Raw genomic sequence first — 57,671 nt, 5'->3', positions numbered from 1 at the left:
GCAGGAGCGTCTACGCAGTTCTCGGTAAAGAATTTGTTGCCTTCGCTTGCCAGATCGGACTGATCTGCGAATCCATTGTCAAGAGAGCATACAACCAGAGCGGGATCCAGATGATTCTTCTTCCATACGGAGTTAGGGTCGTTAGGAGACTGCTTTAAGTGGAATTCACCGTCAGCATACTCGTAAACCTTCTCGTTTTCAGTTCCAGGGTTAGTGGTGAAGGATTCAGCCTTGGTAGACCAGTGAACATCCTCTGCACCATAGGTCCACAGAGTCTGTACAGTGTCGCCGTCCATCATGGTCTCAATGAATGCATCGAAGATCGCCTGCTCTCTGGAATCGTCACCGTCACCGTCGTCAATGATACACCATACAGGCGCCTCTCTGTTCAGGTAAGCGCCAACCTCTGCAATAGGTGCAAGCTGTACCAGCTCAGAATCTACCTCATTCTTGATCAGGTTGTCGGTCAGGGTCTGATACCAGGAGCCTGCCCAGTAGGTGAATACACCTGCGGAACCGGTCTGGTCGTTGGAGAACCATTTCTCACGTGCGATCTTGGTGGAAGCGGTCAGGGTCTCGGGATCGATTGCTCCGTCCACATAAGCCTGACGCAGTCTTAACAGAGCTGCCTTGGTCTCCTCTGTCTGGAAACCGTCGTACCATACGCCGTTCTCATCCTGAACAAGTGCGGGATACGCATCCTGCCAGAACTCAGGCAGATAATTGATCCAGGGAGCCTCATTTCCCATAAAGCCTGCTGCTACCACACCGTAGGTGTCGCCGGTCACGCCGTTTCCATCGGGATCGCCGTTGTGGAATGCAAGCAGCATATTGTAGTAATCGTCATAGGTCTTGATGGTGGAAGCGTCAATGCCCACTGCATCCAGCCATGCCTTCTTTACATAGGTAACGCAGCCGTTTCCATAAGTAGGAGCGAAGCCATACAGATGGCCTTCGGAATCCTTCAGGTTCTCATTGATAGCAGGAAGAATCATATGAGACTGGAAATCAGCATTGTCATATGCCTCAGCCATATCCCAAAGCAGTCCGGTAGGCGCATACTGCTTGAACATATCGGCGCTCATAACAATAACGTCAGGGTAATCGCCGCCTGCGAACAGACGTCCTACTGCGTCAACGTAACCGGAATGGTCTAACTGCTGGATCTGCAGATCAATGGGATGGCCGATTGCCTCGCCAACAGCCTCCTCCCACTGAGCCTCAAACTCAGCCTGACCAGCGTCAACAGTTGCTGTCAAAGTACCGTTTACTACCATGTTAAGAGTCTCAAGCACATAGCCGGAGCCTTCTTCAGCAGCCTCTGTGCCTGCAGCCTCGGTACTGGTTGCGGAGCTTTCGCTGGATGAGCCTTCACCTGAAGTGGTAGAGGTAGAAGCTTCTTCTCCGCCGCATGCAGCCAGGGAAACAACCATAGCTGATGCCAGAAGTACAGATAATACTTTTCTCTTCATTTCTTTCCTCCCTATAAAATGATTTGGAATCTTTGTCACGAAAACGTCTCCCGGAAATTTTCTCCAGAGAGGGTGTTCCCTTGACTGACTTCACTCTATCATTCCAGCCTCCAAAAAACAAGTTACAATTTTTGCTGTAAGATGCAAATTTTGTTTGCCGCATCCCACAAAGCCGCATTTTTACTGGATTTTTTGTAAGGGCTTTCAGGTTGTTTTTTTTGTACAAAACTGTTACAATAAGTATAAAATATTATTCAATTTTTTTTCAAATGAAATATCCGGGAGATTACATCCATGATTTTACATAAAGAAAATACCAAAACAAATGCAGATTCCACAAATGAAAGCAATTCTCTTATGCTGAAAATGGTAACCTCTTACAGTATTTTTCTGCTGATTATCCTGATTTTGTTCTTTGGTTTGTACCATTCTACGTTTCATAACATGCGCATTTTATATAATTTGCAGAATAAATCCACCCTTGTGAGCAATGTGGAGCTTTTTGAGAATGATCTGGACATTATGGAGGTATATTGCCGCCAGCTTCTGCAAAGTGATGATTTCCGCAAGGTCATGAATTATCAGAATACCTATCATCCCTTTACTGATATGGGAAACGAGGTTCGTATCAGTCTGGCCACAAATGTGTTTGCAGAATCTCTGCTTCCCATCACGGAAAACTTTATTTATCTGCCCCTTACCGATTACATACTGAATCCCTCTTATTTTATTACTGAGGACCGCTTTTACCAATGGATCAAAAAGTATCCTGCTGGTGAGGAGGCACTGTGGATGGAATACCTGACCAATGAAGATTACTTTTACCGGTTTCTTCCCATGGACGCCTTTACCCCCAACTACAGCCGAAGTTATTTTATGTATGTAATTGATCTGGGTGATTTGTTTTATCTGGATGCCAACGGCGTAGTATGCTTTATTCTGGAAAGCAGTGAGCTGGCCGCTATGTTTGACTGCCTCCAGTTTGATAATGCCGGCTTTCTCACTGTGCTTGACCAGGAGGGCCGGGAGCTTTTGCAGCTGGGAAACGGCGCAGTACTCTCCAGCGGGGATATTGCATCCCTGGATTTTTCTGAGGGCTTCGCATCCCGCCAGTCTGGCATGGAAGGAATCACCATAGGTACCTACACCTCAGACAAAACCGGTTATACTTATTATTATGGCTTTCCCTCTTTTGATACCACCTCCAATACCTGGCCTCAGCGTATTTTGTTTTTCCTGATCTTTGCTTTGGCCCTTGTAATGGGGGGACTGCTGGTGTTTTTCTTTTCCCGCAGAAATGTCCGTCCTATCATCGAGCTGGGCCAGGAGCTGTACGAGGCGGTAGAGGCACAGAACCAGCTTCAGGAGGTGGTGGACAGACAGCGCCCTATTATCTGTACCTCCTATGTGCGCCGTCTTATGTCCGGCTCCATCACCTCTACGGAAGAGGTTTCCTATATTGCTGATTATCTGGGGCTGAAAGAGGATTCCTTCTATTATAATGTGCTTCATGTTGTTGTGTACAACAACTTTGGAGACTCCTCCGACACACTGCCTGAGGGTCTGGACACACCCCAGCAGCTGCAGGAGATTATTGGGGAGGCATTGAAAAAATATCTGGGAATGCCCTTATACTATTTCAGCCCCACTGACAGAACCTACTCTGTGCTGCTTCACTGCAGTGCTTCCGAGGAAAAGGATTTTCCCATAAAGATCAGCAGTGTCGTGCTCAACCTTCACAATTATCTGCTGGACACCTACGATATATGGCTTTTTGCAGGCATGGGGCGAAACACGGATTCCTTGATAAATGTGTGGGAATCTTATCAACAGGCGGTGGAGTCCGTAAGCTATACCACCAAAAACTATATTTTCTTTCCCTACGAATTTATCAAGAAGAATTCCAACGCCTATTACTATCCGCCGGAGATTTCTACAAAGCTCATCCACTTTATTACGGCTGGCAATACCTCGCAGGTGCTTGAGCTGCTTAACCTGATCCACCAGGAAAATATTGAGGAACGTTCTCTGCCCATGAACCTGTTAAAATATCTTCTTTCCGATATCCGCAACACACTGCTGAAGGCACGTTTTGCACTTCCGGCAGGAGTTGACCCGGAAGCAGTGCGGCTATTGGACGAGCGCTTTAATGAACGGCTTTCCTTCAAGCTGTGCGAGGATCTGGCGCTGACTCTCTGCCGGCTCTTTTCCAATGAGTCGGAGGACACTAACCTGGCCTCCACCATAGAGAAGTATATTGCCAAAAATTATAAGGACCCTTCCCTGGGCTTAAACAAAATCGCAGATGAATTTCAGATTTCTGAAAGCTATTTTTCTCATATGTTTAAAGAGAAAACCGGCGTAAATTTCTCCACATACCTGGAAAATATCCGTATGACAGAGGCAGCCAGACTAATCAGGGAAACGGATGTCAGCCTCAATGAGCTGTACATTGCTGTGGGATATAACAATGTAAACACCTTTAGACGGGCGTTTAAAAAGGTTTTTGGCGTAACTCCAAGCAGTATGCGGGATAGCACAAAATAGTGCCGCACAAAATAGTGCCGCACAAAATAAATTCAGCGGATGTCCATAAAAATGGACGTCCGCTGCTTTTTTAACCTTTATTTTATTCCCGGAGTTTCCCGCTGCTTTCTGTTTTTTCCCTTTCTCCTTCAAGCAGCGCCTCTGCAATTTTCATATCCTCAGGAGTGGTTACCTTAATGTTCTCATAGCTTCCCTCCACCAGCTTCACCTTCCGGTCTGTAAACAGCTCTGCCACGCTGGCGTCGTCTGTAACAAAGATTCTCTCTTTCTCAAGGCGGTCTTTGTTTTCCTCTAATTGTCTGTAAGCATTTACAATCAGCTGTGTGTCAAATACCTGGGGCGTCTGAATGGTCCACACAAGCCTTCTTGCTGGCGTGTCCCTGGCAAATCCCTCCTCATCTGCAATCTTCACCGTGTCCTTGGAGGGCATGGCCGCCACACAGGCATGATACTTTTTTACAGCCTTATAGGTATCCTGCAGAATTTTCTCTGTGAGAAAAGGACGGGCCCCATCATGAATAAACAAATAGCCGTCCCTGTTTGGAATGGGCATGGCACCCTCTGCCACCACGCGAAGCGCACAGGCCACAGACAGATATCTCTCCGCTCCGCCCGGGACAATGGATACAACCTTGTGAAAGCCGTATTTCTCCACAATTTCCTTCCTCATATAGTCCAGGTCAGAGGCAGATGCCGTAAGGATGCAGTCGTCTATCACTGCAGAGCGCTCCACCGCCCTGAGCGCATACCAAATCAGCGGTTTTCCTCCTAGAAGCATATATTGCTTGGCAACGCCGCTGTGCATCCGGCTTCCGCTGCCGGCTGCCAGCACAATGGCCGTACAACGTTTTTCCTTTTCCCCCATGTCACCGTTCTCCCAGCTTCAAATTTGGCACGGCGTTCAAGTCATAGCCGCTTTTTGCGCCCTTAATGAACTCATAATATCCCGCCGTTCCAATCATAGCGGCATTGTCCGTACAAAAAACAGGAGAGGGATAATAAAAGCGCACTCCCTCCCGGGCGCAGCGTCCCGCCAAAGCCTCCCTGAGAGAGGAATTAGAAGCAACGCCTCCGGCAATGGCAAATTTTTCATACCCAAATTCCTTTACGGCATGAAGAGAATGCTCCACCAGCACATCAATCACTGCCTTTTGAAAGGATGCGGCCACATCCGCCGCACACACCCTCTCCCCCTTCATCTTACAGCCGTTTAGGTAGTTAAGCACCGCCGACTTTAAGCCGCTGAAGCTGAAATCATATTCACTCTCCTGCACCTTAGCCCTTGGAAAGGAAATAGCCTCAGGATTTCCCTCTCTGGAAAGCTTATCAATCTTAGGACCTCCCGGATACCCAAGTCCTATGGCCCGGGCAACCTTGTCAAAGGCTTCTCCCGCCGCATCATCTCTGGTTCTTCCAATGATTTCATAGACGCCGTAGTCCTTCACTGCCACCAGATGAGAATGACCGCCCGACACTACCAGACAGATAAAGGGCGGTTCCAAGTCCTTGTTTTCAATATAATTGGCGCAGATATGTCCCTCGATATGATGCACACCCACCAAGGGAATCCCTGTGGCAAAGCTGATGGCCTTGGCTTCGGAAACCCCCACCAGCAGCGCTCCCACAAGCCCCGGTCCATAGGTCACCGCAATGGCATCCATCCGCTCCAGAGGCACTTCCGCCTCCAAAAGAGCCGTCTCAATCACCTGATTGATCTTCTCTATGTGTTTTCTGGACGCAATTTCAGGAACCACGCCTCCGTACAGCGTATGCAGCGCGATCTGTGAAGAAATCACATTGGAAAGCACCTCTCTGCCGTTTTTTACCACGGCAGCCGCTGTTTCATCACAGGAGCTTTCAATTCCCAATATCATAATATCTTCCATATGAATGCCGACTTCTCTCCCTAAAATAATCTCCGTCTCATTGGCCGTTCTGGGGATTTACATTTTCCGCCAGCTCCCAGCCATAAATCTTCCACTGCCGGTTCTCGTCCCGGCGCAGAAGATAAACCTCCCTCACCGGAGTGCTTACCCCGTTTAACATCACGGTATAGCCACAGTGAATCCGCGCAAAATCATAGCCATCCTCCTCAAAATAATCAACATTGGTGCTGGATGCCACAGAAGCGCTGGTGATCCGCATATCTGCTTCCTTCCCGTCCTCAATCTCCTGCTTTAAGCGCACCAGGTACGCTTCCGGTTCATTATTGGCCAGCAGCTCTTCATCATAAAGCTGTCTGGCCTTATTGCCCAGATCCTCAATCTCCTGCTCCGTGCATTCCTCATTATAAAAGCACATTATGACCTCATTGTAATACCGGAGCACTTCCTTCGGAGTCGGCGGATAATCATTTGCCAGATCACGGCTCAGCACCAGCTGAACCTCTGACAAAACCGCCTCCTTCTGGTTCTCTCTGCTTCTGCCTGTCAGATAAGTGTAATACCCTACCACAGCCACCAGCACACACACAAAAATCAAGGTTATGGTAGTTGTTGATTTTTTCATACCACATCACTCCGTTCTTCCTCTTCAAAATTCAATTCCACGGTTCTGCCATCCCTTGCGGCCACCGCTTTCGGGAAAATCTTTCTCACCCGGGGCATAAATTCCTCCGGATGCAGCAGGGAAGGGCTGTAATGGGTAAGCCACAGCTCCGACACCTTTGCCCGCTTTGCCAGATGGGCGGCCTCGTACATGGTCATATGCTTGTATTCCTTCGCCTTTACAAGCTTGTCCGGCTCCCCGTACATTCCCTCACAGATAAAAAGGTCAGCGCCTGCAGCGTTTTCCACTATACCGTCCGTAGGGCGGGTGTCCGTGCAGTAGGTAACCTTAAGCCCCTTTCTCGGTTCTCCCAAAACCATATCCGGGGTAAAGCGCTTTCCCTCCCACTCCACAGTCTGGCCCTTTTGCAAAAGGCTCCAGAATTTCATGGGAATGCCGCTCTCTTCCGCCCGTTCCCGCTTAAATTTCCCCGCTCTCTCAATCACAATGCTATATCCATAGCATAACACATTATGATTTACCTTGAAAGCCTCAATGCGAAAACCGTCAAAGAAAAAGCTCTGCTCCGGCTCCGTAATCTCCACACACTCAATTTCAAAGGGAAGCTCCGGCGCTATCACGCGCAGAGCCGCCACCACTCTGCCAAGGCCCTTTGGCCCCAGCAAAAGAAGCGGAGCCTTTCGCTCCGCATTCCCCATAGTCAAAAGCATCCCCGGAAGTCCGCTGATATGATCCGCATGATAATGGGTAAAGCATATGATATCTATCGGCTTGGGACTCCAGCCCTTCTCCTTCATGGCAATCTGCGTTCCCTCTCCGCAGTCAATCAAAATGCTTTTCCCATTATACCTCATCATGAGAGAAGTAAGCCACCGATAGGGCAGCGGCATCATTCCTCCTGTTCCCAGCAAGCAAACATCCAGCATACTTTTTTACCATCTTTCTTATTATTTACAAAAGCTCTCTCTCCTGACTGATCTGCACAGGAATGCGGAAATGTCTGATCATTTCATCATAGCACTCCTCGCACAGGTCAAAGCGGTGCCTGAGCCCGTCCTTTTCGCTGAAATATCCAAAGACATAGTCTACGTTTAAGCATCCTTCCTTCAGATATCCGTTTTCCAGCCTCAATTCCTTTCCGCATCGGTTGCAGATCACCTGTACCAGCTGATCCCCCTGCTCTTTTTCGTATCTGCGCATTTGTTCCTCCCTTTTGGCTGCCCTGCAGCTTCTTTTGCTTTTCTGCTGTCTACCAGCCCATTATAACGGAAAAACCCCTCTTTCACCGTGGTAATTCCTGCCACGGTTTTACCATGAATGCGCCTTTTGGCTGCTTTTCCATCAGCGGCGTCTCCACATAATCAAAGCGTCCTCCACAGGCTTTTCGTAAAAGCCGGGCCGGATGCCCTCCGATACAAATCCCAGTTTTTCGTAAATGTGAATGGCAGGCTCATTGCCGGCCCTGACTTCCAGGGTAATGTCTCCGATTCCCCGCTCCTTGGCCAAAAGCAAAAGCTCCTGAAGCATCCTCTGGGCAATTCCTCTTCCTCGAAAAGCCTTTGCAACCACCACCTTGTCGATGCTTCCCTCTCCACACAAATCTGTCATCACGCAGCAGCCTGCCACTTTTCCATCCGCCTCGGCCACCAGGCAGAGACAGTAGGCTTTCTCTATAAGCTCTGCAAAGCTCTCTGCCGACCAGGGCATGCTGAAGGCTTCCGCCTCAATGATGCTTAAGGGCTGCACGTCCTCCATCTTAAGCCTTCTGACTACAAGCTTCATGCCAATCCGCCCTTTTCTTCCCTCTCACGCTCCGCCTGGCTCTTGCGCAGGTATTCCGGCCTGTGCTCCTTTGCGGAAACAATTTTTCCCTCCCGAAAATAAACAGCGCCTAAAGCCGCAACAGCTGCCGCCCGCTGCCTGTTGCAGGAGGCCGGGGCAAACACAAAGGGTACTTTTACCTGTTCCTCTATTTTTTCTCTGTAAACCGGCACACCGTCCCCCAGAAAAATCACCTTTCTTCCCAGGGTGTTGATTTCATTCAAAATATCCGAGATATCCGCCGCCCGCTGTCCGGACACGGTATGCAGCAAAAGCTCCGTCTGTGAAAGCTCTGCCTTGGCGGGCACAAACTCATAGAGTCCTGTATAGACCTGGTTTCTTCTTGCGTCCATCAAAGGGCAGATTAAACGCCCCGTTCCCCAAAGCGTATAGGCAAGCCCCTCCAGGGTCGGCACCTCCACCAGGGGCTTATGCAGGGCAAGTCCCAGCCCTTTTGCTGTAGCCGCGCCAATGCGAAGGCCTGTAAAGGAACCCGGGCCCGACGCAACAGCTATGGCGTCAAGGCTCTGCAGATCCAGCTCTATCCTGTTTTTCAGTTCCTCCAGCATGGGAAGCAGCATCTGCGAGTGGGTCTTTTTGTAATTGGTGGTATACTCCGCCAAAAGCACGTCATCCTCCACAACTGCAGCGCTGGCCACAAGTCCCGAGCTGTCCAGTCCCAAAATTTTCATGTCAGTCTCCATTCATAAGCGTTTTACTCCGCCGTTTCCTCTACCGTGATTTTCCGATAATCAAAGCCCTTTTCCAAATCCTTTTCCAGGGTGATTTTTATAGTATCCTTTGGCAGAAGCTCTGCAATCAGCTCCGCCCACTCGATCAGGCAGACGCCTTCCCCGTAAAAGCAGTCCTCATAACCGATCTCTTCCATCTCCTCCACATCTGCGATGCGGTATACGTCAAAATGGTAAAAGGGTATCCTTCCCTCTTTATATACCTGAAGTATGGTAAAGGTAGGACTGTTCACCGGCTCGTCAATTCCAAGCCCTCTGGCAAAGCCCTGTGCCAGCACAGTTTTTCCCGTCCCTAAGTCTCCTGTCAGCGTATAGACCTGGCCGGGACAGCATTTTCTTCCAAGCTTTTCCCCCAGAGCAAAGGTCTCCTGAGAGCTGTTTGTCTCAAATATCATTTCTCTTATTGCTTCCTCTTCGGCTTATTCTTTTTTATTTTCCGCTCATCTGTCCCTCAGGTTCTTATTTTCACTTTGTCCGGTGACATATGCGTGGCGATCATTTCAATCACTGCCGCCTTCTTGTCCCCAAGCTGCGCTCTGGGAAAAATAGTAGCGTTGATTCTTGAGGTGTACAAAATAATACTTCTTCCAGTGGAAACAGCCTTTACCATATCCTCCCAGGACTGCCTTGCAGACACCTCTCCCTGGGAAATACAAATCCCATCCTCATCCAGCACATAATGCAGCGGCTTGCGGAAGGCCGGATTCTGAAGGGCCTGCCGCCTGCTTTTGAGAAAAAGGGTACAGGGCAGATAAGCCAAAAGCACCACGCCTCCTGCCAAAAAAATCCACTGCCCGTTCATCAGAGAAAAAACCACCAGCACTGCGCCAAAGGCGCTTCCCAGGATTCCTCCGGCGCTATTGTAGGAGTGCATCAGCATATAATCATACAGATCCGCCGCCTCTATTTTGATATCCAATTCCACCATGTGCGTTTCCTTCCGTTATTTTCCTTCGTTATTATATTGAATTGCCCTGTAAAATGCAAGACCCAATGTACTAATCCACACTCTTTAAGGACTCCGTCATGCTGACGCGGTCCAGCTTTCTTCTCATAAAGCGGTTGATCAGCCACGCAAAAAGCATGGTCAGCACTGCGCTGTAAAGGTAACTTACGGGCAGTACCTGCACATCGAAGGCCACCATATCAATCTGCACCTGGCTCATAACAAAGCGGTGCAGCAGCATTCCCAGAGGAAGTCCCACCAGCGTACCCATCAATGCAAGTACGGTATTTTCCCGAAATACATAGGACGCCGTCTCGTTTTTGTAAAAGCCCAGCACCTTAATTGTGGCAATCTCCCGAATCCGCTCCGTGATATTGATATTGGTCAGATTGTACAGCACAATAAAGGCAAGCCCTCCTGCGCAGATAATAATCACCACCACGATCATATTCAGGCTTTCCATCATGCTGCCGAACCGCTCCATCGTATCCGCATTCACCGTCACATTGGAAACGCCCTCCAGCTGCATCAGGGAGGCGGATGCCCGATGTACGTCCGCATTTTCCGACACATTCACCCAGATCGTCTTATACTGGGCTTCCTCTCCCATCTGTTCCTCGTAATCCGCCTTGTTCATGTAAACATAATTATAGATGAAATTGCGGGAAAGGCCGGACACCCGCAATGTGATTGTGTTTCCGTCCTCGTCCTGCAGCGTCACTGTATCCCCCACGGAAATTCCAAGCTGATCCGCCGCCTTCCGGGTGATCACAGCCTCCCCCTTCTCCGGATAAGGAAGAGGCTCCCTCCTTTGGGTGTGGAGATTCAAGTAGGAGGCAATATTCTCTTCCCCTTCACTTTCCTGGGCCACCACCAGATTCACCGACTTGGTGCCCTGATTTGTAACCAGGTCCATACTGCTTTCCATCAGCGCATAATACCCGGAAAGCTCCTCTCCCAGGGCCTCTGTGAGAGCTTCCTCCATCTGATCCGTAACCGTCTCAGAAAGGGTCACGCCGATATCATAAATCTGTATTTCCTCAAACTGCTGAGTTGCTATGTTTGCCACAGAATCTTTCACTCCGAAGCCCGTCACCAAAAGGGCGGTACAGCCGCTGATGCCTGCCACCATCATGAGCAGACGCTTCTTATACCGGAAAATATTGCGCACGGACACCTTTTTTAAAAAGCCCAGTCTGCGCCAGATAAAGGGAACATACTCCAAAAATACTCTCTTTCCCGCCCTGGGAGCCTTGGGACGCATCAGCTCTGCCGCCACCTGGGAAAGCTCATACCGGCAGGTGAGCCAGGTGGCCCCCATGGTACACAGAATTGCAGCCGTCAGGGAAATCACAGCCAGCACAGGATCAAACACAACGATCAGACTGTCCACCCGGTACATCATGCCATAGGCCGTCCAGATCACCTTAGGAAACAGAATGGAGCCCCCTACAAAGCCTATAACACTTCCCAAAATTGCCCCTGTTCCCGAATAGAACAGATACTTTAACATAATGACGCCCTTCCCATAGCCCAAAGCCTTCAGCACGCCAATCTGTGTTCTCTGCTCCTCCACCATACGGTTCATAGTGGTGCTGCACACCAGGGCCGCCACCAGGAAAAAGAACACCGGAAAGATATTCGCAATGCCATCCACAATGGAAGAATCATTTTCAAAGCAGACATACCCCACGTTGGTATCTCTGCCAAGCACATAGGTCTCCGGCAGCTCCAGGTCATTAAGCTCTGCTTCTGCGTCTGCAATTTCTGCCTCCGCATCGGCAATCTCCTGTTCAAATTCCGCTCTGGCATCCTGATATTCTGCAAGCCCGTCCTCATACTCCTGCCTGCCCTCCAAAAGCTCTTCCTCCGCGTCCGCAATCTCCTGCCAGCCATCGGCGATTTCCTGTTTTGCATCCGCAATCTCTATCTCTCCATCTGCAATTTCCGTCTTTGCAGACTCCAGCTCCTCTCTGCTTCGTTCCAGCTGTGCCTGGGCGTCCTGTATCTCCATCCAGCCGTCAGCCAGCATCCGGTGTCCGTAATCCAGCTGAGCAGAGGCGTCCGAAAGCTGGGCCCGGTAAGAGGCCAGGGTCTCCCTGCCCGCCTCTAAAGCCGCCCTGTTTTGTGCCAGCTCCTGAGCGGAGGCATCCAATGTGTCCTGGGCGGCGTCAAGCTCTTTTGCGGCCGCTTCCTTCTGCGCTTCCAGCTCCTGTTTTCCCTCCTCCAAAGCCGCCTTGGAAGTGTCATATTCCTCCTCGGAAATCATTCCCGCCCCGTAGGCTGCCTCCAGTTCGGCTTCCTGCTCCTCTAACTGGGTCTGGGCCGCCAAAAAGGAATTTTCCGTCTCCTGCCTTTGGGCGTCCAAAGCCGCCTGGCTCTCTGAAAGAGCCGTCTCCCCCTGAACCAGCAAGGCCTCCTGCCCCGCAAGCTGGTCCTCCTGCTGTGACAATTCCTCCAGGCTCTGTTCCACCTGCGCCGAGCTGTCATTCAGCTCCTTGCTCTGGTCGTTCCACTCATCAATGGCATCCGCAAGCTCTGCCTCTCCCTCTGCAAGCTGAGCCTCTCCGTCTTCCACCTCTTTCTTTGCATCTGCAAGCTCTGCTTCCTTCTCAGCCAAGGTAGCTTCCCCATCTCTGAGCTCAGCCTTCGCGTCTGCAAGTTCCGCTTCCCCATCTGTAAGCTCCGCTTCCGCATCTGCAAGCTCCGCTTCCGCATCTGCAAGCTCCGCTTCCGCATCCGCCTTTTCCTGTGCCAGCTCCTCTCTTGCATCCGCAATCTCTTTCTCTCCCTCTGCCCGAATCTCATCATAGCGGCGAAGGGCAGCCTCATCGGTAAACTCCTCCCATAGGACCTCCTTCTCATCCATATAGCTGTCATAGGCATCGCTGTAAAGCTCAAAATCCTTATCAAATTTAATGAAAATCTCTGTGTAGTAATCCAGGGCAAAGCCTTCCGGAAGCAGATACATAAAGCCGCTCACCAATCCGCTCCCCAAAGAGGTATTCCCCCTTTCATACTGAATATAGTACGGGGACTGCACAATTCCCACGATGGTGTACTCTTCATAGGCAAAGCTGTCCAAATCCTCCGTCTCATTGTCCTGGGAAAGAGTAATGGTCTCTCCCAGAGAATCCTCGCCAAAAAGATTGGCATCCACCACACATTCCCAGGGCTCCTTTGGCAGTCTGCCGGCTAATACCTTCACCTGATTTATCTGGCTTGTCAGCGTATGCGCACGCAGCACGCCCCCGGTTCCCTCCTGCAGTTGATAGAGAATGTCCCATGTGACAGAGCCCTCTGCCGCGCGCACTTCTTCTTTTTCGGCAAAAAAAGAAACGTCCTCATTCTCAAAGCCCAGAGTAGAAACCAGACGGTAATCAAAAAACTGCATTTCCTCAAGATAAGTTTCTGTGGTCTTCACCATGGCGCTTCTTGCAACCTTGAGGCCCGCAAAAAAAGCAACCCCCAGCGCCACAATGGCCAAAATAGCCACAAAGCGCCCGAAGCTTTGGCGTATTTCCCGAAAAGCAGATTTCCATATGGTATTCTTTCTCATGTCGGCCTCCGTTTACCACTCTATCTGTGCAACATCAACAATCTGCTTATTTTTTACCATGTCCACCACGGTGCCGCTCTTTACGGTAATAATTCTGTCCGCCATTGCCGTAAGCGCCTGATTGTGTGTGATCACCACCACCGTCCGGCCCTTTTTACGGCAGGTATCCTGCAAAAGCTTTAACACCGCCTTGCCTGTGTTATAGTCCAAAGCGCCGGTGGGTTCGTCGCACAAAAGAAGCTTTGGGTTTTTTGCCAGAGCCCTGGCAATAGCCACTCTCTGCTGTTCTCCGCCGGAAAGCTGGGCCGGAAAATTGTTCATTCTGTCTTTCAGCCCCACCTCCGCCAGCACTGTTGCCGCATCCAGCGGGTCTCTGCAGATCTGAGCCGCCAGCTCCACATTCTCCAGCGCCGTCAGGTTCTGCACCAGGTTATAAAACTGGAATACAAAGCCTATGTCAAATCTCCTGTACTCTGTGAGCTTTTTCTGGCTGTAGCCGGAAATTTCCTGTCCGTCCAGATATACCTTCCCCTCCGTCAGGGTATCCATCCCACCCAGAATATTCAGTATAGTGGTTTTTCCCGCTCCGGAAGCACCCACGATCACGCAAAATTCTCCCTTTTCAATCTGAAAGTTTACATCGTGAAGAGCCGTGATTTCCACTTCCCCGGTTTTATATACTTTTTTAACCCCCTCAAAGGTTACAAAAGCGTTCATATCCTTCCTCATTTCCGCGCTGCTTTTTACGCATGTCAAGCTTGCGGTGACAGCGCAGACACAAACCTGACCATTTTCATAATATCTATGTTCAATTTTATTTTAGCATGAAAAAAGGGATTTCACATGAAGAAACAGAATTTTTCACTTTCTTTTTAGAATTTAGATATTTGTTTTATAAATAATTTTGAAGATGCTGGGGCCAAAAGGTCTCCCAGCATCTTTTGAAAGGACTGTGGTATATACCGGAATTTATTCATGCCGCAAGGCTTCGATAGGGCTTAGGCGGGCCGCCTTTCTGGCCGGATAAATGCCAAAAAAGATTCCCACCGCCGAAGAAAACAGGCTGGCCCCCAGCACTGTTCCTAATCCTACCTTGGCGGTAAAGCCGATGAGGGAGCAGACGCCTACGGCTCCCAGCACACCGATCAGAATGCCAATGATGCCTCCTAACAGCGTGATAATGGCAGACTCCGAGAGAAACTGTAAAAGGACTGAGCCCGTCCGGGCCCCCAGCGCCTTTCTGATACCGATTTCCCTGGTGCGCTCCGTCACAGACACCAGCATGATATTCATTACGCCGATTCCTCCCACCAGAAGGGAAATAGCCGCCACAAACACTACAAATACGGTAATATAGCTTAAAATCTGATTCATTTGACTCATGTAGTCATTAAAGTTTTCCACCTGAATGGCATTCTTGCCGCGCACGTTATGTCTGTTCTCCATAAGCCGCACCACATCTGACGCCACCTGTGTCGCATTATCCGCGCCATCGCTGATAATCAGCAGATCATTCATGCTGACATAAAAGCCATAAGAAGATGACACCACTGACAGGGGTGCCTCCATGGAAACCGTGTCGGAAACCATCAGCCCCGAAAGCATGGAGGCATTGTCCTGTCTGATGCCGATAATGGTAAATTCCTGGGTGATGCCGTACAGTGTAAAGTCCATGGTCATACCAATCACGTTAGTGGTTCCGAATAAAAGTCTTGCGCTGCTCTCCGTGATGATGCAGACCTTATTGGCCGAGTAATAATCGCTTTCCGTAAAATACCTGCCCTTGACCAGGGGATCGCTGTTTGCATACTGCAGTCCCGGCATACCCATGGATGCGCTGGCATTAAAGGTGCCCTTTCTTCCGGTCACTGTGCCGGAAAAGCCCCAGGAGGGCGTCACTGCCTTAACATTGGGCACCTTTTCCATGATCGCTTCGATATCTTCATCCGTAAATTCCAGGGAGATTCCTTCGTCATTGTCACCATAGGAATAGATGTAAATCTGTCCCCCTACTATGGCATTCAATTCATCATTGATACCGCCCTTGAGTCCGTCACCGATGGAAATAATCATGATAACGGAGGAAATACCGATTATAATGCCCAGCATGGTCAAGAAGGAACGCCCCTTGTTGCTCTTTATATTCATCAGAGCTATTTTAATATATTCCCATACCTGTGCCATGTAAGCCTCCTATTGTGCGGGCAGCGCCGTAACTGCCATGCCTTCCTCCAGCGTTGTGTAGGAGCTTAATATAATCTGATCCTGCTGCGTGATTCCTTCCTTCACTTCCGTGTAGGTGTCCGTGGAAATGCCGCACACGATATTACGCTTTACCACTACACCGTTTTCCACCACATACAGGAAGTCTCCTTCCTTGTCTGCATTGATGGCCTCCACCGGAATCAGCAGAGCATCCTGCACCTGGTTGGTATAAATCTCAAGCTTCGCATCCAATCCCAGGATAATCCTGTCATCGGGATTGGTGATATGTATTTCCACGCCCACCATGGGAGTGTTGGATTCATTCAGGGTGGCCATCCGGTCTATTTTGCTGACCTCTCCCTCATAAGCCTGGTCTAAAATGGTCACCTGGGCCTTTTGTCCTACCGCAAGCTTTTCCAAATCATACTTTGACGCCTGGAAGGCAACCTTAAGATTCTGGCTGCTCTTTAAGGTCAAAAGCTGGGCGCCATCGGCCACCGTAGCCCCCGACGCAGCGCTGCATTCCGTCACAATCCCATCAAATTCAGCGCACACGCCTTGCTTTGCCTCATAATAGGATTCCTCTGCCTGCTGATAGGTAATATCCGCCAGCTGCTTATCCGCGCTGTAACTTTCCTTGTCGTAGGAATCCAAAATACTGCCCTCGCTGGCAGTCTTTTGACTCTCCATGCGGCTCTTATATTCTTCGTAATCCGCAATTCTCTCCTGAACGTCGGCAATTTCCTGTTCCATCTGTGCATAATAATCTGTGGAGGTTGCAACAGACTGCAGATAGCTGTTTCGGCTGATCTGCGCATTTACCGCCTGTATCTCCTGCTGAATAGACTGTACCTGGCTCTCATAATCCGGCGCCGTCTTATCCAAAGCCTCCATCTCCTGGTTCAGCCGGCTCAGACGATTGCTCAGCTCATAGCTTTCATTGGCCAGGCCGTTGCTTGTATCCCGCTGGCTCTGGCTGAGCTTACTCTGCAAATCCTTTAAATAGGACTTATTATCCGCAATCTGTTGGTTCAGCACCTCCAGATTGGTATTGGCCTCCACAAGCTTTGCCTGGTTTTCAGAGTTGTCCGCCATAGCCCCGTTGTACACAGCCGTACTCTTCTGCTGGTTTAAAGCCGCCTGCGTAAGCGTCTCCTCCATCTCCTCCATATCGTAGCTGATCAGCACATCCCCGGCCTTCACCGCATCTCCAACAGCCACATTCACTTCTCCCAGCTTACCGGCTACAGGAGCAAAAATCACCTCCACCTCTTCGCTCTCCACGGTGCCGCTGGTGCTGATGCTCTCCTGCAGGTCACCCCTTTGGGCCGTTACTGTAGTCACAATAGCCCCGGCAGCGGGCGTCAGGGCACAGCTTGCCATGCGTACCACCAAAATTAGAATTACTACAATCCCTATGATAATGGGCGCCTTTTTACGTTTTTTCTTTCTCCTCACAGGTTCGGCTGCCTGCTGCAAACCCTCCTCCATGGGGCTGTTCTTATCCTTCTTTTTCATTTTATCTGTTCCTCCATATTAATCTCCAGCTCATATCAGGTAATTGCGAAACTCGCTCCCTGGTATCAGAAACTGGGCGTAATAACCAAAATAAGGGTGACTAGCCACTGCTTCGGAACCCGTTTTTGGTTATTATGACCAGGTTCGTGACTTTGCCAGCGAGTTTCGCAATTACTCATTTTTCTGTCTTGCCGCAGAATCGGCTTCTATGCGGCCATCCCGTATCTTGATAATTCTCTTGGCCTGGGCCGCTATTTCATTGTCGTGGGTAATCAGAATCACCGTTCTGCCATCCTGATGCAGGCTTTTTAAAATGCCCATAATCTCCTGGGTGGAGTGGGAATCCAGATTGCCGGTGGGCTCATCCGCCAGAATAATGGGCGGCGCCTGGGCGATGGCTCTGGCGATAGCCACCCGCTGCTGCTGTCCCCCTGACATCTCCGCAGGTTTATGATCCATTCGGTGTGAAAGCCCGACCTTTTCCAACGCCTTCCTTGCCAGCTCAATCCGCTTGGATCTGCCCACCCCCCTGTAGATCAGAGGAAGCTCCACATTCTCCAGCGCCGTCAGATTCGGTATCAGGTTAAAGCCCTGAAATATAAATCCGATTTCACGGTTTCTTATGTCCGACAATTCATTGTCGTCCATAACCGACACATCCTGTCCGTGAAGCCTGTAAAGTCCGCTGGAAGGCACATCCAGGCACCCCAGCATATTCATTAATGTGGACTTTCCGCTTCCGGACTGCCCTATGATTGCCACAAATTCCCCTTCGTCGATGGACACGCTGACATGATCAAGGGCCCTGACTTCATTTTCTCCCGGATTATACACCTTGCACACGTCTTTGATTTCAACCAATGCACTCATAAAACACGTTAATCCTCCTTGACGCGTATCGTCGTTGTATTATTGTACTGTTTGCATAATACAATAATTTATATTCCGTGTCAACAACTTTCTGTAACATCATATATGGGAAAGCTGAAAAATATATGGCCAAAATTCTAAAGATTTTCTATAGGCCCGGTCTTGAAATAAAAAATACCTCCAAAGCAACAGATTTTTATATTTCATCTGTCTGCTTTAGAGGTATCCTGTCATCCTTGACGGCTTTGCTTCACTTATTTGGGGCAAAGGCCCATTTTACAGCCTGTTTGCCTTCTGCAGGGTTTGGTGCCCCGTCTTTATAATGGGGCTCAGCGGCTTGTAGATAAGCAGCGTCACAATGGAAACGCTGGCTCCCTTAATCAGATTTAACGGAGCCACGCAGGCCGCCACGAAGGAAAGAACGCTTCCCTCTGAAACCATGGGGTTCACCGCTGCGCCCATCTCCAGTATGCTCTCCAGCGGCATTCCATATAATTCAGAAAAGGCAGGAAGCAGATAAACAGCGTTAAAGGCTGTGCCAAACACCGTCATCACCAGAGTTCCCGCCACACATCCGATCACAGCGGTCTTTTTCGTCTTTTTGAAAAGGTACACTGCAGAGGCGGGCAGGATAAAGCTGCAGCCCACCACAAAATTGGCCAAATCACCCACGAAAGCAGTGGACGTTCCTTTCACCAAAAGCTTCAACAGAATCTTTACAAATTCCATCATAACTCCTGCAGCCGGACCAAAGGCAAAGGTTCCCACCAATATGGGAAGCTCGCTGAAATCCAGCTTGTAAAAGCTTGGGGCAAAGGGCAGCGGAAAGTCAAAAATGTGCAGTATCATAGCGACAGCCGAAAACATACCGATCATGGCTATTTTTCTTGTGGTGAATACCTGCTCCTTCACGCCGCTTTTTCTCGCGGCCGCCTTCTCCAGAAGCAGCGCCGCCGCAAACAGCACAAGAATCACCGCCGCAAATTCCAGCACAAAGATAAGATTCTGTGCCACACTTTCAAACAATCCATTCATTTCTATTTTCCTCCATTTCCGGTGTTTTGCTTTATTCAAAATCACCTGTTATTTTTGTAGGAAAATTCTTCTGGTGCTGTCACACCGCGAAACACCTGACGATACTTTTTTCTGTGCAGAAAAGTATTCTGTATTTTCTGCGCAAAAAAATCCCCGGATTTTCTGCTTCTATCCGGGGACCGCAATTAAAAAACATGTGCTATGTATCGCTGTATAGGCAACACTTCTTCTTTCATCCAGACTTTACTGTTGGTCTCGGATTTGCACCGAATCAGCCGCAGCATGGCCTCCTTGGCCATACGCGGGTCGCGGACTTGCAAAAAACTGCTTACCGCCAGTAGGGAATTTCACCCAACCCCGAAGAATTTTCTTATGGGGCGTCCTGAATGGAGGACGCCATCTGTAAAGCATATTACTCCTTTGTTCGAAAATTGTCAACTGCCCTTGACAGGTTTGCATTTCATCGTAAGAGAAATTCGTTTTTTGGGCACATCCACGTCAAGCACCTGTACCTCCACAATATCTCCCACACTGACCGCCTCTAAAGGATGCTTGATATAGCGGTCTGTAATCTGTGAAATATGCACCAGCCCGTCCTGATGAACGCCGATGTCCACAAATACGCCAAAATCAATCACGTTGCGCACAGTACCCTTTAAAATCATTCCAGGCTTTAAGTCCTTCATATCCAGCACATCACTTCTGAGAATGGGCCCCGGCATATTCTCTCTGGGGTCTCTTGCGGGCTTTTCCAGCTCCTTTAGAATGTCCGTCAGGGTAATCTCTCCGATTCCCAGTTCCTGGGCCAGCAGCTTTTTGTCCCGGATGCGTCTCTCCAGGCCGGATACCCGGCTGTTTTCAGTTTCCTGACGGGCCTTAAGGTCCTGGGACTGATGGGTTTTGTCTCCTCCCTGTGCAGTCATGCCCGCCATAGCCGCTGCAAGAGCCTTTCCCATAGCGGTGTTGGTGTTCCGCACCTGGATGGAGCCTGTTTTTCTGCCCTGGCGTCTGTCCTTCGCTTCCTCTTTTGCTTTTTCGGGCGTCTTTTTGCCCTGGGGCTTTTGCGCCGCTTTTTTCTGTGCTTCTTTTACATCCTCCATGGTCATGTGAAGCTTGTCAAGCAGCTTCATGGCCGCCTCATAGGACTCAGGATGAACGCTGGTGGCGTCTAAAGGATTGTCTCCGTCCGTAATCCTCAAAAAGCCGGCACACTGCTCAAAGGCCTTGGGGCCAAGCTTTGCCACCTTTAAAAGCTGCTTTCTGTTGGTAAATCGTCCGTTGCTCTCCCGATAATCCACAATATTTTTGGCAATGGTCTTGCTGATTCCCGAAACATACTCTAAAAGAGAGGCCGATGCCGTGTTCAGATCCACACCCACTCTGTTTACACTGTCCTCCACCACACCATTTAAAGCATCGCTCAGCTTTTTCTGGTTCATGTCATGCTGATACTGCCCTACCCCGATGGACTTGGGATCAATTTTGACCAGTTCGGCCAACGGGTCCTGCAGACGTCTTGCGATGGAGGCCGCACTGCGCTGTCCCACGTCAAAATTAGGGAATTCCTCCGAGGCCAGCTTGCTTGCGGAATAGACGGAGGCTCCCGCCTCATTGACAATCACATACTGAAGGGGTCTGTCCAGCTCCCGGATCAGTTCCACAATGACCTGCTCCGACTCCCTGGAGGCGGTTCCGTTTCCCACAGAGATCAAATCCACATTATACTTTTTAATCAGACGCTTCAGCTCAGCCTTTGCCTCCTCCACTTTATTCTGGGGCGCAGTGGGATATATGACCTTGGTATCCAGAACCTTTCCCGTAGGGTCCACCACTGCCAGCTTGCAGCCCGTGCGGAAGGCGGGGTCCCATCCCAGCACCACCTTTCCCGCAATGGGCGGCTGCAAAAGCAGCTGCTCCAGATTCTTTCCAAACACAGCAATGGCTCCATCCTCTGCCTTTTCCGTCAATTCATTACGTATCTCTCTTTCAATGGCGGGCGCTATCAATCTGTCGTAGCTGTCCTTTATGACCTCCTTAAGCACAGGCGTGGTATAAGCATTGTCAGAAGTGATGGTCTTTTTTTCCAAATACTGAAGAATGCGCTCCACAGGAGCAATAACTTTTATAGTCAATACTTTTTCCGCCTCTCCCCTATTCAGGGCAAGCACTCTGTGACCTGCAATCTTCCTCACAGGCTCTTCAAAATCATAATACATTTCGTAGACACTTTGAGCCTTTTCATCTTTTGCGACGCTTTTCACAACGCCTTCCTGAGTGGTGATGTTTCGAATATACAATCGATAATCCGCCTCATCGGAAATGCGCTCTGCAATAATATCCTTCGCTCCCTGGAGCGCTTCCGCAGCGTCCGCCACTTCCTTTTCCTGGGAAACATATTTAAACGCCTCCTCCTCTAAGGGGCTGTCCGTGCTCTGAGCCAGAATAAATTCCGCCAGACCCTCCAGCCCTTTCTCCATGGCAATGCTGGCTCTTGTTTTTCTCTTTGGACGGTATGGGCGGTACAAATCCTCCACCTCAACCAGTGTCTGGGCCGCCAGGATTTTTTCCTCAAGCTCCTTTGTAAGCTTGCCCTGTTCCTCTATGCTGCCTAATACCTGATCCTTCTTTTCCTCCAAATTTCTCAGGTAAATAAGCCTTTCATGCAGGTTTCTCAGCTGCTCGTCATTTAAGGAGCCTGTGGCCTCCTTGCGGTAACGCGAAATAAAGGGAATGGTGTTCCCCTCATCAATCAGCTTTACGGCTGCCTCCACCTGCCATTTCTCAACCTTTAGCTCTTCCTTCAATTTCAGTAAAATATCCATAGCGTTCCTTCCTCCGCCTTTTTTTAATCCTTTTTAAGACTTTCAGGCTACCGTTTATTATAATGGAAAACAATTGATTAATCCAGTAAAAAATGTTAGAGTATAAGGGAACGAGACTTAAGAAAGGCAGGTTTCGGATATGGCTTACGACCAAAATCAAGACGGCTGGGATCGTTGGAACAGTAATGCTTCCAACAGCAGCTACTACAATCAGCCCACCCACAGCCCCTATAAGGGACGAGGCTTTGAATATGCTTCTTTTATCTGCGGACTCATCTCTATCACCGCCGCCTGCACCGGGATTTTTTCCATCCCCATCGGCGCTCTGGGTGTTTTGTTTGCAGTTCTGACCTATCGGGCCGGCAAAAAAATGAAGCCGGAATGCCGGGCCGGCATCTGGCTTTCCTGCATTGGGATGGCTTCCGGCATAGCAATGATTATCTTTACCTTTGCCACCCTGCCTGCCCGGTTAAATGACGAGGCTTTCCGCAGCCAGATGAATGTGATGTACCAGCAGATGTTCGGCATGGACTTTGAAACCTTTATGGAAGAATATTATGGTGTCACTTTTGAAGAGTAGCTAAGAAAAGGAGGCGTATGTTATGTCCGATTTGAGGATTGATGGTTTCAACAAGATCGGGGACTTTAGCCAAATGGGCGGTTTTCAAAAAACCGGCAGCGTTTACGGCGTAAACTCCCAGGCCCAGGAGGGCACCGGCGAAGAATGCCAGACCTGTAAAAACCGCAAATATAAGGACGGCTCTGATGAAATGGTATCCTTCAAGACGCCTTCCCATATTTCACCTCAGGCGGCTCCTGCTGCCGTGAGGGCGCACGAGCAGGAGCATGTGGCAAACGCTTACTCCAAGGCCTCTTTGGGAAACGGAAAGGTCATCTCCGCCACCGTCTCCATACACATGGATATCTGCCCTGAATGCGGGCGCTCCTACGTGTCCGGAGGCACCACAAATACACAGATCAAATATTATAACGAAGAAAATCCTTACCAGCAGGACCTTAAGACGACAGACCGCATCCGATACAGCGGCATGAACGCGGATTATGCCGTATAGGTAATTACGAGGTCTGCCTTGGAGCAGGCCGCCTCGCAGTCACCTGACTATATCATACAGCAACAGGAGCCAGACAATGAGCAAGCAATATAAAACGAGTGCAAAGCTGAAAAATACTGCCAAGGATAAACTGACCGGAGCCTACCCAAAGGCCATCTTAATCACCTTTTTAAGCGGTCTGATTCCTTTTTGTGCATCCCTTGTAATCTCTATGATCGCCTCCATGACAAGCTCCGCAGCCTATGCCATGACGGGACAGTTTTCCGTGGTAATGGGCTTACAGGTGGTGTTCTTTTTGATTTCCACGGCAGCCTCCATCGTAATCGGTGTGCTGCAGCTTGGACTTTCCCTGTTTTTTTTGAATCTGGCCTGTGGGCAGCCCTGCACCGTAAGCAATCTCTTTTACGGCTTTCGGACCCAGTCAAACAAGGCTCTGGGGATTTCTGCCGCAATGGTGCTTTTAGACACTGTATGTCTTACACCCTATCAGATGCTTCTGGATCATTTTCAGAATACCTGGGAGCTTTCCTGGCTGGGATTTTCTCTTCTGGCTCTGGGAATCGGACTTGTTATCTATGTTCCCCTTTCCCTTGGTCTCTCCCAGGCCTTTTATCTGATGCTTGATTTTCCGGAAAGAAGCGCTAAGGAGGCCCTGAAATTAAGTCTGCAGATCATGCGGGGACATAAGGGCAGGCTGTTTTATGTGCAGATCAGCTTTCTTCCTCTTATGTTTCTGTGTCTGCTCTCCTTTGGCATCGGCTACCTGTGGCTGGTTCCCTATATGAATATGACGTCTGCGGTGTTTTTCCTGGACCTTATGAATCCCGCGCCACAGAAACAAGATACCAGCAGTTAAAAATTCACAACTACATATCCATCCTGCATGACAATCGAACCCTCCTGCGGGTACCGCGGCATATTCAAGCTTCCAAAGGTGTTTCTAATCTCTGTATATTCTTCCGCATCCGTCAGGGTGGTAAAGCTGTGTCCATGCATCTCCAGAAATCGGATCATTTCCCTATTCGTTCCGTCAAAGGCATCAAATGCCCAACGTATCATGGGGAGATTCGCTTCTCCGATAAAACAGTACCCCTGGGGCTGCCAGTATTTTTCTTTTAAATGCACATCCACTACATCCGTTATCATAGATATCAATTTATACTGCCATGAATCATAGGAAACATAGAAATCCTTAATAAATTCATAGGGAATATCATACTGCCCCACAAAGACCACCGGAATGTCATTTCCGTATTGCCGCTCCACATCATATGCCACCTCTAAAAGCGTCTCCTTTGTGAGCTGGTACTCCCTGTAATCCATGTAAAAGTTATCGTTGAGCTGTGTGGCCTGATTATAAATAAAAACAAATGCCACAGCGGATATTGCAAAACGCCAGTATTTTTTGTATTTCCCAATGGAAATTTTTCCAATAGAAATTTTCCCAACAGAAATCTTTCCGTTTGGGAACGCTTCATACAGCAGCACCATGCCCACTGCGGTGAAAAAGGGCATATACTGGCATGAACGATAAAACGTGACCTTGGCCTCTATAATTGTGAGCAGAAAAGGCGTAAAAAGCATTCCCAAAAACAATAGCAAATACCATAAATTCTTTTTCCTAACAGCCGCGGAAACGGCATATATGCCAAACACCCAGCATGCCAGCTCATAGCCCGTGATAGGAAGATAAACAATGGCATTTACATGATAAACTACCCAAAACCGCTTTGCCAGCATAAAAAGCTCCTGCAATCCTTCCTTGCTTCCAAATAGCCTAAGCATACCCTGCATACTGTGCAGGCCGATCACAGAGTCTGTCGTATAAATATGGAACACCACTGTCAATAGTGCCTGCATAGCGCTTCTCAGTATCATGACGCACACCACAATAGCAGCCCCCAGCGCCAGACTTATCATAAAATATTTCGATTTTTGATCCCTGATAGAAAAAAACAGAATAACCAAAATCCCCAAAATATACAGCACAAGAAAGGATTCATAGCATCCCGCCGCCGTCCAGATAAAAAGCAGACTGGCCACCAAGGATTTTATTTTTCCCCTGCCTTCCCGCGTCAGACCTTCATAATAAAAGAGCAGCGCCAGCGCAGTAAATATGTACCCCATTCCCACGCCATTGTGCAAATAGTATATGAAATCAAAGCTGATAATGGGATTGGATACAAACAAACAGGAAAAGATGATATACGCAGCAGTTCCCAGTCTTTTCCCCATGATGCGGTTCAAAAGCACACAGAATAAAATAGCGGCGGCCATCAGAAAGGCTGCTCCCAGCAACTCCGTTATAAAGGGGGAAAACTTAGAAAGATTGAGAAATTTATTTAGTATATACAGCACCCATCTTCCCACCTCCACATTCAGCCCTTCCTCAAGATAGAGCTCCATGGCCGTATCATCAATGCCGATGCTGGGATGGGTAATCGCAAAACCATAACTGCATATTGTCGTAATCAAAAGGGCGGTCAGATATATTTTATTCTTTATGATCTCTCCCGCCTCGCTGAAAATTTTTTTCAAACCTAAAATACCTCCGTGGAATTTACGTGCATCATCTCATATTCAGTATTTTAACATAGCACACTGCCAGAGACAATTAAGAAAATCCCCTGTCAGACACGTGCTCATAAGGCGCACTCAGAAAAATGGATTAGCGCTTTACGCTAATCCATTTCAAATAACCATTGATAAAGGGATCCAGATTGCCGTCCAGCACAGCATCCACATTTCCGGTCTCCACTTCCGTCCTGTGGTCCTTCACCATCGTATAGGGCTGCAGCACATAAGAACGAATTTGATTTCCCCATCCAATCTCTTTTACTTCTCCTCTGATATCTGAAAGCTTTTCCACGTTGGCTTCCTTCTTTAACAGATACAGCTTTGCCTTCAGCATCTGCATAGCCTTATCCTTGTTCTGGAATTGGCTTCTTTCATTCTGGCACTGTACCACCGTGCCTGTGGGAATGTGTGTGATACGCACGGCCGAGGAGGTCTTGTTGATATGCTGTCCTCCTGCACCGCTGCTTCGATAGGTATCGATACGCAGATCCTTTTCGTCGATCTCCACATCCAGATTTTCCTCCAGCTCAGGCATAACATCCAGAGAAACAAAGGAAGTCTGTCGTTTTCCCTGGGCGTTAAAGGGGGATATTCGCACCAGGCGGTGCACACCCTTCTCGGACTTTAAATAACCGTAGGCATTCACTCCGTTGACCTGGAAGGTCACCGACTTGATGCCCGCCTCGTCTCCGTCCAGATAGTCCAGCACCTCAACGGAAAAGCCCTTCCGCTCCGCCCATCTGGTATACATACGGTAAAGCATGCCGCACCAGTCACAGCTTTCCGTGCCGCCTGCTCCGGCATTCAGCTTTAGGATCGCGTTGCATTTGTCGTACTCTCCCGACAGAAGCGTGCCAATGCGCAGCGCCTCCAGCTCGTTTATAAACTCATCCAGCTCGCCCCGGATTTCCTGCACCATCTCCTGGTCGTTCTCCTCATACCCCAGCTCGATTAAGGTGAGGATGTCCTCATACTGGGTGGAGAGCTTATTGTACTGCTCAACGGTGTCCTTTAAATTTTTCAGTTCCTTCATCTGCTTGTTGGAACGGTCCGGGTCATCCCAAAATCCGGGAGCCTCCATCTCCATTTCCAGCTCTTCGATCCGCTTTGACTTGTTAGCCAGGTCAAAGTGAATCCCTCACTTCCGCTAATGGAGTTTCATAGGACAGAATTTCTGATTTCATGTTGTCTAATTCAACCATTTCACGTCACCTCTTTCCATTTTTATTTTTTGCTGCTTTTAGGCCTTACGCCCACAGCACTGCTTATATTTCTTTCCGCTGCCGCAGGGGCAGGGATCATTGGGATACACCTTGGCGTTGGCCCGCTTTACAGGTCCCTTTGGCGCGCTGTCATCCTTGTTGGTGCCGGTAACCTTAGCCACCTGCTCCCTTTCCACCTTCTGCTCTATCTTAATATGGAACAGAAGTCTGACAGTCTCCTCCCTGATATTCTGGGTCATTTCATCAAACATTTCATAGCCGCTCATCTTGTATTCCACAAGAGGGTCTCTCTGTCCATAGGCCTGAAGTCCAATGCCCTGGCGCAGCTGCTCCATGTCGTCGATATGATCCATCCATTTGCGGTCTATCACCTTTAACAGGATGACGCGCTCCAGCTCCCTGATGGCCTCCGGCTCAGGAAACTCCGCTTCCTTGCTCTCGTAAAGCTTCACCGCCTCTTCCTTCAGCTGCTGCTTTAAGCTGTTTTTCTTCGGCTTTTGGATTCTCTCCAGCGTCACAGGCTGCAAGGGAATGGTGGGGATCAGCAAGGTGTTCAGCTCGTTAAGATCCCACTCTGCTGCCTCCGCGTCGTCATTGATACAGATATCCACACAGTTTTCCGTGATGTCCGTTATCATCTTGTAAATCACATCCCGCATGCTCTCGCCGTTTAACACCCGGCGGCGCTCCTCGTAGATGATCTCCCTCTGCTCGCTCATGACTCTGTCATACTCAAGCAGGTTTTTACGGATGCCAAAGTTATTATTCTCGATCTTTTTCTGAGCGGACTCAATGGCATTTGTCAGCGCCTTATGCTCGATTTCCTGCCCTTCCGGAATGCCCAGGGCGTTAAACATATTGATGAGACGCTCGGAGCCAAACAGACGCATCAGATCATCCTGCAGGGAAATATAAAATTTGCTCTCTCCGGGGTCTCCCTGACGTCCGCTTCGTCCGCGCAGCTGATTGTCAATACGCCTGGATTCGTGGCGCTCTGTGCCGATGATCTTAAGACCCCCGGCCGCCCTGGCCTCCTCGTCCAGCTTAATATCCGTACCTCGTCCGGCCATATTTGTGGCGATGGTCACCGCCCCGTGAATTCCGGCATCCGCCACGATCTCAGCCTCCAGCTCATGGAATTTTGCGTTCAAAACCTTGTGCTGAATGCCTTTTTTGGTGAGCAGGCGGCTGATCTCCTCGCTGGCCTCGATGGTGATGGTGCCCACCAGCACAGGCTGTCCCTTGGCGTGGGCCTCCTCCACCGCATTTATGATAGCATGGAGCTTTTCCGCCTTAGTCTTGTATACCGCATCCTGCAGATCCTTCCGGATCACAGGCTTATTGGTGGGAATCTCCACCACATCCATGCCGTAAATTTCACGAAACTCGTTTTCTTCGGTAAGTGCAGTACCTGTCATACCGCATTTTTTCTCAAATAAATTAAAGAAATTCTGGAAGGTGATGGATGCAAGGGTCTTGCTCTCTCTCTTTACCTTCACATGCTCCTTTGCCTCGATAGCCTGGTGCAGGCCGTCGGAATAACGGCGTCCCGGCATGATACGCCCCGTAAACTCATCTACGATCAGCACCTGGTCGTCCTTTACCACATAGTCCTGATCCCGGAACATAAGATTGTGAGCCCGCAGCGCCAGAATGATATTGTGCTGGATTTCCAGGTTTTCCGGGTCGGCAAAGTTATCAATGTGGAAAAAGCGCTCTACCTTCTCCACGCCGGCAGCCGTCAGGTTGATGACCTTATCCTTTTCATTAACGATAAAATCTCCCGTCTCCTCCTGAACCACACCCATGATGGCGTCCATTTTCGTCAGCTCGTGCATATCCTCGCCCCTGTGCATCTGCCTTGCCAGCAGATCGCACATTTCGTAAAGAGCTGTAGACTTGCCGCTTTGTCCGGAAATGATAAGCGGCGTTCTGGCCTCGTCAATGAGCACGGAGTCCACCTCGTCGATAATGGCATAGTGCAGGCCCCGCAAAACCAGCTGCTCCTTATAGATCACCATGTTATCTCTCAGATAGTCAAAGCCCAGCTCATTGTTGGTCACATAGGTGATATCACAGGCATAGGCCGCCTGTCTCTCCTCGGAGGTCATGCTGTTTAACACAACTCCCACCTTTAAGCCCAGAAACTCATGCACCTGGCCCATCCACTCCGCGTCACGCTTGGCCAGATAGTCGTTTACAGTGACCACCTGCACCCCTTTGCCCTCCAGAGCGTTCAGATAGGCAGGCAGCGTGGATACCAGCGTTTTTCCCTCACCTGTACGCATCTCGGCAATGCGGCCCTGATGCAGAATGATACCGCCGATGAGCTGCACCCGGTAATGCTCCATGTTCAGCACCCGCTTTGCTGCCTCTCTGACCGTTGCAAAGGCCTCCGGCAGAAGATCGTCCAGCGTCTCTCCTCCGGCCAGCCGTTTCTTATATTCCTCGGTTTTTCCCCGGAGCTCTTCATCGGAGAGAGCCTGCATGGAGGGACGAAGCTCTTCTATTTTGTCCACCAGAGGCATAATGCGCTTCAGCTCCCTTGCGCTGTGAGTGCCAAATATTTTTTCTATTACTTTCATATCGTTTCCTTACCAATCCGTTCCTGTTTCCATATGCTTTTTTACAGAATCCAAACCATATTGTAACAGATTTGCAATGGATATTCAAGCATTGTATCTTTCCCGTCCGTGAACAAATTATGAAGATTGTGTAAAAATTGACATACACAGGGAAAAAAAGTATAATCAAGTCATGATTAAGAAAATTTCAACCATACAGCTTGTTCCCGGGATGACGGTGGCTGAGGATGTGTTTACCTATGACCGCCAGCTGATCCTTTCCAAGGGAACCATTCTTAACGACAGATTGATCATGAAGCTTGATCTGTACGGCATACTGACTATTTTTATAGAAGGCTCTGTTTCAGCTTCTTCTTCGGAGGTCTCCCCCCAGGAGCAGACCTATCTGCAGCGCATCAAGGAAGACCCTGTTTTCCCTGTTTTCAAACGGGAATATGAGATCAGCGTGGACTTTCTGCAGGAAAATATTAAGCGGGTAATCAAGGGCAGCCTGAAGCTGGACATAAACGAGCTTTTAAAGGGAGTGCTGCGCGTTCTTGGAGTTGACAGGGGCCGCATCGGCATTCTGGATCTTTTACAGAATATGCGGGCCTTTGACTCCTCCACCTTTTCCCACAGCATCAACGTAGCCCTGATCTGCAATTTGTTAGCAGGGTGGCTGAAATGGGATACCAAGCGGGTAGAGCTTGCCACCGCCTGCGGGCTCTTTCATGATATCGGCAAGATTCAGGTGCCTCACGCCATTATCACAAAGCCGGGCAGGCTTTCTGCCAAGGAGCTGGCCGTCATTCAACAGCATCCGGCTTTAGGCTGTCAGCTTCTGATTTCCCAAAATGCAGACGAGCATATCTGCAATGCCGCTCTGATGCACCATGAACGGTGCGACGGCTCCGGTTACCCCACAGGGCTCAAGGGAGATCAGATCGACCCCTACGCCAAGCTTGTGGCAATCGTGGACGTGTATGATGCCATGACGGCCCCCAGAGTCTACAGAGGACCCTTGTGTCCCTTCCGGGTCATTGAACTGTTTGAGGCTGAGGGCTTCCAAAAATATGAGGTGGCTTATCTGCTGGCCTTTATGGAGAATGTGGTAAATTCCTACATACAAAGCCCCTGTCTGTTAAGCGACGGGCGCAAGGGAACCATTATTTATATCAACAAAAGCCATCTTTCCCGCCCCATCGTCCAGTGCGGCACAGAGTATGTAAACCTGTTAGAGCATCCTGATCTGTCCATTGTAAGCCTTCTGTAGCCTGCTGATATCAGCAGAAACTGATGGGAATCGAAAACAGAAATCAAATTTGTGAGGATTGTATGCAGAAAAAAGAAGAAATTCCTATGAAAGAAGAAATTCATGTGTATGTAAATATGCCGGGGTTTTCCCCGAATTTTTCCACCGTGGGGGAGGCTCTCGCCGCAGTGTCCGGGCTGGACGCCAAAAATGAGACGCTGCCGGACACCCAGCGCGCCTTCCCCGCCCCCTTTTCGGAGGAAACGCCTGCCTTTATTCATATTGGAAAAGGCATTTACCGGGAAAAGCTCACCGTCACCCGAAACCGTCTGACCCTTCTTGGGGAGGATTGCGAGAACACCATTCTGGTATACGGCGACGGCGCTTTTGATGTGATGGAGGACAACAGCAGACGGGGCACCTTCCGCACCGCCTCCTTCCGCATTGACGCCAACGACTTCACTGCCAGGCATCTCACCTTTCAAAATGACGCCGGCTTCGGTCATACGGCAGGCCAGGCACTGGCTCTCTACGCAGAGGGTGACAGGCTTTATCTGGAGGACTGCAGGCTTCTTGGAAGCCAGGACACACTGTTTACCGCCCCGCTTCCCCTAAAAGAGGCAAAGCCCGGCGGCTTTACCGGCCCCGGAGAGCACCGGCCCCGGGTACTGGGCCGCCAGCTTTACCGCAGCTGCTTTATTCAGGGAGACGTGGATTTTATCTTCGGCGGCGGCATCGCCTATTTTGAAAACTGTACCATCTTTTCCAAGCTGCCCGGAGACCGCATTCCTCCGGAAAGCCCCAAAGAAGAAACTATTTACGGATATGTCACTGCGGCCAGCACTCCCAAAGGGCAGCCCTATGGCTATGTATTTCAGGACTGTCGTCTTACCAGCGACTGTCCGCCCCGCAGCGTCTACCTGGGCAGGCCTTGGCGTGAATGGGCCAAAACCGTATTCCTTCACTGTGAGCTGGGAGAGCACATCCATCCTTTGGGCTGGAATGACTGGGGAAAGCCCCACGGTCATTTTTACTACGGAGAATATGATTCTTACGGCCCCGGAGCAAACCCGGACACCAGAGCCGATTTCTCCCATCAGCTGACAAAAGAGGAAGCTGCGGAATATACCCTGGACAGGGTTCTGCAGGGCTGGAGACCCTAAGCTTGAAACATGTTGATTCATTTCCCACTGTTTCTTACTGCTTCCTGCGCCAGATGCACCGCTCCCATCAGACCCGCCTGGTTTCCCAGAGCCGCCTGTCTGATGCGCACGCCTGCCGTCCCCGGAGAAATCCGGCCGGGAAGACGCTTTCTTATTTCCTCCGCCACATACTGCTGGGCCATGACGCCGCCCCCCAAAACCAAATCACTGGGATTAAATATATGGACCAGGCTGACCAGGCCATAGGTAACCTCGTCAATCCATCGGTCCACGATTTCTTTGATCTGCGGGCGATTCATGGCGGCAAAAATCTTCTTCCCATTGTCCAGGGAGGCATCCACAGACTTCGCCATCCGCACCAGCGCTGTGGTGGAGGCATATTTCTCATAACAGCCGTCAAATTCTCCCTGTCCCATATCCTCAGGATGCACCACTATGCCGCCGAAGCTGCCTGCAAAAAAGCTGCTGCCATAATAAATTCCGCCGTTTATCACAATGGCTCCGCCCACTCCTGTTCCGTAGGTCAGGCACAGGAAATCGGAAAGCCCCTTGGCCGCCCCATAGTAAAGCTCTCCAAGCGCAGCGGCATTCACATCATTTTCCACAGCCACCGGCACTTGAAATTCTTCTTCCAAAATCTTTTTTACCTGTGTCCCCGTGTAGTCCGGAATATTGTCATTGGCATAAAAAATACTGCCGTCCCTTGTATCCACCTGCCCTGCAGTGCTGATGCCAATGGCCTCAAACCCACGATAACTGCGCAGAATTTCCTTCGCCTGCTCCATCAGGCGCCCCCCGCCTTCCCTGGCATGGGTGGCCTCCTCTCTTTTCTCCTCTAAGCTTTCTCCTGTCCAAAGCCCGGATTTGACAGCTGTTCCGCCGATATCCAAAACTGCGATATTCATGATTTTTCTTCCCTCAAGGCATCCGCAAAGGATTTTGTAATCAGCTGCGGCCTCGTGATAATGGAGCCCACCACCACGCTGTAGCAGCCAAGGTCAATCACCCGTCTTGCCTTTTGGGGGGTGTTGATATTGCCCTCCGCAATCACCGGATGCTTCACCTGTGCAAGAATGCTTCTTATAATTTCAAAATCATTATTCTCTATTCTAAGTCCTGCGCTCTGAGGCGTGTATCCCACCATTGTAGTGCCGATAAAGTCAAACCCCAGCCGATCTGCATAGACAGCCTCCTCCACAGTGGAGCAGTCTGCCATAAAAAGCTGATCCGGATACTCTGCCTTCACCTCCTGGAAAAATGCTTCCAGGCTTTTATCCCCCGGTCTCAGAGCTCCCGTTGCATCCATGGCAATGATTTCCGGTTTTACCTCCATAAGCTCTTTGATCTCTTTCATGGTGGGCGTGATATAAACCCGGCTGCCTTCGTAGTCCCTCTTTACAATACCGATGATGGGAAGCCTTGTCTCCTCCTGAATCTGCCGAATGTCCTCCTTTGTGTTGGCACGGATTCCGGCCGCTCCTCCCATCTTCGCCGCAACCGCCATTCTTCCCATGATATAAGAGGAATGCAGCGGTTCCTCGGGCAGAGCCTGACAGGAAACTATCAGCTTTCCCCTTAAACTTTCCACTCGTTTGTCCATTGCTATGCCTCCTCTTTATTCAGACATTCCAGGCTGACCTTGCTGCCCGGATCATTTCCGCCGCCTCTGCAGCAACAGCAATATCCTCTTTGTTCAACCCTGTGAGAGGCTTTCTGACACCGCCGATATCCAATCCCTCATTGATGCGCAGAACCTCCTTGATCACCGCATACATATTGGCCCGTCCGGAGCACAGCTTATAGATAATGGCATTCACCGTATGCTGGAGGCGGCAGGCCTCGTCCATGCTTCCAGCCTTTACCAATCTGTCAAGCTCCAAAAACAGCTCCGGCATTGCGCCATAGGTTCCTCCAATGCCGCCCTGTGCCCCAATGACCCGTCCGCTGATAAACTGTTCGTCCGGCCCGTTGAAAATAATATAGTCCTCTCCTGCCAGCTGCTTGAAAATCTGAATATCCTGCACCGGCATAGAGGAATTCTTCACTCCGATCACATTGGGATTTTTCATCATTTCCTTAAGCAGGCTCTGTGTCAGCGCAACGCCGGCAAGCTGGGGAATATTGTAGATAATAAAATCCGTCTGGGGCGCTGCCTGGCTGATATCGTTCCAGTATTCTGCAATGGCATATTCCGGAAGATGAAAATAAATGGGCGGTATGGAAGCGATGGCGTCCACCCCCAGGCTCTGTGCATGGGCTGCCAGCTCCTGGCTGTCTCTGGTGTTATTGCAGGCCACATGGGCGATCACCGTCAGCCTTCCCGCCGCCGCCTCCATGACATTTTCAAGCACCTTTCTGCGGTCCGCAACACTCTGATAAATACATTCCCCTGAAGAGCCGTTGACATAGACCCCTTTTACTCCCTTATCCACAAAGTAACGTGTAAGCGCCCTTACGCGCTGGGGACTGATATCTCCCTCCTCGTCGTAGCAAGCATAAAATGCGGGAATGACCCCTTTATATTTTTCTAAATTCCTCATGTCTCTCCTCACTTCTGCACTGCCTTTTGGACACTTCAAGTCTGTGGCGGCAGCGCGGACACAAACTTGCCCGTTCCCTTCTAAAGACCACAATCAATATAGTTTTTCAACAACCGCCTTGGAGGTTCTTCGGTTGTTTTCTGCGGAAACGGCATAATTCCTTCTATAATATTCGCAAAACAATATATCAATAATGTAAAGCTGGCTCAGCTTCGCCCCCATGGAGCCTCCCTCCAGGGGCCCCTCATTGCAGCCGCACAGCAGCACGCCATCTGCATAGGTGGTAAGGGGAGACTTGGCAAATCTGGTAACTGCCACCATTTTTGCCCCTACTTCCCTCAAAATGTCTGCCACATAAACCGTATCCTTTGTAGCTCCGGAAAAGGAAATAATAAAGTATAAATCATCCGGAGTTGCCATGGACGCGGTCATAGCCTGCATATGCGGGTCATCCACACAACTGACCTTATCCATAATGCGCAGAAACTTATTGCGGGCTTCCATGGCTGTGAGCAGACTGTCCCCGATTCCAAAGAAGTAAATACGCTTGGCCTTTTCCATCATCTCCAGAATTTTATCCACATTATTTTGATCTAAGAGAGAATGGGTTTCCCGAAGCGCACTGATGTGGCTCTCTAAAATACGGCTCATCTCGCTCTGCAGGGAAGGTGTTTCTGCCTGTGCACTCTTTTGCGCCTCGGACTGCTCTGTATCCTCCGCCGCAAGGCACAGGGAAAGTTTCATCTTAAACTCCTGATACCCTTTGGCTCCCAGGGACCGGCAGAATCGAAAAACAGTGGCCTCCGCCGCCTGACAGGCATCTGCAAGCTCCGTAATGGACATAAAAAGCACTTGATTTGTGTTCTTCAGTACATAATCGGCGATCTTTTTCTCCGTTTTCGTAAACTTATTATATAAAATTTGAATGTCCAGCAATAAACCTGTAGCCTGCATATATCCTCCTTAAGTCCTGTCCCTAATGCCTAAAGGGGCATAGTGAACCCGCGTCGGTTCTGTTTCTTCTCTTACCTGCCGCTGTTCTTATCCCTTCACTGCCCCCATGGTGATTCCCTGGGTAAAGTATTTCTGGAACATTAGAAAGATTGCAATAATAGGAATTGCTCCCAATGCTGCGCCCGCCATAATCAATCCGAAATCATTAGACATTTCCGCCTGCAGCTTGGCAATTCCCAGGGAAATCGTCAAAGTGCTCTGGGAATTCAGCATAATCAGCTGTAAAAAATAGTCGTTCCATGTGCTGATAAAGGTAAAAATGGCAAGAGCCCCGATGCCGGGCTTTACAATGGGAAGCACGATGGTCAAAAAGGTCTGTACCTCTCCCGCTCCGTCAATCCTCACTGCCTCCAGCATTTCCGTGGGAATGGTTTCAGAAAACTGCTTCATCAAAAAGATTCCAAAGGGCCAGCCCACCGTGGGAAGGATGACTGCCCAGATGGTGTCATGGAGATTCAAGAAAGACATCTCCTTTAAAAGCGGTACCAGAACCACCTGCTTGGGAAGCGCCATGGCACAAATAAAAATACTGAATAAAATCGTCTGCCCCACAAAGCGCTTCTTTGCAAGCGCATATCCCGCCATAGAAGCGGTCAGACAGGTAAGTCCCATGGCAATCACCGCTATAGCCACACTGTTAAAGAGCCAGCGCAGCGCCGGATTCCCAAACAGCTTCTCATAATTTATCATCGTGGGGTTCAGGGGAAACCACTGGGGCTTTGCGGCATTAATCGTCATAGCATCCTTAAAGGATCCTGTTACAATCCAATAAACTGGAAAAATAAACAAAAATGCCAAAACCACTAATATTATAACAGTAACCACCTTATAAATCGACAGTTTTCCTGCTTTCTTTTTTGTTTTTTCCATAATTCCTCTCCCTCCTAATCCACACTTCCGGCCTTGGTCACCTTAAATTGAATTGCGGAAAACACAGCGATGACAATAGCCAGAAATACCCCCATCGCATTTCCATAGCCGTACCGGTAAAGCTTGAATGCTTCATAATAAATGTAATACATAATGGTATCTGTGGAATGATTCGGTCCTCCTGAGGTTAAAAGCTGTATCAGTGCGTAGCACTGAAAGGAATTTATGGTAGTGATCACCAAGATATAAAGGGTGGTAGGCATAATAGAAGGCCATTTAATTCTCCAGAAAGTCTGGAAATTGGTGGCGCCGTCCACCTGGGCCGCCTCAACAATAGAGTTGTCCACATTTCCCAGGGCCGCCACATAAAGTACAATAGGCTGGCCGATGGATGTTGTAAAGAGAATAAGTATAATACACCAGATAGCGAATCTTTCATCCCCCAGCCAGCTGATATTTTCGTCGATTACCCCGGCTGCATTCAATACATAATTAAAAAGTCCCGTATATTTGTTGAACATCCATTTCCAGACAACCGCAACTGCAACCGTACCCGTAACCACAGGCAGATAAAACACACAGCGGAAAAAGGATCTGGATGCCGCATGCAGAGGATAAATCGCCGCGCTGACCCAGAGGGAGAAAATGGTAACTACAGGCACCGCTACAATTACAATCAATACGGTATTTTTCAAGGCTCTGATAAAAATCGGATCCTGAAACATTTCAATATAATTCCCAAATCCCACGAACGTAAAGTCTGTCATGGTATAATTAAAAAAGCTGGTTACAAGGCACATTATCATGGGAACAATGATAAAGCCCACAAAAAATATCAGTGCAGGCAGAAGAAACAGGTAAGCCGCTCTGGTTTCGCGCATTACCAGTACCCTGCTTCGTTTGGTATACTGTTTTTTACCTGACATTTTGCCAACCGTCATGAGTATTACCCCCGTTTGTTTTCTGCTTTTTGAAAAGGCATCCGGCCTTTGTTGAAAAGCCGGATGCCAAAGGTTTCCATCAGATTAATTTGCTGCTGCCGCCGTAGCTGCGTTACAGGTTTCCACATAAGCGTCTGCTGCCGTCTGAACATCTTCGCCGCCAAAAATCTGCTGAAGCATGTTCCACCATGCAGTACGCTGCTCTGCCCAGCCGCCTGTTACATTGTAGTAATCTCCCAGGTAAGGTCCGAAGCTTGCGAATACTTCCATGCGGGCCTCATCCTCTGTGCCTGCGTATACATTTCCGAAGGAAGCTCTTACCGGGAAGAAGCCTGTGCTGGAAACGCTCAAAGGTCCCTGAACCGCATCGTCGCAGATAAACTCAATAAACGCCTTTGCAGCTTCCGCCTTTGCCTCATCGCCGTTGTCAAAGATACCAAAGCCGTAGATTCCACCGCAAAGCTCAGGTGTGCCGCTCTCAGAAGGGAAGGCAACCGGATAAGGTGTAAAGCCTACCACCGAAGCATACTGTGCCTCATTGGAAGCATTCCAGCAGAAGGTCATTGCCACGGTTCCATTGGAAAACAGCTGAAGCTCATCACTTGCCTGCGCTCCTGCATCGTAGCTTAAAAGTCCCTCCTGGCTCCAGTCTACAAGCTGCTGCAGGCCCTTTACGCCCGCTTCGGAGTTCATGGTCCACTGTGTGTGATCTGCATTGGTAAATTCTGCATTGTAAAGATTCATGGCAAGGGCGCGTGTTCCCTGGTCCCCGCCCTGACCGCCGCAGTAAACGATACCGTTCTCCTGTGCAACGCCTGCATCCTTAAGCGCCTGAAGCGCTTTCTCAAAATTCTCGGTAGTCCAGGTGCGATCCTCATTTATGTACTGAAGTGCATCTGCGGCCTCAAACATTTCATAGTTGATAGCCATGCAATGAGTGGTCATACAGAGAGGATATTCATAAAAGACACCTTCTGTAGACTGACATGCGCTTACCACTGCCTCGCTGGTGGCAGAAATATCTGCAAGAGCCTCATCGTCCCAAAGATCAGACAGATCCAGCATCTTTCCCTTCGCTCCCCAGTTGCTTACCAGTCTCTCGGGTCCCTCCATGATAATATCCGGTGTTGTTCCAGCCTCAATGGCAGCTGTCACCTGATCATCTCCGGAAGTGTAATCAAGATATTCCACTGATACACTTATGTTAGGATACACCTCGTTAAAAGAAGCAATAAATCCATTCACCGTTTCCTCGTCGCCAAAGCTTCCAATGGGGTATGTCCACATCGTAATATCTGCGCTGAGGTCTGTACCGGCTGCTGCTTCCGTCCCGGCAGCGGTCTCCGCTGCAGTCTCAGCAGGGGCAGAGGTCTCCGTCTGTGTATTGGTACCGGAATTGGACGTCTCCTGCTGTGAGCCGCAGGCCGCCATGGAGAATGCCATGACACCTGTCAACAATAACGCGAGTGCTCTTTTCTTTTTCATACTTTGTCCTCCTTAATATGAGACATTTATCAACTTGTATATTTACAGTACTATGGAACCAGCTCTGTGTCAACAACTTTTTAAAAAAATTTTCACCATTTTTGAAAGTAATTTTCATTATTCAGTTTTTTGCACAAAACCATTATGTTTTTTATGTCTATTTTTAACAAAGTATTTGTTTTACTTCCTTTTTATCGCAAAAACATGATATAATGAGTGCAAACAAGCCCGGGGAAGCCTGCTCACCCAAAGGGAGCGGCAATCTGATTACAATTTTAAGGAGAACTGCAAATGATATATGACAAGATAAGCAATATTGAAAACTATCTGGGGATAACCCCCAACTTGGACACGGCTATCCGTTTTCTGGCGTCTCAGGATCTGAACGCGCTGCCGCTGGGAAGAACTGTCATAGACGGCGACCTGGTTTTTGCAAATGTGATGGAGGCAGATGCGGTGCCTGCAGAGGAAAAGGAATTTGAACTGCACAGAGAGTATATGGATATTCAAATTGATCTTACGGGAGTTGAGCGCATCGAAATCGGCGATTCCGCTTCCATGGAGCTTACAGCCTATCACCCCGAAACGGATTTTGGCACTGTAAAATGCCCTGCAGCAGCCTCCTGTGTGCTGGGGCCGGGAAACTTTATCCTCTGTATGATATCGGAACCCCATAAACCCGGCATTCTCCATACAAGAGAGCAGGCCCATCTGAAAAAATGTGTGGTGAAGGTACGCAGGCAGTAGGAACCACCCTTTGCCACAGGCTTCCTGTTTCATCAAAAAACGCTCTGAAGGGATTTTCTCCCTCTCAGAGCGTATTTTTTATCCACACTGCTTATGCGTTTTTTATGCCTGTTCATAAAGCTTCAAAATAAAATCCTTTGCCTGCAGATTGTTCTCCGGTGTCGTATCCTCCAGGGTGGCATGGATAAAGGGCTTTCTCTCCTTCATAAATTTCAGCACCGCAGTGTAATCCATCTGTCCAAAGCCGCAGCCCACAGATTTCAGTTTTCCATCCTCCACCACATAGTCCTTCAGATGCACCATGGCTACATCAGGCCCAAGCAGCTCCACGGCCTCCTCCACAATGGCGGTCTGCTCCTTGTAATTGCTGATATCCAAAAGATTTACAGGGTCCAATATAATCTGAAGATTGGGGGAAGCAATTTCATCCAGCACTCTTCTGGCTCTTGCAGGATTGCATACAATGTGCTTCCACACCGGTTCAATGGCCAGAATCACACCCATCTGCTGGGCATATCTGACCACAGGCCGCAGGTTGGTAATAAAGGTCTGCAGCGCCTCCTCCCCATGGCATTCCGGCACATAGGCATAGGTCTCGTTGGGCGCTCCCGTCTCGGTGCCCACCACTCCGCACCCAAGCAGGGAAGCAAAGCGGATATGGGCCATATAACGGTGCACTGTTTTTTCCAGCTGCTGCCTGTTTGGATTTGCCAGATTCAGGTAACAGCCAAGCACGGCGATATCCACCTGATTTCTTGCAAAGAGATTTTTCAAATACATGGCAAAGCCCGGCGTCAGGGCCTCATCTGTGGTGGGATACTCATCGATCACCTTTGCAAGGGCCAGATGACCGCACTGAAAACCCAGTCTGTGAACATCCGCAATCCGCTCCTCCAGGGGCAGCTTTTTTGTGTCGTGTAATCTGATTCCTAACTGCATCTTTCCTCCTCCAATTCATCTACGCCGATCAGTTCGTATGCGTCTCCAGTCTGTCCTTCGATTCGCACCTGATCCAAAACCAGTCTTGCAACATTTCTTGCAAAAAGTCCTCTTTTGCTGCTTCTTTCGACACCCTCCGACATAGCGGGCACATCCGTTTTGGCATTTTCCGCAAAGCTGATAGATATGTTTTTCATTATGATTTCTTCGATTTTCTGCTCGGGCAGGCCGTCAAAATACGCTGCCGCCACATGACAGTTTGTACACTCCATATTTTCAAAGACCATTTTCTTAATTGACGGCGTTCTGTCATCTACCGGGTACGGCTCTCTTGACTGCACATATTTTGTCTTTCCATCCGGGTCGCAGAAATAAAAGGCGTTGACTACCAGAGGCGTCATCACATGATCCAGAGTCAGATTCCGGAAAACAATATTGCTTAAGACAGCATCCTTTCCCCTTCCCCGTCTGGTCTTGATCCGAAGTCCCCTGTCCGTATGGCGGAAAATACAGTCCTCCACAGTGAGATTCACAACGCCTCCTGCCATCTCGCTGCCCACAGTCACGGCTCCATGCCCGTTTTCCATAAGGCATTGGCGGATATGGATATCCTCCGAAGGGGTTTTATGCTTCCTTCCCATGTAAATCTTGCCGCTCTTGACTGCGATACAGTCATCTCCCAGCGAAAAGCGCACACCCAGAATCTCCACATTCTTGCAGGATTCCGGGTCCAGTCCGTCCGTATTGGGGGAATCCGCCGGATTTTCCACCGTCAATGCAAGAAACCTGAGATCATTGCTGAAATAGGGATGTAAGGTCCAGGAGGGAGAATTGCAGAATTTCAATCCCTGGAGGGTAATATTTTTACAGCCGCTTAAAAAGAAAAGCCTGGGGCGGAAGGCAATATTCATCACCTTGGGGTCTTTCCACCAGTTTTCCTTAGAGGCGTTGCCGTTTATGACGCCTTCCCCGTACAGCACCACGTCCTCCACGCCAACGCCGCAGATAATGCCGGAAAACATGGGAAGTGGATTGCCCTCCCAGGTTCCCAGATTATATTCGTCCGTCTCGTCATAGCTTTCGATCATGCCCGGGAACACAGGAAAACGGGTTCTGTCCGTGTCTGCTTTCAGCTCCGCTCCCCTGGCCAGCTCCAGGCGGATATGGCTCTTTAAAAACAGACTGGTAATCCGGTAGGTGCCTGCGGGAAAATAAATACGGCTGTTTCTGGGACAGGCCATAATGGCCGCCTGAATAAAATGGGTATCGTCCTGTATGCCGTCTCCCTTGGCTCCGAAGCGGGTCACATCCAGCGTCACAAACTCATAATCGGTTTTAAAGGACACCTCCCCCACCTTCTCCTGCCCGTCATACACCTCTATCAGCTGCCTGGAATCGGGTTTAAGACCGTACAGGGAGGTAATGGTGCGGTCAGAGGTCGTCTTTTCTGCGCCGTTTACAAAGATCCGATAGGGACGCAGCGTAAAATAACGCCCGCCATCTTTCATTTCAATCACGGCGCTTCTGGCCGTGTGCATCACATGAATAATTTCCATTTTGCCCCTCCTTTAACAAAACACCTGATATTTTTCTGTCAAAAGCACATAATCCTGGCAGGCCTGTCTCACAGCGCCGCGAAACAGCTCGCAGGCCCGGGAATCCTTCCCAGCCCATACGCTGTCTCCATCCTCCTTAAGATAACGGCTTATGATTTCTTTTACATTTTCTTTAAAGATATCAACAAGCTCCCTGTAATATTCATAAATCTCAGGGCTCATACAGTCGATGGTGCGAATCAGCATATCCGCTGCAGCAGCTGCGTTTTCAAAGGTGTAATCCTGCTTCAGCAGCTTGTTTATCGTCCGCATCTGAGTCATAATATCAGGATAGCCCTCCTTTTTGTTGCAGGCCGTCTCGTATGCCGCATAAACAGGATAAACCCACCTGGCAGCCTCATACCGGTCAGGATCGATGGATTCCATGTCAAAAATCCCCTCCTGCGTTCTGGGCAGCTTTTTCAGCTCCTCTACAACACCGGCCGCCGCCTGGGGGTCTTTCTTTCGGATGCTTTCATAAGCCTCCTTCAGCCGTTCTTTCATGCTCATATCCTTTTCCTCTCTCCTTTTTCTCAGGGCTTTTAGCCCTGTGGGCTGAAACCCTATAAAAAATACCTGCGCGCCCTGAGCCGGTGTGAGCTTACTCACAGAGCGCCAAAACCGCAGGTATTTCTCATATATCATTGAATCGTCGCCGACTTTTGAAACGTCCTTTGGGAACCGCCGGCGGTTAAAGCGTCACGCCCTGTTTGAAAATCGCCATGTCGTGGAAGCCCGCCGCCTCAGAGCATACCTGCTTTCCGGAGGCTACCTCCACCACGTAATCAAACAGCTTCTTCGTTTCCTCAGCCATGGTGCTTCCCTCCACCAGAACGCCGGCGTTAAAGTCAATCCAGTTGGACTTTCTGCCAGCCAGCCCGGAATTGGTGGAAATTTTCATGGTAGGAACCGGGGATGCAAAAGGGGTTCCTCTTCCGGTGGTAAACAGCACGATATGCGCGCCTGCTGCAGCCAGGGCGGTTGCAGCCACCAGATCGTTGCCCGGAGCGCTGAGCAGATTTAAGCCCGGCGTCTTTACCGTCTCCCCGTAGGCCAGCACACCCTTCACCTGAGCGCTTCCTGATTTCTGGGTGCAGCCCAGGGACTTATCCTCCAGCGTGGAGATGCCGCCCTTTTTGTTTCCGGGAGAGGGATTCTCATAGATGGTCTGGTTGTGGCTCTTGAAATAATTTTTAAAGTCATTGATGAGAGCCACCGTCTTTTCAAACAGCGCTTCGTCTGCGCAGCGGTTCATCAAAATAGTCTCCGCTCCAAACATTTCCGGCACCTCTGTGAGAATAGTGGTGCCTCCCTTGGAGATCAGAAGGTCTGAAAATTGGCCCACCAGGGGATTGGCCGTAATGCCGGAGAGGCCGTCGCTTCCTCCGCATTTCATGCCCACCACCAGGCGGCTTACGCTGATAGGCTCTCTCTCAAAGCCTGCCGCATAGTCGATGAGCCCCTTGATAATCTCCACTGCCTGGACGATCTCATCCTCACATTCCTGGGCCACCAGGAATTTCACTCTGTTCTCATCGTACTCGCCAATATAAGACTTCAGTACGTCAATATTGCTGTTTTCACAGCCCAGCCCCAGCACCAGGACACCCCCGGCATTGGGGTGGTTAATCAGATCTGCCAGAATGGTTCTGGTGTGCTCCTGATCGTCGCCCATCTGGGAGCAGCCGTAAGGGTGAGGGAATGCAATTACCTCTTCCACACTGCCCTTTACGAAAGCGTTTGCCGCTCTGGCGATGGCGGTGGCCACGTTATTCACGCAGCCCACGGTGGGAATGATCCAGATTTCGTTGCGCACGCCCACCTTGCCGTCAGGCCTTTGAAAGCCCTGGAAGGTAACATCCTCCGTTCTTTTTTCCTCCACGGGCACAGGCTCATAGGTGTAGTCAAGGAGCTCACCCAGGGCCGTCTTGATATTGTGAGTGTGTATCCACTCACCCTCCTTGATATCCTCTGTGGCGTTGCCGATGCGGTAGCCGTACTTGATCACCTCGCCGCCCTTCTTGATATCGCAGATAGCCATTTTATGGCCTGCAGGAATATCCTGGCCTGCGGTGACGGTTTTTTTTCTCCCGTCCCACTCTACCAAAATCTCCTCTCCCTGGGAAATGGGCACAAGCGCCACCACCACATTGTCTTTATCGTTGATTTTTAAGAAATTCTGCATAATGCCGCCCTCATACCATTTTTCTTGATATCATCCAGATAAGCGGTCACCGCGTCGGTAAGTCCCGCCACCTGATTCAGATCCTGGCCGAAGAAATCTTCTTCTCCCAGAAATGCGGTTACAAATGTGCGCGTATCCTTCTCGCAGTTATCCCGGAAGAATTCCAGCACCTTCCTGTCATCCATAATATTATATTCCTGACCGTTTCTGTGTCCGATCAGCGCCTTGTCGCGAATCTCTGTTCCCGTGTAGAAGGCCATCAGCGCAGCCAGAGAGAAGGCAAGGTGCACAGGAAGCTTTCCTGTTTTCTCCACGTATCCCAAAAGGCTGGGCATACACCTTGCTCTCCACTTGGAAACAGAATTTAAGGAGATGGAAAGCAGCGCATGCTTCACATAGGGATTGTTAAAACGAGTGATCACTGCCTCTGCAAACTCCTTAAGCTCTGCCTCAGGAAGGGTCAGCGTAGGAATCACCTCGTCGAAAATGGTCTTCATCATGAAGTTTCTGATGTCATCGTCATCCATGGATTCCTTCACATAATCATTGCCTGCCAGATAGGAGGCCAGCACAAAGGAGGTGTGGGCGCCGTTTAAAATGCGCACCTTTCTCTGCTTATAAGGCTTTTGATTGTCCGTAAAGATTACAGGCAGTCCCGCATCGGGAAGGGGAAGCTCCTTACTGATGTCCTTCTCGCTCTCAATGACCCAGAGGGCAAAGGGCTCTCCCGTCACCAGAAGATGATCCTCATAGCCCAGCTTTTCCCATTCTTCTTTCTCGTTGTCACGAGGATAGCCGGTGATAATGCGGTCTACCAGGGTAGAGGTGAAAATGCAGGCCTCGTCCACCCAGGTCTTAAAGTCGTCGCCCAGCTTCCAGAGATCGATCAGCTGCATCACGCACTTTTTCAGCATGATGCCGTTGTCATCAATCAGCTCTACGGGAAGCATTACAAGACCCTTTTCCTTATCTCCCTTAAAGGTTTCAAACCGGCGGTACAAAAACTTCGTCAGCTTGCCGGGGAAGCTCTTGGGAGGCTTTGCATCAAACTGATCCGTCTCATCGTATACGATTCCCGCCTCAGTGGTATTGGACACTACAAATCTCAGGGTATCCAGCTCTGCCAGGCTCATGTATTTTTCGTATTCCGTGCTGGTGTCCACCGCGTCTGCAACACTGGTGATCTTTCTATTCAAAACCTTCGCCTCGCCGTCAACGATTCCTCTCAAGGAAACCGTGTACTGGCAGTCCTGTCTGTGGAACATTTCCAGATTGCCAAACTCAATGGGCTTGATCAGCACAATATCCCCGTCGAACATGCCCTTCTCATTTGCAATGTCAATCATGTAATCCACAAATCCGCGGAGGAAATTCCCCTCTCCAAACTGTACTACTTTGACAGGCCTTTCCTTTTTGCCGGTCATTGCCTTGTTTAAGATTTCCATTTCTGTTTTGTCCTCCATTCCGCGCTCTCCCGCAGTTTAAATCCGCGCCCTGAGAGGGCGCGCTTTTCTTTTCCGATCACCTGCATAAGCTCTTAGAAATTACAACTCCTTTTGTAAGAGATTATGTAAGTACTTACATAATTAATTTTACTTCCAAAAAATATTTTCGTCAATAACTAAATGGAAAAAGCATCTTGAAAAAAAACACAGCTTTCGCTATAATCAAAATTGGCTTTATGAAACTGCTTACATTTTTCTTTCATGAAAAATATCACCATTACATCAAGGGGTTTTTCACATGACTATTTATGATATTTCTGAAAAAGCGGGGGTTTCCATTGCCACTGTTTCAAGGGTTTTGAACGGAAGCAGCAATGTCAGCGAAAAGACGAAAAAAAAGGTGCTGGACGTCATTAACAAGTATGAGTACACGCCCAATGCCTTTGCCAGGGGCCTTGGTTTAAACACCATGAAAACCATAGGCATCATGTGCGCCGACAGCTCTGACCTATACCTGGCAAAAGCCATTTATTACATTGAGCAGAAGCTGCGGGCCAACGGCTATGACAGTATTCTTTGCTGCACCGGCTATCAGCTGGAGAATAAAATCAGCTCCTTAAACCTTTTGATCACCAAAAAGGTGGACGGCATTATATTGGTGGGCTCCAATTTCATTTATGAAAACGACGCAGACAACAAATATATCGCAGACGCCGCCGCACAGGTTCCGGTAATGCTTTTAAACGCGGCTCTGGATGCGCCCAATGTGTACAGTGTGGTGTCGGACGATTACACCTCCATGTACGAGGCCGCTGCCCAGATGATCCGCTCCGGCGTAAGGGACATGATCTATTTTTATAACTCCAACTCCTACAGCGGCAAAAAAAAGCGGGCAGGCTTCCAGGCCGCCATGGAGGAAAACAAGCTCTTTGTGCCGGGCAGATCTTTGCAGTATTATCAAGGATCCCACGAGGATATTCCAGCCATGGCAGAGCATTTAAAGGAGCTTTCCGACAAGGGAATTTCCTTCCACGGCATTATTGCCGCCGACGATACGCTGGCGCTGGCCGCCGTGAAATACGCAAAGGCAAAGCACCTGAAAATCCCTGAGGAGATTTCCATCATCGGCTACAATAATTCCATGCTGACAGAGTGCTGCGACCCGCCGCTTACCTCTATCGACAATAAGCTGGAAACTCTCTGCCAGCATTTGATTTCCACGCTTTTAGGAGTGCTTTCCGGAAATGAGATGCCCAAAAAAACCATTTTTTCCGGGGAACTGGTAAAACGGGGCACCACCCGCTGAGGCGTAATGCACAATACAGGTTATTTATAAATTATTTTTCAATAAAACTTTTTTAACAAAAATGGAGGAACAGAAATGAAAGCATTTATGGACAAGGATTTCCTGTTGGAAACAGAAACCGCAAAAAAGCTGTTTCATGACTATGCGGAGAAAACTCCCATACTGGATTATCACTGCCACATCAATCCCAGGGAAATCGCAGAGGACCGTCAGTTTGAAAACATTACCCAGGTATGGCTGGGCGGAGACCACTACAAGTGGCGTTTCATGCGCTCCTGTGGTGTGGATGAAAAATACATCACCGGCGACGCCTCCGACTACGAAAAATTCTGCAAGTGGGCGGAATGCCTGGGAAAGGCCATCGGCAACCCTCTCTTCCACTGGAGCCATCTGGAGCTGCAGAGATATTTCGGCTACAACGGCGTGTTGAACAAAAATACTGCGGACGAGGTCTGGAATCTGTGCAATGAAAAGCTGGCCCAGCCCTCCATGAGCGTGCGCAGCATCATCAAGCAAAGCAATGTGACCCTCATCTGTACTACGGACGACCCCATTGATTCTCTGGAATGGCACAAGAAGCTGGCTGAGGATGACAGCTTTGACGTAAAGGTGCTGCCCGCCTGGAGACCGGATAAGGCCATGAATATTGAAAAGCCCGATTATCTGGATTATCTGGATAAGCTCACCGTCTCTGCCGGCATGACCGAGATCAACACCTTTGCCGCCTTGAAGGAGGCCCTGAAAAACCGCATGGATTTCTTTGCTTCCATGGGCTGCAACGTATCCGACCACGCGCTGGAATATGTGATGTACTATCCTGCTTCCGACGACGAGATCGAAACCATCTTTTTAAAGAGACAAAACAAGATGGTGCTCACCAAGGAGGAGGAGCTGAAATTCAAGACGGCCTTCATGCTCTTTGTGGGAAGAGAATATCACAAGCGCGACTGGGCAATGCAGCTTCACTACGGCTGCAAGCGCGACAACAATACATTAATGTATGAAAAGCTGGGCCCTGATACAGGATATGACTGCATCAACAACTATGCTCCCTCTGCGCAGATGGCTGACTTTTTGAACGCTCTGATCGTAACCGATGAGCTTCCCAGAACCATCCTTTACAGCTTAAATCCCAACGATAACCAGGCCATTGGAACTATTTTGGGATGCTTCCAGGATTCCACTGCCGTTGCCAAGATTCAGCAGGGCAGCGCATGGTGGTTCAACGATCACAAGACCGGCATGCAGGATCAGATGATCTCCTTAGCCAACCTTGGCAATCTGTCCGGCTTTGTGGGAATGCTCACCGACTCCAGAAGCTTCCTGTCTTACACAAGGCATGAATATTTCCGGCGCATTCTGTGCAATCTGATCGGCAACTGGGTGGAAAACGGCGAATTCCCGGCTGACATGGATACCTTGTCCCAGATTGTCACCGATATCTCCTACAATAACGCCAAAAGATATTTTAAATTCCCGCTGTAAAATTTTTCAGGTAATGCTGCCTGAAAACACGCGCCCGCCGGGCGCACATAAAAAATCACCGTGCCATGCCGCACGGTGATTTTTTATATTGTTGAGAGAAAAGTATTGAAGAGAATGGATGATTTCTCTTTACGCCCTTATATTACCCTAAAATAATATGTGTTTCTAATGATTTTATGTGTTTATTTTGTCTGTTTTACTGTTTTTTTATGATAAGCTATGCTATACTGTCTGCAGAAACATTCGTTTACGGCAGTTTTGCAGCAGAAAGGATGGGACAAATGACAGCAGCAGGCCCGAGACCTGGGAAAAAAAGAGACATTGACCGAATCATCATAGAAAAGGTAAAGAGGGGAGATTACTCCCCTCTGCAGCCGGATCACTATCACAATTTTTATGAGGTGTTCTACCTGCTCTCCGGGGAATGCCGCTTCCTGTTAAAGGACAGCGTCTATCAGCTGAAAAAAGGAGATCTGGTATTTATCGCCCCCCAGGAGCTGCACCATTCCCTTTACTATCCCAACAGCTCCTGTGATATTATTATGCTTTATTTTAAAAAGGAATTTGTACATCTGGAAATGTTTAACGATTGTCTCCCCAAAGCCCCCGCAGATCAGCTGCATTCCTTTATGGGCAGCATTCCCGCACTGTACATGGAAGAATTTCATATTCTTTTAGGAAAAATGCTGTCAGAGAGCTCCGGCATCGACGAATATTCCAATGCCTTTCTTCGCTGCCATCTCCAGGAAGCGCTGCTTTTGCTGATGCGTCACTCTGTGTTAAGCGAAAAGGAACCGGACCTGCTCAATTCCCGGGATGCGGACATCCTTCAGGCCACAAAATACATTTATAAAAATTTCCAAAAATCCCTGACCCTTGAGGAGGTATCCGCAGTGGCCTCCCTAAGCCCTACCTATTTCAGCAGAAAATTCAAGCAGACCACAGGCATGGGCTTTAAGGAATACCTGAACTATGTAAGACTCAAGCATGCGCGCGCCGCGCTTCTTACCACAGACAATACCATCACCGACATAGCCCTGGAATATGGGTTCAACGACAGCAACTACTTCAAGGATATTTTTAAAAAGGTATACGGGAAATCCCCCAGGGAATTCCGCAAGCATCCCGACTGAATACAGGTGTTATTTTTAATAATCCTTTGCCTGCTCCTCGCCGTTTAACACACGCAAAGCCCCCTGTGCCAGCGCTAAAAGCTCATCCTCACCAGGGTACACGGTAAAGGGCGCGATCCATTCCGCTCTCTCCCGCAGAGCGTCCACAACGTCCTGGCCGTAGGCAATGCCTCCCGTCACAATAATCTGATCCACCTTTCCGTTCAGCACGCAGGCCATGGAACCGATATCCTTTGCCACCTGCAGCAGGAATGCCTGTTTTGCCTCCGCCGCCTTTTCGTTTCCTTCATTGGCCATCTTTGTGACTTCCCGCATATCGTTGGTTCCAAGGTAAGCATTGAAGCCGCCCTTACCCACGATTTTCTGATACACCTCTTTTTCCGTATATTTGCCGGAAAAGCACATTTTCACCAGAGCGCCGCTGGGAACCGCCCCCGCTCTCTCGGGAGAAAAGGCCCCGTCTCCATCCAGAGCATTGAACACATCCACCACTTTGCCGTACTCATGAGCGCCCACAGAGACACCGCCCCCCATATGCACCACGATCAGGCGCAGGGATTCATAAGGTCTGCCCGTCTCCTTGGCATATCTTTTTGCCACTGCCTTCTGGTTCAGTGCATGAAACACGCTGATGCGGGGAAGCTCCGGCACACCGGAATATCTGGCGATGGGCATCAGCTCATCCACCACAACCGGGTCCACAATATAAGAAGGAATTCCCAGGGAATCACCGATCTCTCTGGCAAGGATTCCCCCCAGGTTGGAGGCATGCTGCCCCTGTACTCCTACCTTCAAGTCCTCCAAAAGGGCGTCCGTAACCAGATAGGTTCCCCCGGGTATGGGCTTCAGCATTCCGCCCCGTCCTACCACCACATTCAGGGATTTCAAATCAAAATTCTTTTCCTCCAGCAGGTCAGTGATGATTTTCTTGCGGAAATCCTTCTGGTCTACAATCGTTGCATAACGGCCGATTTCCTCGGTGCTGTGTCTTAAGGTCTCTTCAAACAACAGGGTCTCATCCTCAAACACACCTATTTTGGTGGAGGTGGAGCCCGGATTGATAATTAAGCTTTTAATGGACATCTTATCTTTTCTCCTATCAAGTTTGTTCGTGATGACTGCTTCCGCAATATCTATTGCAACTTCCGCTGCACATGTTATGAATTCATCCAGCATATTACTATCCTCTTTTCATTTCCTCAGCCACAACTGCTGCCAAAGCCAGGGAATAGACCTTGGTTTCAAAGGTATCGGAACGGCTGGTGAGAATCACCGGCACTTTCGTGCCTGTGAGAATACAGCCATTTTTTACTTTTACCATATGTACGATCGCCTTGTACACCAGATTGCCTGCATGAATATCCGGGAAAAGCAAAACATCTGCGTCTCCCTGAATACGGCGGTCTGTAGCTCCCTTATGCTTCGCCGCCTCCGGGTCAATGGCAAGGTCTAAGGAAAGGGGACCGTCCACGATACAGCCGGTCAGCTCGCCCTCCTGATTCATGCGCGTAAGCTCCGCCGCCTCCACTGTGACAGGCATTTTGGGATTCACCACCTCTACTGCAGCCAGAGGCGCTACTTTGGGCATATCCACACCGCACGCCCTGCACACAGGAATGGTGTTTTTGATAATATTCACCTTGTCCTCCAGGGTTGGGTAAGTCATGAAAGCCACATCTGTCAAAAACAGCAGTCTGTCAATGCCCGGAATCTCAAACACACATACATGGGAGAGCACCCCTCCGGTGCGCAGTCCCACCTCTTTGTCCAGAACGCTTCTCAAGAAGTTTTTGGAGTCGATGAGCCCCTTCATATACATATCGGCAATCCCGTCATGGGCCAGCTTTACCGCCTTTAAGGAAGCCTGCACCATATCCGGCTCATGGATGATCTGATATCCTTCCAAATCCATTTCAATGCCCGCTGCAATCTCTCTGATCTTTTCCTCGTCGCCCACTAAAATGGCATCTGCGATTCCAAGCCTTTTCGCCTCCTTTACAGCCTCCAGCACAGCCTCGTCCTGAGCTACGGACACGGCAACTGTTTTTCTGCCGCACTCCTTGACCTTTGCCACAATGTCGTCAAAACCCTGTTTCATTTTTATCCTTCTATCCTTTCCGCCCGCAGATTATAGCTGTGTGAAAGCGGGCTGTTATTCCTATGCGCCGTATTGTTAAAATAATAACACAGTGCAGTTCAAAAATCAACTGCCAGCGGACAAATTTCCATCAGGTTATCCACCCTGGCATACAGGCACTTCTTCAGACTCTCATCCGGCTGGGTCTGGTCAGGCACCATAATCACCCTGCAGCCCGCCTGCCAGGCCGAAAGCACTCCGTTTGGGGAGTCCTCCACCGCAATACAGTCCCCGGGCGCCAGTCCCAGACTTTCGCAGGCATACAAATAAATATCCGGAGCCGGCTTTCCCCGCTCCACCATGGACGCGCTGATGATTCTATCAAAATAGGGAAGAAGCTTTGTCTGCCTCAAATACCTTTCTGTGGTCTCTAAATCTGTGGCGGTGGCAACGGCAGTGGTGATGCCTCTTTCCTTCAAATATGAAAGCAGTGCTTCAGCGCCAGGCTTGCAGCAAAGTCCCTCCCTCTCCAGGCATTCCCTCATCATAGCCCTTCTTTTTTCTCTCACCGCCCAATAGTCCACATCCTCTCCAAACCATTCCTTCAGCTTCTGGGGCGCAAAGGGCCGCCCCAGGCTTCTCATGGCAAGGGCCTGCTCGTCTGTCATGGCATAGCCAAACTCCGCCATTGCCTTTGGCCAAAATATCCTGTAATACTTTTCCGTGTCAATGAGAGTTCCGTCCATATCAAAAATTACTGCCCTGGTCATTTTGATTCCTTCCTTCTTCCGCCCTTTGTTTCCAGCATACTATATTTTCCCTCCGCTGTCATCCGAAGATTACAGCAAAAGGGACGTCCTTTCCAAAGAACGTCCCCGTTTGTTTTTGCGCCTTTACAATGCTTTATTATTCTGCTGTACTCTCCTCAGAAGCGCTTTCTGTGGCAGAATCTGCCGCTCCATCCTCTGTGGAAATGTCTTCTGTGGAAGTTTCTGCTGTGGAAGCAGCCTCAGAGCTGCCGTCCACCTGTGCCGGGGCTTCCCCACCCTCCGGCGCCGGTGCCTCAGGGTCCATGCCCGCTGTCACGGAATTTACCTTTTCACCCTGCATGATAAAGGTTATAATATCGCCTGTCTGCAAATCCTCCACTGCAGCAGTTTCTCCATTTACTGTGATAATGGTTTCTTCATCCACCTCTATGGTCATGGTCTCGCCCGTAAGCTGCAGCTCCAGCTCCTCTCTGGCTGTCATTTCTTCCTCCGTCTCTAACACCGCTTCGCCTTCAAGGGTTTCCTCTTCTGCCGCAGTTTCCTGTTGCGCAGCCGTCTCCTCTCCTGCGGTCTCACTTTCCGCCGTTTCCTCAGAGGCTTCTGAAGTCTGCTCCGGCGCTTGGCCGTCCGGCTCCTGCGGCGGTACCTGCGGCATCTCGGCAAGCTCTACCGTAATACTATTCCCCTCTATGGCTGAAATCTGTCCATAATACGTGACAGCCTCCTCTACACTATCTGTAGCCTCCACTGTACTGCTCTCAGTCGCTTCCTCAGCTGTACTGCTCTCCGCCTGGCTGCTCTCCTGTACCGTGTCTGACCCGGAGGTACTGCTGCACGCAGTCATTCCCGCCATAACCATTGCTGCCGCCAAAATTCCGCAAAGGACTTTTGATTTCGTTCTCATCAGATTTTGTTTTTTCCTAATGTTTACCTCCATTTCCTGTTTTATGTAAGAAGAATACTATCCTTCTGCGTACAAAGTGTGTACAAAAAATGGAGTTTCTGTGAAAAAGATTATTTCATTGTCAAACTGTCAAGCAATCCCTTACAGCCTGCCTCCACATCTGCGTAGGTGTCTGAAAAATTTCCGGTGTACCAGGGATCTGCAATATCCCGGTCCGAGCCTGCAAATGTAAGCAGCTTATGGACCTTCTTTTCCGGGTCTCCTCCCAGTATGCGCAGCATATTCCGGATATTTGCACTGTCCATGCCGATCAGGTAGTCATATTTTTCATAGTCTGCCCGGGTCAGCTGCACCGCCCGCTTTCCTTCACAGGAAATGCCATGACGGGCCAGCTCCTTTCTGGCAGGAGGATAGACGGGATTGCCCACGCCATTCCAGATTTCTTCTGTGCTGGTGGCTGCAGAGGCGATGTGAAATTCATGGGAAAGACCCGCCTTGGATACCAGGTCTTTCATGACGAATTCCGCCATGGGGGAGCGGCAGATGTTGCCGTGGCAAATGAAAAGTATTCTAATCATCTATCTAAAACTCCTTGAAAATGCTGATTTTCCTTGATTTTACGCCACTTTTCGGCATTTCTACGACAGAGGCTCCATAACCATAATTTGGTATAACTACGCTTATTTTGGCTTGTTTTTGCCATCATTTGTCGTAAATTCTGTCGTAAATTCAAAAGTTTTACGACACGCACCTTTTACGGTGCGTTGTCGATTTCTTAGAAGCTGTGCCCACTACTTTCTGCATTTCTTCCTCTGCATCATCATAATTCAAATGCGTGTAAACATTCAATGTTACGCTGATGTCACTATGACCCATGATATATTGAAGCGTCTTCGGATTCATTCCGGACTTCGCCATATTGGAACAGAAAGTGTGTCTGCAAACATGAGGAGTAACTTTCGGCATCTGTACTCTGTAAATCTTGTTGTACTTCTCACGGATATGCTGAAAATATTTCTCCCAGTGAAGTGCCACCATCGGTCTGCCGTTCTTGTCCAGATACAAAAATCCACTGTACCCATCTACCATAGGCTCAACCTTTGGATTCTTTCTGTTGGCAAGAATACGCTGAAAAGCTTCCTTCACTTCCGGTGTCATCGGAACCATACGTTCGCCGCTTTCTGTCTTGGTATCTTCAATGATATATTTCATATCTCTGGTTCTCTGAAGCTGATGATCCACGATGATTCTGTTGTTCTCAAAATCAAGGTTCTTCTTCGTCAATCCAACAAATTCAGAGATACGAAGTCCTGTCTTGAACAGGATATAGATACCGTCATAGTACTTGCAGAAATGCTTGTCGTTCTTTACAAATTCCAAGAAATCTCTTTCCTGCTGTCGTGTGATAGCTTCTCTTGTGACACTATCGTTCACAACAACGGTGTTCAGCTGAAATTCAAACGGATTCTTTACCAGCAAATCATCATCCACCGCCATCTGAAAGGCAGGTCTTACCACACCACGGATCGTGTGAATGGAACTGTAACCTCGCCCATCAATCTGCTGCATCTTAATCAGCCATTCTTTGGCATCAGACACCTTGATCTTGTCAATGCGCTTCTGCCCAAAGGCTTCTTTCTTAATCACATTGACCACAAAGTTATAATTTGACCTTGTGTTATGACGGACACCTGTTTTCTGTGAAATATACTTTTCTACCAGTTCCAGAACTGTGAAATTACCGCCATCCGGTGTGATATTGCTGTTCAAGTCCTTTTGAATCTGCTTAATCTTTTCTCGCAGGGAAATATCATCACGTTTTCCTGCCGGAACTCGATCAGTCGGTGTAAGCTTCCAACTGTACACCGTCTTTCTCTTGCCCCATGCATCCTGATACTTGTATTCATATTTCCCGTCTTTGCGCTGGCTCTCTCCATTAAATAACTTGCGACCTTTATTGTCTCGTCTTACTTCTGACATTCAGTTTCTCCTTTCTATCAACCTAACTGCCATAGAAAAGAGCCAAGCTATGATATACCTATAATATCATAAACTTGGCTCCGAATCTATCGTGTATTTGCCGTTTTTATATGGCAGATAATTTTTCATCTACATATTGTTCAAACACTCTGCGCTTAATCTGAGGTCTTGACCCATTCCACAGAATGAACTTCGCATCCGGATTCTCGTCGATCAGCTTTCGCAGCTTTTTATCTCCGATATGAAAATACTTTGCCGCTTCCTGCACACTCAGAGTATATTTTCTCCAGACAGGAATCTCATACTTATCTACGTTCTGATTCTGTTCTTTCACCATAGGCACTTACCCCCCCCTCTTTTTCCATACAATCTCGTAGCCCAGCACATCTGCCAGTTCCACGGCTTCCTTATATCGCAGCGTTTCTCGATGAAGCTTCCCCGACAGATTGGATATACTCCTGCTCCATCCATACTGCTGTTCCAATTTTTCCAACACATCCTGCATGGTCACTCCCTCGCACACAAGATGTGATCTCACTTCATTCCGCACGTTCATTTTTGCTTACCTCCATAAAAAGAGCCTTGCAAGGGGAAATGGCAACGAAGTTCGACAACCAACCTTAACAAACTGTCAAATTCCAATACAAAGCTCCACTACTATAATTCTATTCTTTTTACAATTATAAGTTGTTTTGGTTGTCAAAGTAGAAAATTCCTTGAAAAATAAGGATTTTCCAGACAACCCAATCGACAACTCGATGGCATTTTAGCTGGCAATTTACCCCTGATTTTCAAAGGGCAGCTCCATCTGTTTTGCTTCTTCCTCCGTCAACTCCACAAATCCATCCAAAGAATTTGTTCCGGTTGCCACAGACTGCTTGTCACGCTCCCAGCCTTTCTGTCTGCCATATCCGGTAAAATGCCTCGGGTTCGTGAACTGCGTCCATCCCACAATGGAGTTGTTCATAATATCGTTGATTTCACGGATTTCCCATTGTTTTGGCTCATCAAATGGATGATTCAAAGCTTCCTTATACAGCATCTTGGAGCAAACCATATTTCCTCTGTATACATCCAAAAATCCTTGAATCATTCCTGCTTTGGTATCTTCCGGCATGAACTGCTTCTGAAATTCTTTCAGATACTGTTCCATTTCCTTTGAAAGGGAAAGTTGATACTTTTTGCTTCGATAAATCACCATAGCTTCTGCCCACATCTGTTCAATATAGGCTTTGGAAGCTTTTTCATCTGCCATAATGTGTACCTCAGCTTGTTCTGGATAAACCATAATCGGAAGAAATCTTCGGTTTCCGGTACGGTCAAGTGGCAGAAAATCCAATGTATTAGAAGTGCCACCGAACACGCACTGACGGAGCCTGTCATCCGGTTGCTTATCATAGGGAACTTTATAGGTTTCCTTCTGACGGCTGAGGAACGATTTAATATCTTCAATGCTTTTTGCGTTGGCTGTAGCAATCATTTCCGACATCTCCACGATCCAATGCCCCTGCATTTTACGAAATACATTATCATCATCCAATTTTTTCAGATCATCCGTGAACCATTCGTCTTTTATTGCAAGAAAACGAAAGAATGTAGACTTACCGGCACCTTGTCCTCCCACAAGACAGAGCATCATTTCAAATTTGCATCCAGGCTGAAATGCTCGGTGAATGGCTCCCAACATAAACAACTGCATGGCTGCACAGGTATATTCGTTCTTCTCCACTCCAAGAAAGTGGGGAAGAGCATTTTCAATGCGCTTCTCGCCATCCCACATCAGACTTTTCAGTTTTTCCTGAATTGGATGATACTTGTTTTTATCGGCAATGATTGATATTGCCCTTGCTATTTTCGATTCTACACTTAAACCATAGGTTTCTTCCAGATAAAGCATCAAATAACTCACATCCGTTTCATTCAGTATGGGACTTCTTTTATGCCACCATAACTGCATCACAATCTCTATTTTTTCCGTAAACAGATTGTAGCAAATGCTTTTGTGAAGCACCTCATCCAAACGGAATACTGTAAGGCAGTTTTTGATACTGTTCTTTACGCCGCCGTTTTCCGTTCTGTCTAAACGTTCCCTAACCTTGTCAGGCGAACACGGCCTTTCCATATCACTGGCCGCCTCCAATACTTGTTTCTGCTTCTCGGCAGATAAATTCTGAAATTCGTTGCTCAAGCGATGCCACCTCCTTCCCGTATTCCATCACGAGCAATGCTTTTTCCTCTATTCCTCCAAATACAAGAATATCCAAGAGATATTGTTATCCCGCATTTTATCTACATTCAGATCATGTTATATTCAGTGGAATTAAAAGCGGCATGACATAAATTATTCT

General features: G+C 49.0%; 51 protein-coding genes and 1 riboswitch (1 of these 52 running past the window's edge). Of the genes, 10 read left to right on the top strand and 41 right to left on the bottom strand.

The features are described 5' to 3' along the window. A protein-coding gene (locus SHK35_RS06640; RefSeq protein WP_318709169.1) for an ABC transporter substrate-binding protein crosses the window boundary here: on the bottom strand, positions 1 to 1,472 show its 5' portion. 178 nt of this gene lie to the left of the window's left edge; only the first 1,472 of its 1,650 coding nucleotides appear in the window; the start codon lies at positions 1,470 to 1,472; its stop codon lies beyond the left edge, outside the window. A gap of 294 nt (positions 1,473 to 1,766) precedes the next feature. On the opposite strand from SHK35_RS06640, the gene SHK35_RS06635 reads away from it, so the two are divergent. Further along, a complete protein-coding gene (locus SHK35_RS06635; RefSeq protein WP_318709168.1) occupies positions 1,767 to 4,019 on the top strand; it encodes a helix-turn-helix domain-containing protein in 2,253 nt (750 codons plus the stop codon). Positions 4,020 to 4,101: 82 nt separating this feature from the next. On the opposite strand, the gene ispD is transcribed toward SHK35_RS06635, so the two are convergent. From ispD to SHK35_RS06555, 16 genes are all read right to left on the bottom strand, one after another. Then, positions 4,102 to 4,884, bottom strand: a complete 783-nt coding sequence (gene ispD / locus SHK35_RS06630; RefSeq protein WP_318709167.1) for a 2-C-methyl-D-erythritol 4-phosphate cytidylyltransferase — start codon at positions 4,882 to 4,884, stop codon at positions 4,102 to 4,104. A 1-nt stretch (position 4,885) separates the two neighbouring features. Further along, on the bottom strand, positions 4,886 to 5,905 hold the full coding sequence (gene tsaD / locus SHK35_RS06625) for a tRNA (adenosine(37)-N6)-threonylcarbamoyltransferase complex transferase subunit TsaD (protein ID WP_442867430.1): 1,020 nt from the start codon (positions 5,903 to 5,905) through the stop codon (positions 4,886 to 4,888). A 37-nt stretch (positions 5,906 to 5,942) separates the two neighbouring features. Beyond that, entirely contained in the window at positions 5,943 to 6,527 is a 585-nt protein-coding gene (locus SHK35_RS06620; protein ID WP_318709165.1) for a DUF6715 family protein, read from the bottom strand. Beyond that, complete coding sequence (locus SHK35_RS06615) at positions 6,524 to 7,453, bottom strand: ribonuclease Z (RefSeq protein WP_318704654.1); 930 nt, start codon at positions 7,451 to 7,453, stop codon at positions 6,524 to 6,526. The genes SHK35_RS06620 and SHK35_RS06615 overlap by 4 nt, the downstream gene beginning before the upstream one ends. A 25-nt stretch (positions 7,454 to 7,478) precedes the next feature. Beyond that, positions 7,479 to 7,727, bottom strand: a complete 249-nt coding sequence (locus tag SHK35_RS06610; protein WP_318704653.1) for a hypothetical protein — start codon at positions 7,725 to 7,727, stop codon at positions 7,479 to 7,481. 141 nt (positions 7,728 to 7,868) lie between these two features. Further along, positions 7,869 to 8,309 carry a ribosomal protein S18-alanine N-acetyltransferase gene (gene rimI / locus SHK35_RS06605; protein WP_318709164.1) on the bottom strand — a complete coding sequence of 147 codons (441 nt, stop codon included), beginning with the start codon at positions 8,307 to 8,309 and terminating at the stop codon, positions 7,869 to 7,871. Then, on the bottom strand, positions 8,306 to 9,040 hold the full coding sequence (tsaB, locus tag SHK35_RS06600; RefSeq protein WP_318709163.1) for a tRNA (adenosine(37)-N6)-threonylcarbamoyltransferase complex dimerization subunit type 1 TsaB: 735 nt from the start codon (positions 9,038 to 9,040) through the stop codon (positions 8,306 to 8,308). The genes rimI and tsaB overlap by 4 nt, the downstream gene beginning before the upstream one ends. A gap of 23 nt (positions 9,041 to 9,063) precedes the next feature. Further along, positions 9,064 to 9,495, bottom strand: coding sequence for a tRNA (adenosine(37)-N6)-threonylcarbamoyltransferase complex ATPase subunit type 1 TsaE (gene tsaE / locus SHK35_RS06595; protein ID WP_318704650.1), 432 nt, complete (start codon positions 9,493 to 9,495; stop codon positions 9,064 to 9,066). A gap of 56 nt (positions 9,496 to 9,551) precedes the next feature. Beyond that, positions 9,552 to 10,028, bottom strand: coding sequence for a YcxB family protein (locus SHK35_RS06590; protein WP_318704649.1), 477 nt, complete (start codon positions 10,026 to 10,028; stop codon positions 9,552 to 9,554). A gap of 70 nt (positions 10,029 to 10,098) precedes the next feature. After that, positions 10,099 to 13,605, bottom strand: coding sequence for an FtsX-like permease family protein (locus SHK35_RS06585; RefSeq protein ID WP_318709162.1), 3,507 nt, complete (start codon positions 13,603 to 13,605; stop codon positions 10,099 to 10,101). A 12-nt stretch (positions 13,606 to 13,617) separates the two neighbouring features. Beyond that, positions 13,618 to 14,322 (bottom strand): ABC transporter ATP-binding protein, encoded by a 705-nt coding sequence (locus SHK35_RS06580; protein WP_318704646.1) that lies wholly within the window; start codon positions 14,320 to 14,322, stop codon positions 13,618 to 13,620. A gap of 252 nt (positions 14,323 to 14,574) precedes the next feature. Beyond that, entirely contained in the window at positions 14,575 to 15,789 is a 1,215-nt protein-coding gene (locus SHK35_RS06575) for an ABC transporter permease (protein WP_318709161.1), read from the bottom strand. A 9-nt stretch (positions 15,790 to 15,798) separates the two neighbouring features. Beyond that, positions 15,799 to 17,328: an efflux RND transporter periplasmic adaptor subunit gene (locus SHK35_RS06570; RefSeq protein WP_318709160.1), complete on the bottom strand. Its 1,530-nt coding sequence runs from the start codon at positions 17,326 to 17,328 to the stop codon at positions 15,799 to 15,801. Positions 17,329 to 17,499: 171 nt separating this feature from the next. Continuing rightward, positions 17,500 to 18,198 (bottom strand): ABC transporter ATP-binding protein, encoded by a 699-nt coding sequence (locus SHK35_RS06565; RefSeq protein WP_318704643.1) that lies wholly within the window; start codon positions 18,196 to 18,198, stop codon positions 17,500 to 17,502. Between the two features lie 276 nt (positions 18,199 to 18,474). Then, positions 18,475 to 19,233 (bottom strand): ECF transporter S component, encoded by a 759-nt coding sequence (locus tag SHK35_RS06560; RefSeq protein ID WP_318704642.1) that lies wholly within the window; start codon positions 19,231 to 19,233, stop codon positions 18,475 to 18,477. A gap of 220 nt (positions 19,234 to 19,453) precedes the next feature. Then, positions 19,454 to 19,602, bottom strand: a riboswitch (FMN riboswitch). Positions 19,603 to 19,667: 65 nt separating this feature from the next. Beyond that, positions 19,668 to 22,055, bottom strand: a complete 2,388-nt coding sequence (locus SHK35_RS06555) for a Tex family protein (protein WP_318709159.1) — start codon at positions 22,053 to 22,055, stop codon at positions 19,668 to 19,670. A 139-nt stretch (positions 22,056 to 22,194) separates the two neighbouring features. On the opposite strand from SHK35_RS06555, the gene SHK35_RS06550 reads away from it, so the two are divergent. From SHK35_RS06550 to SHK35_RS06540, 3 genes are all read left to right on the top strand, one after another. Continuing rightward, positions 22,195 to 22,635, top strand: coding sequence for a hypothetical protein (locus SHK35_RS06550; protein WP_318704640.1), 441 nt, complete (start codon positions 22,195 to 22,197; stop codon positions 22,633 to 22,635). Between the two features lie 22 nt (positions 22,636 to 22,657). Continuing rightward, positions 22,658 to 23,128 (top strand): hypothetical protein, encoded by a 471-nt coding sequence (locus SHK35_RS06545; RefSeq protein ID WP_318709158.1) that lies wholly within the window; start codon positions 22,658 to 22,660, stop codon positions 23,126 to 23,128. A 76-nt stretch (positions 23,129 to 23,204) separates the two neighbouring features. After that, positions 23,205 to 23,984, top strand: a complete 780-nt coding sequence (locus SHK35_RS06540) for a DUF975 family protein (protein WP_318709157.1) — start codon at positions 23,205 to 23,207, stop codon at positions 23,982 to 23,984. Here the strand turns inward: SHK35_RS06540 and SHK35_RS06535 are convergent. The 3 genes from SHK35_RS06535 to secA all read right to left on the bottom strand — a co-directional run bounded on the left by SHK35_RS06535 (position 23,981) and on the right by secA (position 29,513). Further along, positions 23,981 to 25,666: a glucosyltransferase domain-containing protein gene (locus SHK35_RS06535; protein ID WP_318704637.1), complete on the bottom strand. Its 1,686-nt coding sequence runs from the start codon at positions 25,664 to 25,666 to the stop codon at positions 23,981 to 23,983. The genes SHK35_RS06540 and SHK35_RS06535 overlap by 4 nt on opposite strands. A gap of 130 nt (positions 25,667 to 25,796) precedes the next feature. Beyond that, a protein-coding gene (gene prfB / locus SHK35_RS06530; protein WP_318709156.1) for a peptide chain release factor 2 occupies positions 25,797 to 26,907 on the bottom strand; the annotation gives its coding sequence in 2 pieces (ribosomal slippage) (positions 25,797 to 26,831 and positions 26,833 to 26,907; 1,110 coding nt in all). A 38-nt stretch (positions 26,908 to 26,945) separates the two neighbouring features. Continuing rightward, entirely contained in the window at positions 26,946 to 29,513 is a 2,568-nt protein-coding gene (gene secA, locus SHK35_RS06525) for a preprotein translocase subunit SecA (RefSeq protein ID WP_318704635.1), read from the bottom strand. A gap of 172 nt (positions 29,514 to 29,685) precedes the next feature. Here secA and SHK35_RS06520 point away from each other — a divergent pair, with 172 nt between their 5' ends. Next, positions 29,686 to 30,765 (top strand): HD-GYP domain-containing protein, encoded by a 1,080-nt coding sequence (locus SHK35_RS06520; RefSeq protein ID WP_318704634.1) that lies wholly within the window; start codon positions 29,686 to 29,688, stop codon positions 30,763 to 30,765. A gap of 62 nt (positions 30,766 to 30,827) precedes the next feature. Next, positions 30,828 to 31,907, top strand: a complete 1,080-nt coding sequence (locus tag SHK35_RS06515; protein WP_318709154.1) for a pectinesterase family protein — start codon at positions 30,828 to 30,830, stop codon at positions 31,905 to 31,907. A gap of 17 nt (positions 31,908 to 31,924) precedes the next feature. Here the strand turns inward: SHK35_RS06515 and SHK35_RS06510 are convergent, their stop codons facing one another. The 7 genes from SHK35_RS06510 to SHK35_RS06480 all read right to left on the bottom strand — a co-directional run bounded on the left by SHK35_RS06510 (position 31,925) and on the right by SHK35_RS06480 (position 38,757). Beyond that, positions 31,925 to 32,812, bottom strand: coding sequence for an ROK family protein (locus SHK35_RS06510; RefSeq protein ID WP_318704632.1), 888 nt, complete (start codon positions 32,810 to 32,812; stop codon positions 31,925 to 31,927). Continuing rightward, a complete protein-coding gene (locus tag SHK35_RS06505) occupies positions 32,809 to 33,507 on the bottom strand; it encodes an N-acetylmannosamine-6-phosphate 2-epimerase (protein ID WP_318709153.1) in 699 nt (232 codons plus the stop codon). Before SHK35_RS06505 ends, SHK35_RS06510 begins: the two co-directional genes overlap by 4 nt. 19 nt (positions 33,508 to 33,526) lie before the next feature. Then, entirely contained in the window at positions 33,527 to 34,447 is a 921-nt protein-coding gene (locus tag SHK35_RS06500; RefSeq protein ID WP_318709152.1) for a dihydrodipicolinate synthase family protein, read from the bottom strand. Positions 34,448 to 34,540: 93 nt separating this feature from the next. After that, entirely contained in the window at positions 34,541 to 35,401 is an 861-nt protein-coding gene (locus tag SHK35_RS06495; protein ID WP_318709151.1) for a MurR/RpiR family transcriptional regulator, read from the bottom strand. A gap of 87 nt (positions 35,402 to 35,488) precedes the next feature. Further along, positions 35,489 to 36,331, bottom strand: a complete 843-nt coding sequence (locus SHK35_RS06490) for a carbohydrate ABC transporter permease (protein ID WP_318704628.1) — start codon at positions 36,329 to 36,331, stop codon at positions 35,489 to 35,491. A 14-nt stretch (positions 36,332 to 36,345) separates the two neighbouring features. Continuing rightward, positions 36,346 to 37,212 (bottom strand): carbohydrate ABC transporter permease, encoded by an 867-nt coding sequence (locus SHK35_RS06485; RefSeq protein ID WP_318709150.1) that lies wholly within the window; start codon positions 37,210 to 37,212, stop codon positions 36,346 to 36,348. A 144-nt stretch (positions 37,213 to 37,356) separates the two neighbouring features. Continuing rightward, complete coding sequence (locus SHK35_RS06480; protein WP_318709149.1) at positions 37,357 to 38,757, bottom strand: extracellular solute-binding protein; 1,401 nt, start codon at positions 38,755 to 38,757, stop codon at positions 37,357 to 37,359. A gap of 291 nt (positions 38,758 to 39,048) precedes the next feature. Between SHK35_RS06480 and SHK35_RS06475 the strand changes: the two genes are divergently transcribed. Beyond that, positions 39,049 to 39,504, top strand: a complete 456-nt coding sequence (locus SHK35_RS06475) for a YhcH/YjgK/YiaL family protein (protein WP_318704625.1) — start codon at positions 39,049 to 39,051, stop codon at positions 39,502 to 39,504. 102 nt (positions 39,505 to 39,606) lie between these two features. On the opposite strand, the gene SHK35_RS06470 is transcribed toward SHK35_RS06475, so the two are convergent. The 5 genes from SHK35_RS06470 to SHK35_RS06450 all read right to left on the bottom strand — a co-directional run bounded on the left by SHK35_RS06470 (position 39,607) and on the right by SHK35_RS06450 (position 45,668). Then, positions 39,607 to 40,443 carry a sugar phosphate isomerase/epimerase family protein gene (locus SHK35_RS06470; protein WP_318709148.1) on the bottom strand — a complete coding sequence of 279 codons (837 nt, stop codon included), beginning with the start codon at positions 40,441 to 40,443 and terminating at the stop codon, positions 39,607 to 39,609. Next, on the bottom strand, positions 40,434 to 41,999 hold the full coding sequence (locus SHK35_RS06465; protein ID WP_318704623.1) for a glycoside hydrolase family 28 protein: 1,566 nt from the start codon (positions 41,997 to 41,999) through the stop codon (positions 40,434 to 40,436). The genes SHK35_RS06470 and SHK35_RS06465 overlap by 10 nt, the downstream gene beginning before the upstream one ends. 12 nt (positions 42,000 to 42,011) lie before the next feature. Beyond that, positions 42,012 to 42,548, bottom strand: a complete 537-nt coding sequence (locus SHK35_RS06460) for a hypothetical protein (RefSeq protein WP_318709147.1) — start codon at positions 42,546 to 42,548, stop codon at positions 42,012 to 42,014. A 181-nt stretch (positions 42,549 to 42,729) separates the two neighbouring features. After that, a complete protein-coding gene (locus SHK35_RS06455) occupies positions 42,730 to 44,223 on the bottom strand; it encodes a UxaA family hydrolase (protein WP_318709146.1) in 1,494 nt (497 codons plus the stop codon). Beyond that, the gene (locus SHK35_RS06450; protein ID WP_318709174.1) at positions 44,208 to 45,668 is read right to left on the bottom strand and encodes a tagaturonate reductase; all 1,461 of its coding nucleotides are present in this window, start codon (positions 45,666 to 45,668) and stop codon (positions 44,208 to 44,210) included. Before SHK35_RS06450 ends, SHK35_RS06455 begins: the two co-directional genes overlap by 16 nt. Positions 45,669 to 45,966: 298 nt before the next feature. Here SHK35_RS06450 and SHK35_RS06445 point away from each other — a divergent pair, with 298 nt between their 5' ends. From SHK35_RS06445 to SHK35_RS06435, 3 genes are all read left to right on the top strand, one after another. After that, positions 45,967 to 46,974: a LacI family DNA-binding transcriptional regulator gene (locus tag SHK35_RS06445; protein WP_318709145.1), complete on the top strand. Its 1,008-nt coding sequence runs from the start codon at positions 45,967 to 45,969 to the stop codon at positions 46,972 to 46,974. 75 nt (positions 46,975 to 47,049) lie between these two features. Continuing rightward, positions 47,050 to 48,459, top strand: coding sequence for a glucuronate isomerase (uxaC, locus tag SHK35_RS06440; protein ID WP_318709144.1), 1,410 nt, complete (start codon positions 47,050 to 47,052; stop codon positions 48,457 to 48,459). A 281-nt stretch (positions 48,460 to 48,740) separates the two neighbouring features. Further along, positions 48,741 to 49,592, top strand: coding sequence for an AraC family transcriptional regulator (locus tag SHK35_RS06435; protein WP_318709143.1), 852 nt, complete (start codon positions 48,741 to 48,743; stop codon positions 49,590 to 49,592). 15 nt (positions 49,593 to 49,607) lie between these two features. Here the strand turns inward: SHK35_RS06435 and buk are convergent, their stop codons facing one another. The 9 genes from buk to SHK35_RS06390 form a co-directional block, all read right to left on the bottom strand. Next, entirely contained in the window at positions 49,608 to 50,675 is a 1,068-nt protein-coding gene (buk, locus tag SHK35_RS06430; protein WP_318704617.1) for a butyrate kinase, read from the bottom strand. Positions 50,676 to 50,772: 97 nt separating this feature from the next. Next, a complete protein-coding gene (ptb, locus tag SHK35_RS06425) occupies positions 50,773 to 51,690 on the bottom strand; it encodes a phosphate butyryltransferase (RefSeq protein ID WP_318704616.1) in 918 nt (305 codons plus the stop codon). A gap of 98 nt (positions 51,691 to 51,788) precedes the next feature. After that, a complete protein-coding gene (locus SHK35_RS06420) occupies positions 51,789 to 52,439 on the bottom strand; it encodes an HAD family hydrolase (protein WP_318704615.1) in 651 nt (216 codons plus the stop codon). Positions 52,440 to 52,575: 136 nt separating this feature from the next. Next, positions 52,576 to 53,343 (bottom strand): hypothetical protein, encoded by a 768-nt coding sequence (locus SHK35_RS06415; protein WP_318709142.1) that lies wholly within the window; start codon positions 53,341 to 53,343, stop codon positions 52,576 to 52,578. A 110-nt stretch (positions 53,344 to 53,453) separates the two neighbouring features. Next, a complete protein-coding gene (locus SHK35_RS06410; protein ID WP_318709141.1) occupies positions 53,454 to 53,921 on the bottom strand; it encodes a low molecular weight protein-tyrosine-phosphatase in 468 nt (155 codons plus the stop codon). A gap of 160 nt (positions 53,922 to 54,081) precedes the next feature. Beyond that, positions 54,082 to 55,323 (bottom strand): site-specific integrase, encoded by a 1,242-nt coding sequence (locus SHK35_RS06405; RefSeq protein WP_318709140.1) that lies wholly within the window; start codon positions 55,321 to 55,323, stop codon positions 54,082 to 54,084. A gap of 106 nt (positions 55,324 to 55,429) precedes the next feature. Further along, on the bottom strand, positions 55,430 to 55,660 hold the full coding sequence (locus SHK35_RS06400; RefSeq protein ID WP_191427668.1) for an excisionase: 231 nt from the start codon (positions 55,658 to 55,660) through the stop codon (positions 55,430 to 55,432). A gap of 6 nt (positions 55,661 to 55,666) precedes the next feature. Further along, entirely contained in the window at positions 55,667 to 55,879 is a 213-nt protein-coding gene (locus tag SHK35_RS06395; RefSeq protein WP_318709137.1) for an LLM class flavin-dependent oxidoreductase, read from the bottom strand. 222 nt (positions 55,880 to 56,101) lie between these two features. Beyond that, entirely contained in the window at positions 56,102 to 57,445 is a 1,344-nt protein-coding gene (locus SHK35_RS06390) for a virulence-associated E family protein (protein ID WP_318709173.1), read from the bottom strand. Positions 57,446 to 57,671 lie beyond the last annotated feature (226 nt).

Source organism: Candidatus Acetatifactor stercoripullorum (genome assembly GCF_944382095.1).
Taxonomy (GTDB): domain Bacteria; phylum Bacillota; class Clostridia; order Lachnospirales; family Lachnospiraceae; genus Acetatifactor; species Acetatifactor stercoripullorum.
Note: the sequence above shows the minus strand (reverse complement) of the source record. Positions and strands in the feature narration are given on the sequence as shown.

What these genes read in the sequence shown, in the direction of transcription:
- SHK35_RS06635 (WP_318709168.1), top strand. Translation starts at nt 1,767, where the DNA reads ATGATTTTACATAAAGAAAATACCAAAACAAATGCAGATTCCACAAAT.
- ispD (WP_318709167.1), bottom strand. Translation starts at nt 4,884, where the DNA reads ATGGGGGAAAAGGAAAAACGTTGTACGGCCATTGTGCTGGCAGCCGGC.
- tsaD (WP_442867430.1), bottom strand. Translation starts at nt 5,905, where the DNA reads ATGGAAGATATTATGATATTGGGAATTGAAAGCTCCTGTGATGAAACA.
- SHK35_RS06620 (WP_318709165.1), bottom strand. Translation starts at nt 6,527, where the DNA reads ATGAAAAAATCAACAACTACCATAACCTTGATTTTTGTGTGTGTGCTG.
- SHK35_RS06615 (WP_318704654.1), bottom strand. Translation starts at nt 7,453, where the DNA reads ATGCTGGATGTTTGCTTGCTGGGAACAGGAGGAATGATGCCGCTGCCC.
- SHK35_RS06610 (WP_318704653.1), bottom strand. Translation starts at nt 7,727, where the DNA reads ATGCGCAGATACGAAAAAGAGCAGGGGGATCAGCTGGTACAGGTGATC.
- rimI (WP_318709164.1), bottom strand. Translation starts at nt 8,309, where the DNA reads ATGAAGCTTGTAGTCAGAAGGCTTAAGATGGAGGACGTGCAGCCCTTA.
- tsaB (WP_318709163.1), bottom strand. Translation starts at nt 9,040, where the DNA reads ATGAAAATTTTGGGACTGGACAGCTCGGGACTTGTGGCCAGCGCTGCA.
- tsaE (WP_318704650.1), bottom strand. Translation starts at nt 9,495, where the DNA reads ATGATATTTGAGACAAACAGCTCTCAGGAGACCTTTGCTCTGGGGGAA.
- SHK35_RS06590 (WP_318704649.1), bottom strand. Translation starts at nt 10,028, where the DNA reads ATGGTGGAATTGGATATCAAAATAGAGGCGGCGGATCTGTATGATTAT.
- SHK35_RS06585 (WP_318709162.1), bottom strand. Translation starts at nt 13,605, where the DNA reads ATGAGAAAGAATACCATATGGAAATCTGCTTTTCGGGAAATACGCCAA.
- SHK35_RS06580 (WP_318704646.1), bottom strand. Translation starts at nt 14,322, where the DNA reads ATGAACGCTTTTGTAACCTTTGAGGGGGTTAAAAAAGTATATAAAACC.
- SHK35_RS06575 (WP_318709161.1), bottom strand. Translation starts at nt 15,789, where the DNA reads ATGGCACAGGTATGGGAATATATTAAAATAGCTCTGATGAATATAAAG.
- SHK35_RS06570 (WP_318709160.1), bottom strand. Translation starts at nt 17,328, where the DNA reads ATGAAAAAGAAGGATAAGAACAGCCCCATGGAGGAGGGTTTGCAGCAG.
- SHK35_RS06565 (WP_318704643.1), bottom strand. Translation starts at nt 18,198, where the DNA reads ATGAGTGCATTGGTTGAAATCAAAGACGTGTGCAAGGTGTATAATCCG.
- SHK35_RS06560 (WP_318704642.1), bottom strand. Translation starts at nt 19,233, where the DNA reads ATGAATGGATTGTTTGAAAGTGTGGCACAGAATCTTATCTTTGTGCTG.
- SHK35_RS06555 (WP_318709159.1), bottom strand. Translation starts at nt 22,055, where the DNA reads ATGGATATTTTACTGAAATTGAAGGAAGAGCTAAAGGTTGAGAAATGG.
- SHK35_RS06550 (WP_318704640.1), top strand. Translation starts at nt 22,195, where the DNA reads ATGGCTTACGACCAAAATCAAGACGGCTGGGATCGTTGGAACAGTAAT.
- SHK35_RS06545 (WP_318709158.1), top strand. Translation starts at nt 22,658, where the DNA reads ATGTCCGATTTGAGGATTGATGGTTTCAACAAGATCGGGGACTTTAGC.
- SHK35_RS06540 (WP_318709157.1), top strand. Translation starts at nt 23,205, where the DNA reads ATGAGCAAGCAATATAAAACGAGTGCAAAGCTGAAAAATACTGCCAAG.
- secA (WP_318704635.1), bottom strand. Translation starts at nt 29,513, where the DNA reads ATGAAAGTAATAGAAAAAATATTTGGCACTCACAGCGCAAGGGAGCTG.
- SHK35_RS06520 (WP_318704634.1), top strand. Translation starts at nt 29,686, where the DNA reads ATGATTAAGAAAATTTCAACCATACAGCTTGTTCCCGGGATGACGGTG.
- SHK35_RS06515 (WP_318709154.1), top strand. Translation starts at nt 30,828, where the DNA reads ATGCAGAAAAAAGAAGAAATTCCTATGAAAGAAGAAATTCATGTGTAT.
- SHK35_RS06510 (WP_318704632.1), bottom strand. Translation starts at nt 32,812, where the DNA reads ATGAATATCGCAGTTTTGGATATCGGCGGAACAGCTGTCAAATCCGGG.
- SHK35_RS06505 (WP_318709153.1), bottom strand. Translation starts at nt 33,507, where the DNA reads ATGGACAAACGAGTGGAAAGTTTAAGGGGAAAGCTGATAGTTTCCTGT.
- SHK35_RS06500 (WP_318709152.1), bottom strand. Translation starts at nt 34,447, where the DNA reads ATGAGGAATTTAGAAAAATATAAAGGGGTCATTCCCGCATTTTATGCT.
- SHK35_RS06495 (WP_318709151.1), bottom strand. Translation starts at nt 35,401, where the DNA reads ATGCAGGCTACAGGTTTATTGCTGGACATTCAAATTTTATATAATAAG.
- SHK35_RS06490 (WP_318704628.1), bottom strand. Translation starts at nt 36,331, where the DNA reads ATGGAAAAAACAAAAAAGAAAGCAGGAAAACTGTCGATTTATAAGGTG.
- SHK35_RS06485 (WP_318709150.1), bottom strand. Translation starts at nt 37,212, where the DNA reads ATGCGCGAAACCAGAGCGGCTTACCTGTTTCTTCTGCCTGCACTGATA.
- SHK35_RS06480 (WP_318709149.1), bottom strand. Translation starts at nt 38,757, where the DNA reads ATGAAAAAGAAAAGAGCACTCGCGTTATTGTTGACAGGTGTCATGGCA.
- SHK35_RS06475 (WP_318704625.1), top strand. Translation starts at nt 39,049, where the DNA reads ATGATATATGACAAGATAAGCAATATTGAAAACTATCTGGGGATAACC.
- SHK35_RS06470 (WP_318709148.1), bottom strand. Translation starts at nt 40,443, where the DNA reads ATGCAGTTAGGAATCAGATTACACGACACAAAAAAGCTGCCCCTGGAG.
- SHK35_RS06465 (WP_318704623.1), bottom strand. Translation starts at nt 41,999, where the DNA reads ATGGAAATTATTCATGTGATGCACACGGCCAGAAGCGCCGTGATTGAA.
- SHK35_RS06460 (WP_318709147.1), bottom strand. Translation starts at nt 42,548, where the DNA reads ATGAGCATGAAAGAACGGCTGAAGGAGGCTTATGAAAGCATCCGAAAG.
- SHK35_RS06455 (WP_318709146.1), bottom strand. Translation starts at nt 44,223, where the DNA reads ATGCAGAATTTCTTAAAAATCAACGATAAAGACAATGTGGTGGTGGCG.
- SHK35_RS06450 (WP_318709174.1), bottom strand. Translation starts at nt 45,668, where the DNA reads ATGGAAATCTTAAACAAGGCAATGACCGGCAAAAAGGAAAGGCCTGTC.
- SHK35_RS06445 (WP_318709145.1), top strand. Translation starts at nt 45,967, where the DNA reads ATGACTATTTATGATATTTCTGAAAAAGCGGGGGTTTCCATTGCCACT.
- uxaC (WP_318709144.1), top strand. Translation starts at nt 47,050, where the DNA reads ATGAAAGCATTTATGGACAAGGATTTCCTGTTGGAAACAGAAACCGCA.
- SHK35_RS06435 (WP_318709143.1), top strand. Translation starts at nt 48,741, where the DNA reads ATGACAGCAGCAGGCCCGAGACCTGGGAAAAAAAGAGACATTGACCGA.
- buk (WP_318704617.1), bottom strand. Translation starts at nt 50,675, where the DNA reads ATGTCCATTAAAAGCTTAATTATCAATCCGGGCTCCACCTCCACCAAA.
- ptb (WP_318704616.1), bottom strand. Translation starts at nt 51,690, where the DNA reads ATGAAACAGGGTTTTGACGACATTGTGGCAAAGGTCAAGGAGTGCGGC.
- SHK35_RS06420 (WP_318704615.1), bottom strand. Translation starts at nt 52,439, where the DNA reads ATGACCAGGGCAGTAATTTTTGATATGGACGGAACTCTCATTGACACG.
- SHK35_RS06415 (WP_318709142.1), bottom strand. Translation starts at nt 53,343, where the DNA reads ATGAGAACGAAATCAAAAGTCCTTTGCGGAATTTTGGCGGCAGCAATG.
- SHK35_RS06410 (WP_318709141.1), bottom strand. Translation starts at nt 53,921, where the DNA reads ATGATTAGAATACTTTTCATTTGCCACGGCAACATCTGCCGCTCCCCC.
- SHK35_RS06405 (WP_318709140.1), bottom strand. Translation starts at nt 55,323, where the DNA reads ATGTCAGAAGTAAGACGAGACAATAAAGGTCGCAAGTTATTTAATGGA.
- SHK35_RS06400 (WP_191427668.1), bottom strand. Translation starts at nt 55,660, where the DNA reads ATGGTGAAAGAACAGAATCAGAACGTAGATAAGTATGAGATTCCTGTC.
- SHK35_RS06395 (WP_318709137.1), bottom strand. Translation starts at nt 55,879, where the DNA reads ATGAACGTGCGGAATGAAGTGAGATCACATCTTGTGTGCGAGGGAGTG.
- SHK35_RS06390 (WP_318709173.1), bottom strand. Translation starts at nt 57,445, where the DNA reads ATGGAAAGGCCGTGTTCGCCTGACAAGGTTAGGGAACGTTTAGACAGA.